The organism is Pseudoalteromonas rubra (assembly GCF_000238295.3).
In the GTDB taxonomy this organism is placed as follows: domain Bacteria; phylum Pseudomonadota; class Gammaproteobacteria; order Enterobacterales; family Alteromonadaceae; genus Pseudoalteromonas; species Pseudoalteromonas rubra.
Genome location: NZ_AHCD03000027.1, coordinates 1 through 57,671, shown reverse-complemented (window position 1 = coordinate 57,671; position 57,671 = coordinate 1). Strand labels below are relative to the sequence as shown.

At 50.7% G+C, this 57,671-nt stretch carries 48 protein-coding genes and 1 pseudogene (1 of these 49 running past the window's edge); 24 read left to right on the top strand and 25 right to left on the bottom strand.

The window, feature by feature from the left end; translation table 11 throughout:
- From PRUB_RS04720 to PRUB_RS04710, 3 genes are all read left to right on the top strand, one after another.
- Positions 1 to 17, top strand: the final stretch of a protein-coding gene (locus PRUB_RS04720; RefSeq protein WP_010383930.1) for a PAS domain-containing protein. Its footprint begins 2,665 nt before the window's first position; the window shows 17 of its 2,682 coding nt (coding positions 2,666–2,682); the start codon falls outside the window, past its left edge; its stop codon occupies positions 15 to 17.
- A gap of 511 nt (positions 18 to 528) precedes the next feature.
- Complete coding sequence (locus tag PRUB_RS04715) at positions 529 to 1,716, top strand: M23 family metallopeptidase (protein WP_010383929.1); 1,188 nt, start codon at positions 529 to 531, stop codon at positions 1,714 to 1,716.
- 264 nt (positions 1,717 to 1,980) lie between these two features.
- Positions 1,981 to 2,679 carry a helix-turn-helix transcriptional regulator gene (locus PRUB_RS04710; protein ID WP_010383928.1) on the top strand — a complete coding sequence of 233 codons (699 nt, stop codon included), beginning with the start codon at positions 1,981 to 1,983 and terminating at the stop codon, positions 2,677 to 2,679.
- On the opposite strand, the gene PRUB_RS04705 is transcribed toward PRUB_RS04710, so the two are convergent.
- From PRUB_RS04705 to PRUB_RS04690, 4 genes are read right to left on the bottom strand one after another with little or no spacing between them, the layout of a single operon-like run.
- A complete protein-coding gene (locus PRUB_RS04705) occupies positions 2,676 to 3,458 on the bottom strand; it encodes a CsgG/HfaB family protein (protein ID WP_010383927.1) in 783 nt (260 codons plus the stop codon). The two genes, PRUB_RS04710 and PRUB_RS04705, sit on opposite strands and share 4 nt — an antisense overlap.
- Positions 3,458 to 3,874 carry a curli assembly protein CsgF gene (locus PRUB_RS04700; RefSeq protein WP_010383926.1) on the bottom strand — a complete coding sequence of 139 codons (417 nt, stop codon included), beginning with the start codon at positions 3,872 to 3,874 and terminating at the stop codon, positions 3,458 to 3,460. The genes PRUB_RS04705 and PRUB_RS04700 overlap by 1 nt, the downstream gene beginning before the upstream one ends.
- 2 nt (positions 3,875 to 3,876) lie before the next feature.
- Positions 3,877 to 4,269: a CsgE family curli-type amyloid fiber assembly protein gene (locus PRUB_RS04695; protein ID WP_081694369.1), complete on the bottom strand. Its 393-nt coding sequence runs from the start codon at positions 4,267 to 4,269 to the stop codon at positions 3,877 to 3,879.
- A gap of 47 nt (positions 4,270 to 4,316) precedes the next feature.
- Positions 4,317 to 5,837, bottom strand: coding sequence for an autotransporter outer membrane beta-barrel domain-containing protein (locus tag PRUB_RS04690; RefSeq protein ID WP_010383923.1), 1,521 nt, complete (start codon positions 5,835 to 5,837; stop codon positions 4,317 to 4,319).
- A gap of 712 nt (positions 5,838 to 6,549) precedes the next feature.
- On the opposite strand from PRUB_RS04690, the gene PRUB_RS04685 reads away from it, so the two are divergent.
- Entirely contained in the window at positions 6,550 to 9,051 is a 2,502-nt protein-coding gene (locus tag PRUB_RS04685) for a S8 family serine peptidase (RefSeq protein WP_010383921.1), read from the top strand.
- 94 nt (positions 9,052 to 9,145) lie between these two features.
- Here the strand turns inward: PRUB_RS04685 and PRUB_RS04680 are convergent, their stop codons facing one another.
- The 5 genes from PRUB_RS04680 to PRUB_RS04660 all read right to left on the bottom strand — a co-directional run bounded on the left by PRUB_RS04680 (position 9,146) and on the right by PRUB_RS04660 (position 14,582).
- Entirely contained in the window at positions 9,146 to 9,439 is a 294-nt protein-coding gene (locus PRUB_RS04680; protein WP_010383920.1) for a hypothetical protein, read from the bottom strand.
- Between the two features lie 78 nt (positions 9,440 to 9,517).
- Positions 9,518 to 9,937, bottom strand: coding sequence for an SMU1112c/YaeR family gloxylase I-like metalloprotein (gene gloA2, locus PRUB_RS04675; protein ID WP_010383919.1), 420 nt, complete (start codon positions 9,935 to 9,937; stop codon positions 9,518 to 9,520).
- Between the two features lie 73 nt (positions 9,938 to 10,010).
- Positions 10,011 to 12,521: an ABC transporter permease gene (locus tag PRUB_RS04670; RefSeq protein WP_010383918.1), complete on the bottom strand. Its 2,511-nt coding sequence runs from the start codon at positions 12,519 to 12,521 to the stop codon at positions 10,011 to 10,013.
- A gap of 26 nt (positions 12,522 to 12,547) precedes the next feature.
- Positions 12,548 to 13,279: an ABC transporter ATP-binding protein gene (locus PRUB_RS04665; protein WP_010383917.1), complete on the bottom strand. Its 732-nt coding sequence runs from the start codon at positions 13,277 to 13,279 to the stop codon at positions 12,548 to 12,550.
- A gap of 25 nt (positions 13,280 to 13,304) precedes the next feature.
- Entirely contained in the window at positions 13,305 to 14,582 is a 1,278-nt protein-coding gene (locus PRUB_RS04660; RefSeq protein ID WP_010383916.1) for an HlyD family secretion protein, read from the bottom strand.
- A 176-nt stretch (positions 14,583 to 14,758) separates the two neighbouring features.
- Between PRUB_RS04660 and PRUB_RS04655 the strand changes: the two genes are divergently transcribed.
- The 9 genes from PRUB_RS04655 (at position 14,759) to PRUB_RS04615 (ending at position 24,500) form a co-directional block, all read left to right on the top strand.
- Entirely contained in the window at positions 14,759 to 15,448 is a 690-nt protein-coding gene (locus tag PRUB_RS04655; RefSeq protein ID WP_010383915.1) for a response regulator transcription factor, read from the top strand.
- Positions 15,449 to 15,458: 10 nt separating this feature from the next.
- Positions 15,459 to 17,306 carry a sensor histidine kinase gene (locus tag PRUB_RS04650; RefSeq protein ID WP_010383914.1) on the top strand — a complete coding sequence of 616 codons (1,848 nt, stop codon included), beginning with the start codon at positions 15,459 to 15,461 and terminating at the stop codon, positions 17,304 to 17,306.
- A 217-nt stretch (positions 17,307 to 17,523) separates the two neighbouring features.
- Positions 17,524 to 18,381, top strand: a complete 858-nt coding sequence (locus PRUB_RS04645) for a MipA/OmpV family protein (RefSeq protein ID WP_010383913.1) — start codon at positions 17,524 to 17,526, stop codon at positions 18,379 to 18,381.
- Between the two features lie 10 nt (positions 18,382 to 18,391).
- Positions 18,392 to 18,778: a DUF3019 domain-containing protein gene (locus PRUB_RS04640; protein ID WP_010383911.1), complete on the top strand. Its 387-nt coding sequence runs from the start codon at positions 18,392 to 18,394 to the stop codon at positions 18,776 to 18,778.
- Positions 18,778 to 19,497 carry a winged helix-turn-helix domain-containing protein gene (locus PRUB_RS04635; RefSeq protein WP_010383910.1) on the top strand — a complete coding sequence of 240 codons (720 nt, stop codon included), beginning with the start codon at positions 18,778 to 18,780 and terminating at the stop codon, positions 19,495 to 19,497. The genes PRUB_RS04640 and PRUB_RS04635 overlap by 1 nt, the downstream gene beginning before the upstream one ends.
- Entirely contained in the window at positions 19,497 to 20,765 is a 1,269-nt protein-coding gene (locus PRUB_RS04630; protein ID WP_010383909.1) for a sensor histidine kinase, read from the top strand. Before PRUB_RS04635 ends, PRUB_RS04630 begins: the two co-directional genes overlap by 1 nt.
- A 330-nt stretch (positions 20,766 to 21,095) precedes the next feature.
- The gene (locus PRUB_RS04625) at positions 21,096 to 21,548 is read left to right on the top strand and encodes a hypothetical protein (RefSeq protein ID WP_010383908.1); all 453 of its coding nucleotides are present in this window, start codon (positions 21,096 to 21,098) and stop codon (positions 21,546 to 21,548) included.
- A gap of 182 nt (positions 21,549 to 21,730) precedes the next feature.
- A complete protein-coding gene (locus PRUB_RS04620; protein WP_010383907.1) occupies positions 21,731 to 23,923 on the top strand; it encodes a TonB-dependent receptor in 2,193 nt (730 codons plus the stop codon).
- Positions 23,924 to 24,080: 157 nt separating this feature from the next.
- The gene (locus PRUB_RS04615) at positions 24,081 to 24,500 is read left to right on the top strand and encodes a hypothetical protein (protein WP_010383906.1); all 420 of its coding nucleotides are present in this window, start codon (positions 24,081 to 24,083) and stop codon (positions 24,498 to 24,500) included.
- Positions 24,501 to 24,752: 252 nt separating this feature from the next.
- Here the strand turns inward: PRUB_RS04615 and PRUB_RS04610 are convergent, their stop codons facing one another.
- Positions 24,753 to 26,084, bottom strand: coding sequence for a sensor histidine kinase (locus tag PRUB_RS04610; protein WP_010383905.1), 1,332 nt, complete (start codon positions 26,082 to 26,084; stop codon positions 24,753 to 24,755).
- 9 nt (positions 26,085 to 26,093) lie between these two features.
- Entirely contained in the window at positions 26,094 to 27,494 is a 1,401-nt protein-coding gene (locus PRUB_RS04605) for a sigma-54-dependent transcriptional regulator (protein ID WP_010383904.1), read from the bottom strand.
- Between the two features lie 233 nt (positions 27,495 to 27,727).
- Between PRUB_RS04605 and PRUB_RS04600 the strand changes: the two genes are divergently transcribed.
- The 3 genes from PRUB_RS04600 to PRUB_RS04590 are packed head-to-tail and all read left to right on the top strand — an operon-like array spanning position 27,728 to position 32,143.
- Complete coding sequence (locus PRUB_RS04600; RefSeq protein WP_010383903.1) at positions 27,728 to 28,975, top strand: efflux RND transporter periplasmic adaptor subunit; 1,248 nt, start codon at positions 27,728 to 27,730, stop codon at positions 28,973 to 28,975.
- Positions 28,976 to 29,008: 33 nt separating this feature from the next.
- On the top strand, positions 29,009 to 29,701 hold the full coding sequence (locus tag PRUB_RS04595) for an ABC transporter ATP-binding protein (RefSeq protein WP_010383901.1): 693 nt from the start codon (positions 29,009 to 29,011) through the stop codon (positions 29,699 to 29,701).
- A 30-nt stretch (positions 29,702 to 29,731) separates the two neighbouring features.
- A complete protein-coding gene (locus tag PRUB_RS04590) occupies positions 29,732 to 32,143 on the top strand; it encodes an ABC transporter permease (protein ID WP_010383900.1) in 2,412 nt (803 codons plus the stop codon).
- Between the two features lie 59 nt (positions 32,144 to 32,202).
- On the opposite strand, the gene PRUB_RS04585 is transcribed toward PRUB_RS04590, so the two are convergent.
- The gene (locus tag PRUB_RS04585) at positions 32,203 to 33,834 is read right to left on the bottom strand and encodes an MBL fold metallo-hydrolase (RefSeq protein ID WP_010383899.1); all 1,632 of its coding nucleotides are present in this window, start codon (positions 33,832 to 33,834) and stop codon (positions 32,203 to 32,205) included.
- A gap of 554 nt (positions 33,835 to 34,388) precedes the next feature.
- Here PRUB_RS04585 and PRUB_RS04580 point away from each other — a divergent pair.
- Positions 34,389 to 36,479 carry a winged helix-turn-helix domain-containing protein gene (locus PRUB_RS04580; RefSeq protein WP_010383898.1) on the top strand — a complete coding sequence of 697 codons (2,091 nt, stop codon included), beginning with the start codon at positions 34,389 to 34,391 and terminating at the stop codon, positions 36,477 to 36,479.
- A gap of 107 nt (positions 36,480 to 36,586) precedes the next feature.
- Here PRUB_RS04580 and PRUB_RS04575 read toward each other — a convergent pair whose 3' ends face one another.
- Positions 36,587 to 38,677: a TonB-dependent receptor plug domain-containing protein gene (locus PRUB_RS04575; protein ID WP_010383897.1), complete on the bottom strand. Its 2,091-nt coding sequence runs from the start codon at positions 38,675 to 38,677 to the stop codon at positions 36,587 to 36,589.
- Positions 38,678 to 38,753: 76 nt separating this feature from the next.
- On the opposite strand from PRUB_RS04575, the gene PRUB_RS04570 reads away from it, so the two are divergent.
- Positions 38,754 to 39,155: a MerR family transcriptional regulator gene (locus tag PRUB_RS04570; protein ID WP_010383896.1), complete on the top strand. Its 402-nt coding sequence runs from the start codon at positions 38,754 to 38,756 to the stop codon at positions 39,153 to 39,155.
- 53 nt (positions 39,156 to 39,208) lie between these two features.
- Positions 39,209 to 40,393 carry an alpha/beta hydrolase family protein gene (locus tag PRUB_RS04565; protein ID WP_010383895.1) on the top strand — a complete coding sequence of 395 codons (1,185 nt, stop codon included), beginning with the start codon at positions 39,209 to 39,211 and terminating at the stop codon, positions 40,391 to 40,393.
- 578 nt (positions 40,394 to 40,971) lie between these two features.
- Here PRUB_RS04565 and PRUB_RS04560 read toward each other — a convergent pair.
- Complete coding sequence (locus tag PRUB_RS04560; protein WP_010383893.1) at positions 40,972 to 41,940, bottom strand: WD40 repeat domain-containing protein; 969 nt, start codon at positions 41,938 to 41,940, stop codon at positions 40,972 to 40,974.
- Between the two features lie 192 nt (positions 41,941 to 42,132).
- Positions 42,133 to 43,320, bottom strand: a complete 1,188-nt coding sequence (locus PRUB_RS04555; protein WP_010383892.1) for a BaiN/RdsA family NAD(P)/FAD-dependent oxidoreductase — start codon at positions 43,318 to 43,320, stop codon at positions 42,133 to 42,135.
- Positions 43,321 to 43,692: 372 nt separating this feature from the next.
- On the opposite strand from PRUB_RS04555, the gene PRUB_RS04550 reads away from it, so the two are divergent.
- Positions 43,693 to 45,807 carry a S8 family peptidase gene (locus tag PRUB_RS04550; RefSeq protein WP_010383891.1) on the top strand — a complete coding sequence of 705 codons (2,115 nt, stop codon included), beginning with the start codon at positions 43,693 to 43,695 and terminating at the stop codon, positions 45,805 to 45,807.
- Between the two features lie 599 nt (positions 45,808 to 46,406).
- On the opposite strand, the gene rpoS is transcribed toward PRUB_RS04550, so the two are convergent.
- The 10 genes from rpoS to PRUB_RS04500 form a co-directional block, all read right to left on the bottom strand.
- Positions 46,407 to 47,390, bottom strand: a complete 984-nt coding sequence (rpoS, locus tag PRUB_RS04545) for an RNA polymerase sigma factor RpoS (protein ID WP_010383890.1) — start codon at positions 47,388 to 47,390, stop codon at positions 46,407 to 46,409.
- A 55-nt stretch (positions 47,391 to 47,445) separates the two neighbouring features.
- Positions 47,446 to 48,270 carry a peptidoglycan DD-metalloendopeptidase family protein gene (locus tag PRUB_RS04540; protein WP_010383889.1) on the bottom strand — a complete coding sequence of 275 codons (825 nt, stop codon included), beginning with the start codon at positions 48,268 to 48,270 and terminating at the stop codon, positions 47,446 to 47,448.
- An 80-nt stretch (positions 48,271 to 48,350) separates the two neighbouring features.
- A complete protein-coding gene (locus PRUB_RS04535) occupies positions 48,351 to 48,989 on the bottom strand; it encodes a protein-L-isoaspartate(D-aspartate) O-methyltransferase (protein ID WP_010383888.1) in 639 nt (212 codons plus the stop codon).
- Positions 48,990 to 48,994: 5 nt separating this feature from the next.
- Positions 48,995 to 49,744, bottom strand: a complete 750-nt coding sequence (gene surE / locus PRUB_RS04530; RefSeq protein WP_010383885.1) for a 5'/3'-nucleotidase SurE — start codon at positions 49,742 to 49,744, stop codon at positions 48,995 to 48,997.
- Entirely contained in the window at positions 49,725 to 50,789 is a 1,065-nt protein-coding gene (truD, locus tag PRUB_RS04525) for a tRNA pseudouridine(13) synthase TruD (RefSeq protein ID WP_010383883.1), read from the bottom strand. Before truD ends, surE begins: the two co-directional genes overlap by 20 nt.
- A 1-nt stretch (position 50,790) precedes the next feature.
- Positions 50,791 to 51,270 (bottom strand): 2-C-methyl-D-erythritol 2,4-cyclodiphosphate synthase, encoded by a 480-nt coding sequence (ispF, locus tag PRUB_RS04520; RefSeq protein ID WP_010383881.1) that lies wholly within the window; start codon positions 51,268 to 51,270, stop codon positions 50,791 to 50,793.
- Positions 51,267 to 51,968, bottom strand: coding sequence for a 2-C-methyl-D-erythritol 4-phosphate cytidylyltransferase (gene ispD, locus PRUB_RS04515; RefSeq protein WP_010383880.1), 702 nt, complete (start codon positions 51,966 to 51,968; stop codon positions 51,267 to 51,269). The genes ispF and ispD overlap by 4 nt, the downstream gene beginning before the upstream one ends.
- Positions 51,961 to 52,245: a cell division protein FtsB gene (gene ftsB / locus PRUB_RS04510; protein WP_010383879.1), complete on the bottom strand. Its 285-nt coding sequence runs from the start codon at positions 52,243 to 52,245 to the stop codon at positions 51,961 to 51,963. The genes ispD and ftsB overlap by 8 nt, the downstream gene beginning before the upstream one ends.
- Positions 52,246 to 52,298: 53 nt before the next feature.
- On the bottom strand, positions 52,299 to 52,946 hold the full coding sequence (locus tag PRUB_RS04505) for a hypothetical protein (RefSeq protein ID WP_010383878.1): 648 nt from the start codon (positions 52,944 to 52,946) through the stop codon (positions 52,299 to 52,301).
- 93 nt (positions 52,947 to 53,039) lie between these two features.
- Positions 53,040 to 53,522 carry a DUF2947 domain-containing protein gene (locus PRUB_RS04500; RefSeq protein WP_010383877.1) on the bottom strand — a complete coding sequence of 161 codons (483 nt, stop codon included), beginning with the start codon at positions 53,520 to 53,522 and terminating at the stop codon, positions 53,040 to 53,042.
- A 54-nt stretch (positions 53,523 to 53,576) separates the two neighbouring features.
- Between PRUB_RS04500 and PRUB_RS04495 the strand changes: the two genes are divergently transcribed.
- From PRUB_RS04495 to PRUB_RS04480, 4 genes and pseudogenes are all read left to right on the top strand, one after another.
- Positions 53,577 to 53,801: a DUF1653 domain-containing protein gene (locus PRUB_RS04495; protein WP_010383876.1), complete on the top strand. Its 225-nt coding sequence runs from the start codon at positions 53,577 to 53,579 to the stop codon at positions 53,799 to 53,801.
- Between the two features lie 75 nt (positions 53,802 to 53,876).
- A complete protein-coding gene (locus PRUB_RS04490) occupies positions 53,877 to 54,710 on the top strand; it encodes an AAA family ATPase (protein WP_010383875.1) in 834 nt (277 codons plus the stop codon).
- Between the two features lie 2 nt (positions 54,711 to 54,712).
- Positions 54,713 to 55,897, top strand: coding sequence for a vWA domain-containing protein (locus tag PRUB_RS04485; protein ID WP_010383874.1), 1,185 nt, complete (start codon positions 54,713 to 54,715; stop codon positions 55,895 to 55,897).
- 610 nt (positions 55,898 to 56,507) lie between these two features.
- A pseudogene (locus tag PRUB_RS04480) lies at positions 56,508 to 56,927 on the top strand (hypothetical protein); the annotation flags it as partial.
- Positions 56,928 to 57,671: the final 744 nt, after the last annotated feature.

Below are 57,671 nucleotides of genomic sequence, written 5' to 3'. Positions count from 1 at the left end.
TTAAACAGCCCGGGTAATCATGGCAATCGTTTAAGCAGCAAATGATCAAGGTGACATACCTTTCTATTGGCAGGCTCAGCTGCACTGCCGAATTGACCTTATGTCACCGTCTTAAACTGGGTGCAGAGTTTAACGCTCGCCGGCACGCGATTAATGCTCGAACTCTGACGCGCTCGCTGAGCTTACCTATTATTGATACCGACCCGAGGTAATAAAGCGGCCAAGCTATTGAATGGTGCATCAAGAAGCCTGATCAGGCCAGGGCTCAGTCCTTACTTTGTTGCTCGCTAAACGCTTGCCTTCCTCACTTCCCCCTGAGCACCTCCTTAAGGTATCAGGTTAAAACCGTGTTCTGTCATCACAGCAACAACGGTCCTAGTCAGTCAGCAGTTCAATCCCCCCAAATTAATGAAACAAATTTGTAAACAAAAAGAAACAAAAGCGAATTACAGAGCAAAAGCTCAAATTGTACATTTATTAAACAAGAGGATATACCTGACTATGCACTCACCTTAATGAGGATACAACATGAAAACACTACAATACGCTTTACTGGCAGCCGGACTGGCCCATTTATCCGCGCATGCGCAAGGTCAGCACCACGATCAAACAGCCTTTCAGATCAACGGAGATACGCTGACAAAACATGCGCTCACTCCCCTGCTCAACATAGACACGCAGCAATTCCTGTTCAGTAATACACTCCAGCAAACAGACTGGGAAAGCACGCTGGCAACCCTTGCGCCCCATTTACAGAACCAGCTGGAAACTCTGTTACACTGGGCCGGTCACGCCAGCATCAACCCCAAGTTATTGCTCGCAATGATGGAACAACACAGTCAGCTGCTCTCCGCACCGACACCAGCAGCATTTGAAAGGCCGTTCGGTCTGTTGGTGGCACCATCCGGATTTTCAGCACAACTGGAAGCACTGACCCATGGACTGTCACAGCACTTTTATGCGTATGAACAATGGCAAAGTCAACAACGCAATCAGGTGCAGCATACAGTATCTGACCATCTCCACAATCAGGCGCTCACTGTCACGCCAGCGACCTTTGCACTAAGCGCTGTACTGGATGATGCTAAAGCCTTTGCTCAGGTGGCCGGGCAGTATCAATCCTACTTTGGCGACGCGTTACTCAACCCCGCTGCACGCTCAGCAACGCCGGATGTTGAGTCCATAGCCATCAATAATAGTTTTTATCTTAATTTCCCCTGGCCATCAGGCTATGCCTGGTACAGTGGTGGTGCTCATTCCAATACCGGTTCGGGCTATCCCTACTCCTCGCTGGATTTCAACAATAACTCTGGTGGCTGGGGGTCCAATACCCCCTGGGTTCAGGCGGCGCATGGTGGCACCGTGACACGTTATTCACGCTGTAACATCCGTATTACGCACCCCAGTGGCTATGCGACTCAGTATTACCACATGGATGCACTTCAATATCAAACTGGTGACGTGATTGATGCCGGTGCCTGGCTCGGTCGATATGCCAATGACTACAACACAGCGCTGTGTCAGGGCGGTCAGTCAAGCGGACCTCACTTGCACTTCTCCCTGCTGTATAATGGTCGCTTTGTTTCTTTACATAACGCCTATATCAGTGGTTACCGGGTCGATGTCGGCAACTACAATTACGACGACAATTGCAACCGTTTTTACTTTGAGCGCAATGGCTACCGTACCTGTGCCTGGCGTGCACTCTACCGATAACTCTCCGCGTCTCGAAAGGTGGTCAGAAGAAACGTCTGATCACCTGTGTATCATGCCACCCCAACCATATGAATCATCAATATTCCTCTCTTTAGGGGCAGAAAAGCGTCGCTCATATCCTGGCTACTTTGTCTGTGACAAAATGGAATGTTCCAATACGACATACAGATCCGGTCAGTTCCAAAAATTGAAAATAAGTACTAAACATCTTGTAAAAAATATGTATATTTAGGTTAACGGAACAACAAAAGGACAGTCGAGATAATGATGTATTCAGACAATCAAACGCGTGGTGCTCTGTTCGTCCTGACAGACCAAAAGACCAACACGCTGAGTCAGGATTTCCTCATGTTTGTCAAAATGCTTGAGGCTTGCGGTAACAATATCAAGGTCGATACCCGCCTGCCAATCACTGAGCACAGAGCGCACTACCAGCTGTTTCTGGTCGATGTCAGCCACCGCGAGTGTCGCGATTTACTCAGCGCGCAGCTCAGAGCGTTAGCACAACATCACAGCGTCTTACTATTTAATGCCTGCCCGGATACCCTGAACGAGCAAACCGCATTGCTTGCCAATGTCAAAGGTGTGCTCTATCAGGGCGCTTCGCCGGAAAGTCAATTCAAAGGCATTCAGCGTGTACTGGGCGGCGAATTATGGTTTGGCAGAGGCGCTATTTCACTAGCGTTCAGCGCCCTGATGCAGCGCCTGCCACAGGCGCTGCCAGCACTGTCAGACGAACAAAGAGACATTACGCTGGCCTCACTCACTAAACGCGAAAAGTCGGTGATCCGACTGCTCGCTGATGGGGCCAAAAACGACGATATTGCTGATTCTCTGAATATCAGTAGTCATACCGTCAAAACCCATATTTACAGCGCGTTTAAAAAGACCAACTCGCGCAATCGGATTGAGCTGGCCAACTGGGCACAGCAGCACATCCCCTTCGGTGGACTGGCCAATTAACCCGCCTGCTGCTCAGGTTTAGCAGCCCACACACCTTTTTCGAGGCCCTGATGCACTAACAACGTCAGGGCTTTTTCAATCGCCTGAGTCACACAAATATGCATGGGCTCATTTTCACTGTATCCGGCTTCCGCTTCGGCCAGGCGTTTATAGCTGACGTAACGAAAGAATCCTGCACGCATTTCCTTTGACAGCACTTTTTTGCTGGTCGCAACCGACAGCAAAACCTGGCCCGTACGGACATCCACCGCGCGCAGGTAAATACTAATGGTATCTTCGCGATATAGCTCAGATGCGCCAATCCCAAAGTACTCCATCCCCATGCCGCCGGTTTTGATATTGGCATCATAACTGATGATGCCGCCCTCAAAGATCAGCTTGGCATGCGTCAATGGTGGCAGGCTGTTTGCGTTTTCCTGGTCCTGCATTGCCGCCCGGGTGATCTTGCGCTCGGTCAGCAGGTTTTGCAGCCCTTCACGTTCAATGGGAATAAACCAGTCCGTTTCATGCAGCGCCTGCATCAGAATTGAGTTAGCCCCCTGCGTCACTGCCGTCGAAAATGAGCTGACGTTTTCCTGGGGTTTATATTGTCCGGTCTGGTCTCGAAATGAATACACAGAAACCGGGATTGGTCCACGTGGCGTAGGCAATGCTTTTAATTCGCTGAAGACTTCAGTGGCAGCCAGTGGCTGTGCCTTCGCCATAGGTGGTGGCAGCACAGGGATACTGCTACAGGCACTCAGCAATAACATAAAACAGGTAATACTCAGGTACTTCATTAACCAAACCTCGGCACTTCCAATGTTGTAATATCACCCGTCAGCGTGTTGGTGATCTGCACCGTGATGGAATCCGGTGTACTGGTGATCACCTGAATTTCGTAATCCCCACTCATAAACGTCGAGTCTTTATCAAAAATGCTGTCTTCGACTTCATCACCAAACGCCGTGGACGTAATTTCCCTGACCATGCGATTCAGGTAAGTCCGCTCCAGCGACTCCTGGAATCGGTCGCCATAAGATTTTTCAATCACTGGCGCACGATGTTTATTTTGAGCCTGTGCCTTGTTTAATAACATGTTGGCATTGAGAGGGTTGCCGCCGAATGACGGATTAATGGGCTTATAAACCAATTCAGTCGCATGCAGCGACAAACTGCATAGTGCCCCCAAGCAACCTAGTATTGTTGTTTTCATTGTTACCACCCGCTTGTTGCTAAATCTGGAGAGTGTTGCTGATGCTGTGCGCTGGCCATGGCATCCATAATGGCAAATAACGCCGTCTCGACGCGCTCTTTTAACGGTCCACCGCGACGTCCCATGGCAGTGGCATAAACCAGCTGGTTGTTCATAAATACCTGTAACCGCGTACCCGCGCGCGGCAACACGGTTTCTTTAATGGTGATATTCACACCTGCGGTGCCCGGTACATCGCGCCACAACTGCGAAAAATCAAAATAAAACTGATAGCCAAAGCGGCTGATACTCTGGTCAATAACCAGTCCTCCCAGCTCAACTTCCTCATCGGCGCCCTGACTGTGTGGTATCACGCTCAAAAGCAAAATACCGAGAATAAATAGCGTATACTTCATAACAACAACGTTGGCCACAAAACCACTCGGTTTTGTGGCCACATAGCTTACTGCTGCGTCACAGTGGCAACGTTATAGTCACCGACCTGGGTAATATTCACAGTCTGGCCATTGCCACTCACCCCACCTTCAACCAGGTTGCCAAAGCCGTCCTGATTAATCTGGATGTTGTTGTCGCTGCCATTAACCACAAACGCACCTGAACCAACACCGGCAACAAAGTTCGCGCCACCAGTTTGTTCAATGGCGATGTCATTGCCACTGCCTTCAAGCATCAAATCGATGGCGTTCAGTTCACCGCTTTGTACCAAATCAAGCTGATTCAGCCCACTTTCCGCCACAGAAGCAAGTGTCACTGACACACCGTTACTGTCGCCGGTTTGCGCAACATTCAGCATGTTGTTGTTACTGCTCAGTGCGTTGTCCGGATACGATGACTGCAACACAACTTCGTTGTTATCACCATTTTGGATCACGCCGACTTCACTGCCATTGCTGTTGAATTTCGCAATGTGCAGCTCATTATTGTCACCCAGCTGCAAAGTGCTGTACTCATTGTCATCACCCACGGCGCCAAGGTAAGCCTGGTTGTCGTTACCACGCTGCTGTGCATCGAAGTCATTGTCATTGCCCACTACGTCGAACGTAGTCTGGTTGTTGTCTCCCAGCTGTGCCACAGTGACATAGTTGCTGTCACCGCTGAACAGGGTAGAAGTCATGCGGTTGTCATTACCTTCCTGCTCCAGGTCAACCCGGTTGCTTTCACCCTGGAGTTCAGCCATGTCAACCCGGTTACCATTGCCTGCGCTTTGCTCAACCTGTAACTCATTGTCGTTGCCCGTCAGCACATCAATAGTGAATTTGTTGTAATTGCCTTCCTGAGAGAGCGTCAGATCATTGTCGTTGCCCTGTAAAATAGTCAGATTCAGCTCGTTGTATACCCCATCTTGATCGACTTCAATGCTGTTCTGATCGCCCTGTACACGGTCAATGTTCACTTCACCCCAGGAGCCCAACTGGGTAGCAACAACCTGGTTATTGTTACCTTGCATGTCAGTGTTGTAGAACCAGTGGCCACCACTGCTTTGCTCAACATGAATGTGGTTGCCATCACCATTAATGGTGTTCGTCACTTCATTGTCGATACCCAGATAAGCAACACCACGCTGGGTGATGTTTAAGCTATTGTCATTACCATTGAGATCTGTCAGTGTGCCGTTACCCTCGCCATCCTGACTGTGTTCCTGGGTATTGCCATCGCCTACGACCGTTGCTTTGGTCAAGTTGCCAGTGCCTGCCTGTGCAACTGTGGTGATATTACTATCTCCAGCAATCGACAAGTCACTCACATTGGACTCGCCCTGTTGTGAACTGGTTAGCACATTTCCCGCGCCATTGTTTGATTGCTGGGTTACCGTCAGCGTATTGCCCGTGCTGTCAATTTGCATCAGCTGCGCCAACTCAGACGTTGAAGCGGCTTTCGCTTCTGCGTCAGCTGCCTGTGCCACGCTGACACCAGATAAAGCCAGTGCAATTGCACAGCAGGTCAGTGATTTTGAAAATTTCACCTGGTTCTCCTTAGAGTTATTAATCGTTTTCGCAATGATTTCCTTCAACTCGCACTGCGTGATTGTCTTTATATATTTGCGTATCGCCTTAATGGAGGTTGCCAACTCCTGACCTATACGCCAACGCAGTACTGTGTTTCAACCGGGTTATCTTTCGCTCCCCTTGTTATAACCAAAGCCCAGCGGGCTGCTGTCATCAAGCAGGGTCGCGCTCATACTCGCTTAGCCATCAAAGCCTGAGTCCGCTGCCCAGCTTTAAGCTGCGCAGTGTTTGCACGTTGTTTTTTCGGACTCGTGTAGTCACTCTAGAGCGTCGCATTGGACAGGGAAATGAGAAATAATTTTGAATCTTCTAACTTGATTAAATTCATACAGTTAAAGCTAGAGTTAGTGATTTACCGATATTAATACCAGGTATTCTCACAAAATAGTATGAGTTACAAAGTCGTTAACAAAAAGCTAAAAACCAACAAAAAAGTATGATTAAGATTGAGTATAAACTACCCCAACTACAAAAAAGTCGGATTTTAACAACCTAAACTCATTTTAAAATTGCATCCCTAATTCAGGCTGTTTTAGCGTGACCTGAGTTGCCAAACCGAGTTATCAACCGCCAGCCCGAGGGCCGGGCGGATCACACATCATGCCACTTAGTCGAGCACACACCATGGCCTCATGGTCAATAACTCAACTTAACTATCTAGGACAAATGATGAAATTAAAACTTTCTGCCTTAACATTGGCATTACTGCCAGTTTTCAGTGGCGCAGCACAAGCTGCAGTACAAATCACAGCGACAGAAAAAACCAATGACAACAGCGTGATGGTAGTCTTCAAACAAGATGCGTCCAGCGCACTGAGAGCACAAGCCCGTAACTTGGTAAAAGCCCGCATCTCGGACAACAACGCCGATGAAATCGATGATCGTTACAAGCACGTACTGGCGGGCCGCCTGGCGAACTTCAAACTGGATGGGATCAGTAGCAAAGAAGCCATTGCTAAGCTGGCGAAGCACCCGGCTGTAGAATACGTTGAGCCTGATTATCAGGTTAAAGCGCTGGGTATTCCGGATGATGCACGCTTTGACGAGCTTTGGGGCCTGCACAACACAGGTCAAACTGGCGGCGTTGAAGATGCCGACATCGATGCCCCTGAAGCCTGGGATATCAGTATTGGTTCACGTGACGTGATCGTTGGGGTTATCGACACTGGGGTTGACTATACGCACCCGGATCTGGCGGCCAACATGTGGCAAAACCCAGGTGAAATCCCTGGAGACGGCATTGATAACGACAACAATGGCTACATTGATGACATTTATGGTGTCAACGCCATCACAGGTTCTGGCGACCCTATGGATGATCAGGGCCATGGTACACACGTATCAGGCACCATAGGCGCAACGGGTAACGATGCCACTGGCGTCGTCGGCGTAAACCAGGAAGTCTCAATCGTCGGCTGTAAGTTCCTCAACTCTTCAGGCAGTGGGTCAACCTCAGATGCCATCGAATGTATCGATTACATGGTATCGCTGAAGCAAGCGGGTCACAACGTCCGCGTACTGAACAACAGCTGGGGTGGCGGTGGTTTCAGCCAGACACTGGCCGATGCCATTACCGCCAGTGAGAACGCAGATATCCTGTTTGTCGCCGCAGCCGGTAACGGCGCTGTTGATAACGACAGCAACCCACATTACCCGTCAAGCTATGAGCATGACAGCGTTTTCTCAATTGCTTCAACCACAGACAACGACACTATGTCTTCGTTCTCACAGTGGGGCCTGGCTTCTGTAGACATGGGTGCACCAGGTAGCGCCATTCTGTCGACTGTACCAGGCGGCGGTTACAGCAGCTTCTCTGGCACCTCAATGGCGACACCTCATGTTGCTGGTGTTGCGGCATTGGTACTGTCTATTGACCCGACGCTGGACGCAATTTCTCTGAAAAACCTGCTAATGCAAAGCGGTGACGCGAATGCTGCACTGGATGGCAAAACGGTGGCTGGTACGCGTCTGAACGCACACCAGGCACTGATCGATGCGGATCCGGCACCGGGCTTCAGAATGGGTGTCACGCCAGGTGGCCAGGAGATCACCGCAGGTGAAACTGCCAGCTATGAATTCAGCTTCACCTCCGTAGCCGACTGGCAGGGCGACATTGCGCTGACGCTGGACAGCCCGCTACCTGGTGCCGTGTTATCACAAAGCACCGTCACTCCGGGTAACACAGTGACACTGACAGTACCTACCACTGCAGATACTCAATGGGGCAACTACAGCTTCACCGTTAACGCTACCTCTGGCGATTTGGCAGACAGCAAGTCCGTTAACCTGTCTGTGTTGCCGCAAGGTCTGAGCGACTTCAGCTATGACAATACAACCGCAGTTGATATTCCTGACAACGACGCCACAGGCATCAGTTCAGTCATTACGGTTGCTGACGACATCACCATTTTCGACAGCAATACCCTGGTGGATATCACTCACACTTACATTGGCGATCTGCTGGTGACCCTGACTTCTCCGGCGGGTACTTCAGTGACATTACACAACCGTGCCGGTGGTAGCGCTGATAACCTGGTTGAGACCTTTAATTCAGCTGCTTTCAACGGTGAAGCTGCACGCGGTGACTGGACATTGAATGTATCGGATAACGCTGGTGTGGATACCGGTACACTGAACAGTTGGACGCTGACATTGACCGGTCTGGGTGAAGTGTCTGCGCAACCGCCTGTGGCAGGTTTCAGCTTTGAGAAAAATGGCCTGAGCGTCGCCTTTACTGACAGCAGTACCGATGCCAACAATGACATCGTCAGCTGGCAGTGGGACTTCGGTGATGGCAACAGCAGCGCAGATGCAAACCCAACTCATATCTACACAGCATCCGGCACTTACTCTGCGACCCTTACCGTCACTGACAGTGAAGGCAACAGCAACAGCACCACGCAGGAAGTCACCGTCAGCTCTGATGATATTGCGCTGGAAGTCGTGCGTACTAATAAGTCTCGCCTGGGCTTCTATCGGGTATCTCTATCCTGGTCTGGCAGCAGCGCTGAGCAGGTAGACGTTTACCGCGATGGTACACTACTACGTACAGTCAATAACTCAGGTCAGTTCCGTGATTTCGGTCGTGACCCAGCGGTCAGTGGCTTCACTTACAAGATCTGTCAGTCAAGTGACATCTGCTCAAACGAAGTGAGTGTGCGTTTCGAGTAATCTGGTTCGAGTAACTTCATCCCAGTAATCTGGTTTGATTAATCAAATCCAGATTTAGTAACGACAAAGGCCGCATTTAAATGCGGCCTTTTTATTACCGTGACTGTCGGCAAGTTTGTTTGATAATGTCAGTTTGTCTGGCAATCTCTCGGTCATTTTTTTCGCCTTTGGCCACAGCCAGGTCGACCTTAGCGTTATTACACTTATCTCTGAGTTCTTTGTCCATCAGATAATCCTGATCCCGCTGTGCCTGAGCCAGCCCTTCAGCCCCATTGTATTCCTGTCGCTCCTCGGGCGCTTTGTCTTGCTCATAAGGCGCAGGCTGGGATACCTCGCAAGCTGCCAATGTGACTAAACATAACCCAATGAATAAACTTTGCATTTTCATATTATTACTTCCTGATATGACAAGACCCAGATGGCATCACATAGCCCAATAAAAGGAACAAATCAAAACAACGACACATCATTCAAGAACATCTGCGGTTTCCGACACCTCATACAGCTCTAATGGTAGCCCGTCCGGGTCTGCAAAAAAACAAAAGCGTTTTTGGGTATAGGGATCAAGGCGAATGGCTTCACAGCTCACGCCTTGAGCTATGAGGGCATGACGCGCCGCTTCTATGTGAGTAACGGACAAAGCAAGATGACGCAGCCCCTGCGCTTCTGGATAACTCGGCCGTGCTGGTGCCGAGGCAAAGTGAAACAACTCTATCTGAGTGCCATCAGGCAGTGATAGATCCAGCTTATAGCTCTCACGCCCGGGTTGGTAGTTCTCAGCAATGACGCGACACCCTATCACATCCGTATAAAATGCTTTTGATACGGCATAATCTGAACAAATAATCGCGACATGGTGAACACGCTGAATGTAGTTGGCAAGCATAGGTTTTTATTGCGGAAAAAGTAAAACCGTACTGTGCCGTATTCAGTCTGACATGTCCACCTGTCGCGATTCCCTAACTCTGTCTGAGTGCCTCTGCCGGTGGCACCTGAAGCTGCCGGGAAACCGGCAGCAAGGTTGCCAGCAGCACCAACATCACAATAAACGCAGGTATCCCGAGCAGCGCCCAGACATAACTGTTCGGGTCGATGTTCATGGCCCCGGCGAGCTGTGCGCTTAGCCACAACGCCGCTCCGATCCCCAATGTTAATCCCACTGCCAGCTGCCACAGTGCCTGCCTGACAAATAAAAGCACCACTTGTCCGTCCGGTACGCCGAGCGCACGGCGCGTGGCAATCTCCTGACTGCGCAGTGCAATACTATTGGCTGCCATCGCATAAATGCCGCTGGCCGCTAAAAACAATGCCACCAGCCCGCCAACGAAAAATATCTGATTGAGTGAGGCCATCAGCAACAGTGGCTGTTTGATAAGGCTCTGGTAGCTCTGAATGTCGTGTACCGTAGCATCGGCATCCAGATCAACAATGGCCTGACGCAGTGCGGCAATGGCCTGTGATTGCTCACCACGGTAGTGCATCACCAGGTTCATTCGCCAGGGCCTTAAATCCATCAGCCCATAGCCGGTATGGCGGGCACTGGTTGCATCCGTTGTCGGACCGTGAACACTGTCAGACACCACTCCCACAATAGTGCGCCATTCGGTATGCCAGCCTTCACCATTGAGTGTTCGCACGCGCTGACCCAGTGCATTCCCCTCAGGAAACAACTCGCGTGCCATGGCAGCGTTAATGATCACCACAGAGCCCTGTTCACGCAGCTCGCGGCTATCTACAGCCAGGTCGCTCAGATTAAAATCTCGACCTTCAAGCAACTGCATACCCACGGTACGCCAGGCATCCCGGCTGACCAACTCAAAATTCCACATCGGGTTGTCACTGAACACCGCTTCCGCTCGTCCCTGAATTTCAAAGTGAGAGGTCCCGCCTCCGGTGCCCGGCAGACTGCTAAAATACGCAACACTGTTGATCTGAGGAAGCTGCTCTAGCTTTGCTTTGAGTCCATAGTAAAAATCATTGCGCTTTTTTCTTGCCTCAGGTGCACCACCATTCCAGCGATAGCTGCCCCAGGCCAGACGTACCGATGCCGTTAAGCGATGTTCAGTTTGTACACCATAATCGGCCTGCTGCGCCGCCAAACTGCTACCCAATAACATCGCCGCAATGGCCAACACCACACAAGATAAAGCAATCTCAGCAACAACCAGCGCCTGATTGACTCGTCCGGCTCGTTTGCTCACTGCACCACGCGTACCATCACGCAAAATGCCATTAATATCCCCCTGCAAAGCGCGCCATGCCGGGATCAACCCGGTGATCACTATCATCATCACCACCGCGAGTATCAGCATCCACACCCCGTCGGATGAGATACTGAGGGTCCACCAGAAAGGCCGTGCGCCACTCATTGCAAATATCTCATCAAAGGCCAGATTGGTCAGGGCAATCCCCCAGTGCGCCAGCACCAATGCCAGTAAACCACCCAGGCAGCAGATCAGAGTGCTCTCCCACAGCATCTGTAACACCAGGCGATGTTGTGGTACGCCCAGTGCAACCCGAATTGCCACATCCCGGATCTGTTCATTGACCCGGGCCAGCAGTAGGTTGCCCACATTGATACAGGTCAGCAGTAGAATCAGCAGCACGACCAGGATCATCGCCACTAAAATCGCGTAATGTTGATACAACACATCGACGCTGAGTTTGAACGGGATCGCCTGGAGATATCCCCCAGCCACATCCGCACGCCAGGCAAACTCCTGTGGTAACGCTTGAAGTTGACGCTGTAACAGTGTGGCCAGTTCGTGCTGGAACTGCGTCAAAGTCACATCGGGCTTCAGCCGGGCAACCGCCTGCAAAGCGCCCCGGTTTGATGGGTTAGCTGGCTCAAGGCGAGTTTGCGTCATGATTTGCCACACCTGTGCCCGAGCTGGAAAAGCAAACCCGGGTGGCATCACACCGATTACCTGTTTGGGGATCGCTTCCACCTGGATCATCCGGCCTATGATAGTTTCATCACCGTCAAACACCCGCTGCCAGATATCATGACTCAACACCACCACAGATTGCGCACCATCTTGCTGATCTGACGGACTAAAGCTACGACCGAGCAGAGGCTGCACGCCAGCGACTTCAAACAGATCCCATTGCGCATAAGTAAGGTGTACTTTATGGGAGATGGCTTCGTTGCCCTGCCTGCCCACAGTGCGCACAGCCGACTCATACAGACTCATATTCTGTAACAACATGCTGTCGGCCTGGACTTGGTTGAGATGATAGGGATCAACCCGCTGACGTGCCCCATGGGCGGCTTTAAATTCACCAGCAATCGCAACCAGGGGCGTATCCTGGCCTAGCGTCAGTGGCTTAAAGACCAGCTGCTGCATCAGAGTAAAGGTATATAAAGTCAGGGCCAGGCCCACGGTCACAATCGCGGTGGTGGTCAGGGTAAATAACGGCTTTTTCAGCAGCAGCCGGGCTGCATAGCGAATATCTATCCAGGCAGACATAAGGCATTCCTCTCAACAGGCGCAATTCAAACCGCAATGGCAGTGCGCGCTTTGGCCGGGCTATCAGACACGATGACGCCATCCTTCATTTCAATGACTCGCCCGGTACGCAACGCCGAAGACATATCATGCGTCACCATACAAATGGTTGCGCCATTGTGATTAAGCGTGTCGAGCAGCGTCATCACTATTCGGGCATTGTTAGAGTCCAAGTTACCTGTGGGTTCATCGGCCAGAATAATGGCTGGTTGGCCGGCAATAGCACGGGCAATGGCAACACGCTGCTGTTGTCCCCCGGACAGCTGAGCAGGATAATGGCTGGCTCTATGACTCATTTCGACCTGTTCCAGCGCCGCCGCGACCCGTTCATGCTGCTCCGCGCGACTGAGATCTGCACGATAACTAAGCGGCAGGGCGACATTGTCAGCCACATTCAGCTCACTGATTAAATTGAACGCCTGAAAAATAAAGCCGATTTCCTTATTGCGGATCCGGGCACGCTCATGTTTATCGATCTGGGCGGTATTGTGTCCGGCCAGCCAGTATGTGCCATTGCTCGGTGTATCCAACAAGCCCAGCTGGGCCAGTAAGGTCGATTTACCACACCCAGACGGACCGGTAATGGCCAGGTATTCGCCTTTTGAAATGGTGAGATTGATGTTGTTCAGTGCCCAGGTTTCGACATCATCACTGACAAATACCTTATTTAACTGACTCAGCTCTACCAGGCGGTCGCTGCTGTGTTGTTGATGTGACATAGTGTGTGCTCCGTTAAAAATGTGACTACTGCAAGGAAGAAAATGATTGCTTGAAACGTACTTCGGCGTGCTGCCAGTGTGAGGTATCAGAAAGGATCACCCGCTCGCCCTCAGCGGCGCCATGCTCAATCTCAATGTACTGACTGGACATGTGGCCAAATGTCAGCGGTCGGCGAAGAGCCTGTTCTCCGGAGTTCGCCAATAAGTAAAGGCTGGCCTGACTAAAGCCACTGGCCATAACCGGCCGCTTCACAAACAGGGTGTCCTCAATCGTGGCGATTTCGATCACCCCGTCGACACTCAGCGCCGGGCGTACCTCTTTCGGCAGCTTCCCGTTAAGCGACACCTCCACCAACACCGCACTGTCGCTGACCACAGGATCAATACGCTGCACTGTGCCTGTGATCTGACTGGCACGGGTATCCAGAGTCACCGCCTGGCCGAGCTGAACGTCTTTGATCTGGCTTTCAGGAATCCGCAACTCGGCAAAGAACTGATCATTTCTGGCCAGCATCGCCAGATTACTGCCCGCCCCGATCTGCTGTCCCGGCTCCAGCGGCATGGCCTGCACTATGCTGTCCATGGTCGCAACCACAGTCAGGCCATTGACCTGCTGCTCAATCCGCGCGACCCGTTTACGCAGGCTGTTGAGCCGCGCGTCACCGGCACGCAGTTGTGCTGCCAGATTTTCACGTCGCTTTTGCAGCCTTTGCTGTTCCAGCGCAAAACGCTGGCGGTACTGAGCGACATTAATCTTGACCTCTTCAAAATCAATCTTAGAGACCGCAACTATCCCCTGCGCCAGCAGCTTTTCTTGTGCTGCCAGGGTCAGCTGAGCGCGCTCCAGACTAAGTTTTTCGTCTACAACGGCAATTTCCTGGTCCAGTAAAGTCGACTCCAGCGCAACCTGCTCGGCATGAATTTGTGCTTCTAATGCCTGTAGCTCCCAGCGTGCCTGTGCCAGCGCCTCTTCCAGCTCCGGGTTACTCAGTTGCAGTAACACGTCGCCCTGTTTTACCTCAGCGCCGGCTTTTTTAAACACTTGCTCGACTCGTCCGTCGACCGGCGTCGTGATCCAACGGATCTGCGCCGGCACCAACACGCCACTGCCACGCACCGTTACTTTTAGCTCACCCCGACGCACCGTATCGATCAACAAGGGGGCTTTATCTACCAGATTGGACGCGCTAGTATGGTGGTTAAAAAACAGGGTCAGACTGCTCACGACAATCAATCCCATCACGCTCATAACTTTGGCTTTGCGACTTAACAGGGGGCTTTTATTGGTTCTCACTATGTCCATGATGCTTTCTCCAATGGGGCTATGAGTTCCACTTTAGAGTGCGGGAGAGGGTTCAAACAGGCTGACTATGTAAAAGAAAACAGCGCAGGTTTTACAAAAGTTTACGTGCACTTTCGCGGCGAGCCAGCTAGCTTTACGCTAAACTGGCCAGCGCAAAACAGGGAAATAAGAACAACATGAAACCTACCCTACTGATCGTAGAAGATGAGCCGGCCATCTTACGTGGTCTGACCGACCTATTTGTTTTTCATGGCTATGAAGTCGACAGTGAAATGGACGGGGCGCAAGGCCTTAAACGTGCCCAACAGGGCGATTACGCCTGTATTTTATTAGATGTCATGCTGCCATCGATGAACGGCTTTGCGGTCTGTGAAGCACTCAGACAAATCGCACCGACTCAGCCAATCATGATGCTCACCGCCAAAAGCACCGAGCAGGACATAATCAATGGCCTGAGCCTGGGTGCCGATGATTATGTCGCCAAACCCTTTTCAACCTCGGAACTGGTATTGCGCGTCAACGCGCTGGTACGTCGCTCGGGCTGGCACCAGCATGACGAAGAGCTGGTTTTGAGCAAAGACGTCTGTATCAATCCACAAACACTGACCGGCACATCGTACCAACAGAGCGTTAAATACACGCGCCGTGAGGTCAGCTTGTTGAGTTACCTGCTGCGTCAGAATAAGCCCGTCAGCCGTGACGAGTTATTACACCAGGTTTGGGGCTACAAAATAGTGGGAGACATAGATACGCGTACCGTGGATATTCACATCGCCAAACTGCGAAAAAAAATAGAGCAGGACCCGAAATCGCCGCGTCACCTGGTCACCCATCGCGGTGAAGGTTATCAACTCTACACCCAGTAACGGCATCACCATGTGGTTTAAAAACAAACACCTTATGACCTATGCACAACGCAAGCAGCAGCTGCGTTTGCAGGCCTGTGCCTTCTTATTGTGCTTGCTCATTCCGCTTAGTATCTTGCTCTACTTTGGCCTTGCACAACTTAAACAAAACCAGCTGAGCGAGTATCAGGAGCAGGCCCGTAGCCTGATAACACAAATTGATCGCCAGATGTTTAAACGCCGCCTGCTGTCCAGTTCACTGCCTGTCGAGGCATTTGATTATTATCAGCCAGTCTACAACCCACTCACTGAAGAAACCCTGCAGATCCCTTCTGTCTTGTCACATCTGGATCCGGCCAGACCAACGGCCACCCGGCCGATCCTGGGACTGGTCGGTTATTTTCAATTTGATGCGCAAGGCCGGTTCAACAGTCCTATCTGGCCGGAGCCGCTGTCTGCCGAAGACCTCACGAGACCCACATCAGAACATCAGCAAAGCTCTGTCGAGCTGCAACAACGCTACGACCGGGCGAAATTCATTTACCAGACGCTGGCCAAATCCAATGCGCTCCAAACTAAGCTGGCGACGGGGCTGAGCAAGGAAAATGGCTTGTATCAAATCTGGTTTGATGTGCCCGGCTACTTTATCTTCTATCGACTACCTAAAGTCGTTACGGAGCGCAAGTTACAAGGTTATCTGGTCAGGCGTGATCCCTATTTACTCAGTCTTGTTGGCGAATACCTGAGCCAAAGTCAGTTTGATACCCCGGTTTTACTCACGCTGGATGCGGATAGGTCAAACAGCTCCAACAAATTGTATAACGCTATGACTGCACAGCCAGAGCAACTGTATTTCTTACTGCCTCATGCCCAGCCAAATGTACGCAGGCTATCAGAGGCCGACATTCCCGCAGAGCTGCGAGCACAGCCCTTGTATAGCAGTGCCCTGCGCTGGCCGTTTAACAATTACACACTGCACTTTACCACCCATACCTTGCCCATGAGCCCGACGCTGTTTTACAGCGCGCTGTTTGCTCTGTTGCTGGTCCTCACGATTTTGGGTGCCTGTTACGGGTTTTACCGGCTGAGTGTCAAGCAGCTTGCGCTGGCAGAGCAAAGAATGAACTTTGTGTCTTCGGTCAGCCATGAGCTCAAAACACCACTTACCGCTATCCGCATGTATGCCGAAATGCTGCGTGCTGGTACTGTGGTTTCCACAGAAGCACAGCAGGATTATTATGGCTTTATCCACAGTGAAAGCGAGCGCCTGAGTCGCCTGATAGACAATATCCTGTTGCTGACCCGGCTGAACCAAGAAGATCACACAGGCTTGCCTCAGGTTAAACCAGACTATGCTCCGGTGGCCATGCTGGCCGATATCATTCGCTCCAAGACCTCGACCCTCCTGGAAAAACAGGACTTCCGTCTGAATATGGTGGTTGAAGCGCCGCTATCAGAGGAAGTTGACGTTTTAGTAGATCAGGATGCCTTTGCCCAGGTGGTGATAAACATTGTTGAAAACACCGTCAAGTTTTTTAGTGCCGAGGGCATTCGTGATCCCGCGCGCAGACAACTCGATATTACCTTTCGACGTGCTACACAAGGAGACGACAAACTGATCCTGGAGCTCCGTGATTACGGCCCGGGCGTGTCGCAACAGCAATGCGATAAGCTGTTTGAGCTGTTTTATCGCGGTGGGAATGAGCTAACCCGCACAACCCAGGGAACGGGGATCGGTCTGGCCCTGGTCGCTCAGTTGGTCAAAGCACAACAAGGCCAGATAACAGCCCACCAGATGACACCGGGGCTCGCGCTAAGATTGACCTTACATACCAGACATACTGGCAATGAGATGCCCGAGTCGAAGGTCCTGGCATAGCTTTTCTCGGGCGGTTACGCAGCCCGGCTGAAGACCTTAAGTATGCCCACTATGTGTGCTCTCATCCAGAATCATGATTTGGAGGGGTGGACGTGTGTCCCTAAATTCTATATAACCTGCGCTACACTTTGATACATTTTGGTGGTGACTGTTACGGCTTTGCCCTCCGTCACTCGTTAAGCTGTTGGTATCAAATGTGACCACAGGAATAATAACAATGAACAAGGTAATGATACGCCCCCTGGTAAGTTGCCTGCTTCTTGTCGGGATGAACAGTCAGGCGCTACTGGCAGCTGAATCTGCACAGGAGCAAACTCAAGACAGTAAAGGCTTTGTTGCGCTTGGTGTTGGCGCTTTTACCGGGCAGGGCCCATTTGGCGATGCCAGTGCGGGCCTGGGATATTTTGTGAATGGCGCCTATGAGTGGGATAACGGGCTGTTTGTAGAAGTCCCTGGCGGCCCCAATAATATTCTCGGCAACACCAGCGTAGGCTACAACTTATATCGTAATGCACAGTGGGATATAGATTTTCTGGCCTCATCCGCACGATCCGATGCCGATACCAAGTACATTCAACAAGATGGCTCCGAGCTGCGTTTTACAAAAAACCAGACCAACTATCTGGGTGTTCGCTTTCGTGGGATCTGGTCAGGATTACGGTTTCAGTTAATTGCCGCCCCAGAGTTGAATGACGACCGGGGTGCTTATGTGAGTACTCAGATAAGTAAACACTGGACGGCAAAAAACTGGCACCTGTTCAGTGCTTATCGGGTGAACTATCTGCCAGGTGATATGCTGAACTATTATTATGGCGTCAACAACACAGAGAATAACAATAATAACCGGATCGAAGGGTTGCCTGAGTACATAGCCAGTAGCGGCTTATCCCACAGCCTGCACCTTGGGGCCACCTACCCACTCACCGAAAACTGGCTGTTTGATGCCTCTTTACGTTATTACCACACTCCCAGTGCCATTGCCGACAGCCCCATCATACAGAGCAATCTCGAACGCGGTGACAATCGCAGCCGCAATGCGCTGGGATTGGGTCTGTCTGTCAGCTATGTGTTTTAAGGGGCCGAGAATGCGTAAACTTATCTCCACCTTAGCCCTTACTGTCATAACACTTGTCCACAACCCGGCTGTTGCCAACGCGCCCGTGACCCTGACACTGAGTCCACAACAATGTGTCGCATTGCACCAGGGGGAGTACTGTCACAACGAGCTGACCATTCACTGGCAAGCGAGCTCACCGGGCGACTACTGTCTGACACATGCTAACCGTGAACAGCCACTAAAATGTTGGCAAACCGCTGCGAAGGGCAAACTGACAATGGACCTTAAATTCAATCAAAATGTACTTTTTTTCCTGCAAGATAGGCAGCAAAAAACACTGGCCAGTGCCCAATTCACCTATGCCTGGGTCTATAACAAAAGTAAAAACACACGCGTAAGATGGCGAATGTTCTGATGACGACAACACCAAACACACACCTGTTACTGATTGAAGATGATCATGAACTGGCACACTGGATCTGTGACTACCTGGCGGAAAAATCCTTTACCGTCAGCCTGTGCCATCGTGGCGATGAGGCTCCGCAGCAGATCCTGAGCCTGAACCCGGATCTGGTGATCCTCGATGGCATGCTGCCCGGCCTGGATGGGCTGGATGTCTGTAAACAAGTCAGGCCCCAATATTGCGGACCTATCCTGATGCTGACCGCACGGGATGAAGATATGGACGAAGTACTGGGACTGGAAATGGGCGCCGATGACTACCTCACCAAACCGGTGCGAGCACGGGTACTCCTCGCCCGGATCCGTGCGTTACTGCGCCGCCATAGCCCAATCCATGTTGAACCGGATCCCCCTGGCAATACAGAGCGTATCGAGATACAAGGCCTGTTAGTGGACAAAAGCGCCCGTACCGTGACCTTGCAGGGCCAGGCCATTGACGTGTCGTCCAAGGAGTTTGATTTACTCTGGCTGCTGGCAAAATCAGCTGGCGAGCTGGTTACCCGAGATTTTCTTACCCAGTCTTTACGTGGCTTTGAATACGATGGATTTGATCGCTCCATCGATCTGCGCATCTCACGGTTGCGCAAAAAACTCGGTGACAATCCGGTTGCACCCTTTCGCATCAAAACGGTCTGGGGACAGGGCTATCAGTTGGTTCGGGAAGCCTGGTGATGCGTCATTTTGCCCTTTCACTCCTGCTGGCCGTCGTGGTTATTTCCATCGCCACCAGCTGGCTGTTTGACCATCTCTATCAGACGTTCACACCGACTCAGCAGCAACACACGCCTCAGACGCAACTGGCGCAGCTGGCCCGGGACATACATGCGTTGGTTGCTGCCACAGATTCACCCCATGCCTTGCTGTCAAACTGGCCTGCTCGGTCGCTCCTGCAACCTCAAATTGTCCCGGCATCAGCGTTCCCGCTTCCGGCTGCGCTGCAAACCAAATTACAAGCCAATGAACAAATCCAGCTGGAAACCGATCAACAAAGACTGTTTCTGCAACGTCTGCCAAACTCGACAGACTTGTTGATCATCCGCAGCGATCAAGTCACGTCGCGCAGTGATCTGGCCTGGTGGCTGACAGGGCTGTTTTACACCGCGATGATGATGCTGATCCTGATCTGGCTACTGCCCTTTTTACTGCGGCTGCTCAAACTGCGTCGGGCGGCCCAGCGTTTTGGTGCCGGCGACCTGTCGCAGCGCTTGCAGGTTGGATCTGTGATGTATTTGCGCGAGCTGGAACGGGACTTTAACCACATGGCTGAGCGCATTGAATACCTGGTACAAGACGTCAAACTACTCAGTGGGGCCATGTCACATGAGCTGCGTACGCCGCTGGCGCGGATCCGCCTCGGTATGGATACCCTGGAAGAAACCACGAACCCCGATAAACGACGTCACTATGAAGCCAAGATCAACCGCGATCTGGATACCATGTCCGCGCTGATAGACCAGCTTTTAAGCTACGCAAGGATGGATCAAAGTATCGCAGAGCTACAGCGTCGTCCGCTGGATCTTTGCCTACTGGTCAGACAGGTATCAAGCACCTGGCACGACATGGATATCACGCTCAAGCTGGCTTTACCTGAACACGCCGTGCAGGTTATCGGAGATCCATTTTATCTAACCACCTTGTTGAGTAATCTGCTGGAAAACGCCAGCAAATACGGAAACGGCCAGATAGTGGTCACACTTAAGCACAGTCCAGGGTTCTGCACATTGGCAGTGCATGATGATGGCTCGGGCGTACCCAGTACACAGCAGGCACATATTTTTAAGCCCTTTGTCCGGGCGCATACAGACGACCCTGCGCGCCGTGGATTTGGCCTGGGCCTGGCACTCGCTCAGCGAATTACCGATTGGCATCAGGGCCAGCTTGGAGTCAGTGATTCAACACGCCTGAGCGGGGCCTGTTTTACTTTGCAGCTACCGGCATAACAGTCCGAGCGGCAACAGCCGCTCAGCAACGCTCACGAACCTATACTGAGCACAAAATTTAAGAAAGCTTAACCCAGACACGTCGGCCAAAAACACAAAAAAACACATTGCAATACACTTTATTAACTTAATTTTGATACACTTCTCAAGTGAAATTAGTCGCGTGTTTGGACGCCAGATGCGGTCCAAAAGGCCCACAACAAAAACAGGCGTTACCATGAAGAGTGCACTTTTACAGTACAAACTCCCACATGGCTCAACCACTAAACTGAACACGGGAAAGCCAGTATTTATAATCCGTCTTCTCCACGTACTAAGGATAACGTTAAAATGAAAAGTGCATTCCATTTAGCACTGGGACTAGTCGCTGTGAGCTTTGTCAACACCGCACAGGCCAGGCTCAGCGCAGGTGCCGGATACCCTTATGGTGGCTTGATGGGCGTTCAGTATACCAATGCTGTCAATGACGACCATCTCCTGTCAATTTCAGCGGGCTTAATTGGCGCAGCCATCAGCTATGAGTACATCCTGGACAAGGATAATAAACATACGCTAGGCGTCATCGCCGGCAGTGAGGCCTTAACAAGTGAAAAAGGGTTTGCCGCACTGAATTACCATTACTATTCGCAAGGCGCGCTTCAGGAGGGCTGGACATTTGGGGCCAGCGTCGGAGTTCGTCGCACCGATGAAAGAGAATACCGTACGGACATACTCGATATCTTTGGCACCGAAAAAGTACAATCCAAAGCATTAATTGGCCTTCACATAGGTTACCGCTTTTAATTTTTAGTGCCGCCAGCCCCTGTCCCGTCAGGGGCCGGTTTTATGCTAAAGCCCCTACTTAAAAGATACTCACCCCCTCCCCGGCTAAACGCAGAAGTTGCGCGCCATTTACACCGCCAATGCCACGGCCTTGATATCCTGAGCTACACTAAGTAAACACAAGTTTAATAATATGATTCTGAATGATAATACCCCATGCGCTGAAGACCTGTCGTGCGCTTTTGCTGTGCTGTCTCTGCCTGTTTGCCGCCAGCATACAGGCTGCTGAGGAAACCGATCTATTTGAAATGAGTCTGGATGAGCTACTCAAGGTTACCCTCAGTGGCTCGGCGGTGCGCGATTTGAACCTGGAAACCACGCCTGTCAGCGCCAATCCATTCAACCTGAGCGCACTGGCGCTGCCATTCAGTGTAGACGTGATCGAACGCAAAACCATGCGCGCACGCGGCCTGACCTCTGTCACCAGTGCGGTCGAGAACCTGGTAGGCGTAATATCGGGCGAGTCCCCTGCTGAGCCTTCCAGCTTCGCCATGCGGGGCTTTATTCGCGACTCCGTTTCTGTAGTACGCGATGGGATTAAACTGGGCCCGGCGTCCATGACAATGCGGCCACACAACACCTTTAACCTGCAACAAATAGAGGTCATCAAAGGACCTGCCGCGCTACAATTTGGCCAGGGCACCGCGTCAGGGGTGATCAATATGATCACCCGCAAACCTCAGCTTGATGCCCCAGTCAGTTGTGAAGCTTTTGTCTCTCAGTCTAAATTTGATACTCGAGAATGGGGCGTCGGCCTTCATCTACCAGTCTCCCCAAACAGTGCTGCCCGGCTGGATGTGAATAAAGCACAGTCAGACGGCTGGGTCGACAACACCCCGTCGCATTCCCTAAATGCAACGGCATCCATCCTGTGGCAGGCCAGCCCAACGCTGAGCTGGTTGCTGAGTTTTGATTACCTCGAAGACGATCTCCCTGCATACTGGGGCACACCGTTAGTTCCCGGGCATGCAGCGTCAGATCCTATTTCAGACATAGTAACAACCGCCAACGACCGGGTACTGGATAACCGGACCCGCTACCTTAACTATAATGTCGCAGATAGCCGCTCGGATTCAGAGCATCTATGGTCTCGCCTGCGCACAGACTGGCAGCCCAGTGAGACACTGTCACTGAGCAATACGCTGTTTCACTTTCAGGCCGATCGCGCCTGGCAAAATGCAGAAAGCTATGTCTTCAACCCGGCCACCGAATTAATTGACCGGGACCGTTTTTTCGTTTTTCACGACCATACCTTTTATGGCAATCAATTCGCAGGCGTATACCGCCACCAACTTGGTACTATGGCACATCAACTGGCCTTTGGCGCGGAACTCAAGATCACCGACTTTAGCCGCGAAAGAGGCTTTCCCAACGGAGACAGCGTGTCGTTACTCATGCCAATTGCCGGCCAGTTTGGCGCGTTAGACAAACACCTCAGCCCGACCGATATCCGTCAGTGGGGCCTGTACATAAACAACACCTTGTCTGTCACCGATCACTGGCGTCTGTTTGGCGGGCTGCGTCGCGATCACATCCGGCTGGTTCGGGACAACTACGATGTTTCAGGCAACTTTATTGCCGATGAGAGCTTTGAGCGTACCTTCACCCCGCTTGCCTATCAATTAGGCTCGACCTATCTATTTAGCGACACACTCAGTGTATATGCCCACTGGAGTACCGGGCATGACCCAGTGGGTTCTAATATTTACCTGGTTAATGCCAATGAAAATTTTGATTTCACAGACATTCGTCAGTACGAAGTCGGCATCAAAACCTTACTCAATACCTGGCAGAGTGAGCTCACCCTGGCCTGGTACGACATAACACGGCGCAATATTCTGCTGCTGACATCACATGAAACCGTCGGTAATTCAGGCACTCATGTTGCGCATGGATTCGAACTGGCGATCACCAGCCAGCCGACCGAGTATTTTCGCCTGGGTGGTAATGTTGCTTATACCGACGCCAGTTATGAGTCCTTTGTAGATCCAGACTTTGGAGTCAATGCCAGCGGCCATACCCCACCCAATGTGCCTGAGATTGTGGCCAATGCCTGGTTTAGCTGGGATCAAATTGGCGGTCTGCCGCTGGAAGTGGGCGCAGGTATACGCCATGTCAGTGATCGCTATGGCAACTTCCAGAATTCAGTCACCTTTACCCGCTATGAAACAGTGACCCTGTTTGCAGCCTACCAGTTTGAGCATGCGCGGCTAAATCTCAATGTGCGGAACCTGCTCAACGAAGCATATGCCCCCTGGGCAGATATTTTTTATCCGGCTCAGGCTGCCATTGCCGCGCCAAGAACCATTGAACTCAGCCTGCATATTAATTACTAAACCGCAACAACCGCCATTCTCTCTATCACCCACCCCGGTCGGGGAGGCGTCTGGGCTGCACGCCATTGCTATGATGACACTGTCGCTGCCGAGCTAAACCACAATAAAAATCGGCTTCGGATATTACCCGAATAGCAATAAGCATAAGGAAAACAACATGAAATCACTCAAAGCAATCAGCATTGTGCTCGCCAGTGTAATGGCTTATTCGGCCCCTGCCAGTGCCTACTGGACACAAGTTTTGATCTGCCCGAAACAAAAGGTGACGACCACTAAAATCGCGTATCACTGCACACACAGAGGAAAACTATTCAATGTAGACAACCCGTTAGATTATGTTGAAGTAAGTTACCAGGAAACCGTCAGTGATACGACCTGTCGACAGCAAAGGCCTATCAACCACCATTATGATAACGGCGCGGTCTACGCAGGCTACCTTTACCTCTCTAAAATTGTTGACCTCAGTTACTCTGAAGATATTTGGGTCGACGACCCGGCTAGCTGTTATCTCAAGGATGTCTGGGTCGATGACATGGACAAAGAGTGTATCCGCAATAACAATTGCCCGGGTGACTGATAATTGAAACGGTCAGCGTTTGCACGCATCGTCAAACGGCATAATCCTGCGACTTTCACCCTATACGCCTACTCAGGGTGTGAATACTTGGTCTGACTGAGTTCAGCCATAATGCTGCGACACGATGAATCACAAGGTACTTTGCCCGGCACGGTGTCTTATTGGCCCCCTGCGGTACCTGAGATTATGACCCCGACCATGGTTGCCTGCCATGGCCTTCAAGCTAAAGCCAGCTAGCCTGGCTTTTTTCCTTTAACCAAATACACAGCGAAAGCAGGCCCCCTGCGATTTTTGCAAATAGATCAGGTCGCCGCCATGACTGACCATGATCTGCCGCGACAGACTCAGGCCAATGCCCGATCCCTGCTGTTTAGTCGTGAAGAAAGGCACAAACATCATATCAACGACATGGGCTTCAACGCCCGGCCCGTTATCGCAGATCTCCACATACACCTGTTGTGCCTCATTTTGTGCCAACGTCAGCTGAATTACCGGGCTGTCGATTTGCTGAGTGCCGCTTTGCTGCACCTGTTCAATGGCCTGAACCGCATTGGTGAACAGGTTTATCAACACCTGTTCGATCTGTCCGGGATCCAACATCACCAGCAGCTTAGTTGACACGCTCAGCTCACACTGGATCCCTGCCGCACTGAGCTGGTTTTTGTGTAAGGCCACTAACCGCTCCAGCAAAGGCGCCAGGGAGGTGGGACTCAGGCTCGGACGCGGCAAACTACTGATCGCCCTGAAGCGAGTAATAAACGCTCCCAGATGCTCAGTGCGCGCAGCCAGTGTATTCAATGCCAGGATCAAATCGTCTTTATCGTCTTCATCATCAAAACACAGTGCATCGGGCAACAGCCCCCGACAAGACTGGGCGATCGAAGACAAAGGCGTGATGGAATTTGCCACTTCATGGGTTAACACTCGGGTCAGACGCTTATAGGCCTGTTGTTCTTTGCTGTTCAGGGCGGTATGAATAGAGGTCAGGGTAACCACCTTGCGGATCTGACCCTGAATTTGTGCAACGCTGATCTGTACCGACAAAGTATCCTGCTGCTCACCACGCTGCCAGGGCGCACTGGTTTTTAACTGCGTATCACAACTTTGAATTAACGCGCCAATATGCTCCAGTTCAGCCACGCTGCTGACCGATTTCCCCAGCAGGCGTGCCACCGCCGGGTTGGACTCTATCACTCTGCCCTCGCTGTCACACACCAGCACTGCCAGCTCAATGTGCAGCAACAAAGCCTGAAAAAACTGTGCCTGTTGCTCAGCTTTGAACCGCGCTGCCTGCAAAGTATGACGGATCTCATCATACTCCTGGTGCAGCGGATGACTGGGACTGAGTCGCAAAGAACTGTCGCCATTTACCAGCGCCCGGATCACCGCCGTGCTTTGTCTTTGCTGCCGGGCAAACAAGGTGAATATCGCACCACAGCATACGACGATAAGTAGCAACACGAGCAGCCAGGTGGCACTAAGCCCACTGTGCAGATACAGCCCGGTTGCAGCACTGACCAGTACACACAACAGGCCCAGCTGCAACCCCAGTAACCAGCGGGGGTGACGTTTCAGATAGGACATAGTTACTCCCTACAGCCCATATTTTTCCAGTCGCCGATACATGGCACCGCGCGTCAATCCCAGCGCTTTAGCTGCGTGGCTCACATTCCCCTGATAATGCTTAAGTGCGGCACGGATGGTTCGCTGTTCCAGCACTTCCAGATCGAATGTATCGTAACTCCCACTACTGCCTTGTGCTACCTCCAATGAGGTCGCTGTCACGCCAATTACAGACGTCACATCCAGTGTGTCGCCATCCGATAAAATCACGGCCCGCTCAATTGCATGAGCCAGCTCGCGAACGTTACCAGGCCAGCCATATCCGCACAGCGCGGCCATATCTTGCTCAGTGATCTGCAATGCGCGTTTGTACCTGTGTGCAAAGTGTGCCAGGTAATAATTCACCAGCAAAGGAATATCCTCGCTGCGCTCCCTCAGCGGAGGCAGGCGGATTTCGACCGTATTGATGCGGTATAACAGATCCTGCCTGAAGCGTCCTTCATTGACCGCCTGTTGCAGATTGTCGTTAGTCGCGCAGATCAGGCGGATATCCACATCAAGCGGTTTGGTGCCGCCCACTGGGGTGATGCACCGATTCTGTAGCGCCGCCAGCAAGGTGGCCTGATGGTTTAAAGGCAAATTCCCCAGCTCATCAAGGAACAACGACCCGCCACTGGCCAGCTCAAACCGGCCTATTTTATCGGCTTTGGCATCGGTAAAAGCGCCTTTTTTGTGGCCAAACAGTTCGCTTTCAAACAGCGCATCAGAAATGGCGCCCATATCCAGACTGATCATAGGTTGTGCAGCACGCAGACTGGCGCGGTGAATGGCGTGAGCGGCCAGCTCTTTGCCAGTGCCGCTTTCACCGGTGATCAAAATATTGGCATCAGACTGAGCCGCTTTGTCTATGGTCGCAAACACCTGTTGCATAGCCGCACTTTGGCCCAAAAAGTCAAAGGCCGGACCCGTTGATGACTCACTGAGCGCCTGATTCAGTCCTTGTGTCTGGCGGGTTAGCTTACCCAGCTGCTGCTTGTCTTTGGCGTGGGCAAACGCCGCTGCCACCGCCCCCAGCAACTGCTCGTTTTGCCAGGGCTTAGCAATAAAATCTGCCGCCCCGGCCTTAATGGCATCCACCGCCAGCTGAATGTCACCATAGGCCGTCATCAGCAAGACCACAATGCTGGGGTCCTGCGTAATGATTTTCTTCAGCCAGTAAAAGCCTTCCTGACCACTGATGGCATCACGATTAAAGTTCATATCCAACAGGATCACTTCAATGTTGTGGGCTTTAACCAGCTGTTCAATATCAAACGGATTGTCGGTGGTTTTGACCACCTGATAGTGTTGTTTGAGCAGTAGCCTCGCCGCGATCAGAATATCCGGGTTGTCGTCCACCACCAAAATGGCCCCGGGTTGTTTTGCACTCACGATCTGTCCCTAATTTATTGTTATTTACTTATTAGCTTAGCGTATTGCGCGAGGATGTGTCCATTTATGGGCAGTTGCGTGATGCCGAGTGTTCTATTAGCGGACACCTGCGCCAGATCAATAAGCCAAGTAAAATGATAATTCATTGTATTTATTATACTTTCAAGGTTGGCACGCGGTTTGATTACTTTAGTTCATACACCCGAACCGCATCAGATAGCAGGAGTTGCACTATGGATAAGAAGATAGAACGCTCAGGGCTTAACAAGCACCTTAAGACGGGCGTCGCGGTTAGCTTAATATTAGCAACCGCCCTTGCCTATGCCTTTACACAATCGAGCAGCACCGGACGCAGCCAAAATGTACCACTAAACAGCCTGACCATCAGTACCGTAACACAAGGCCAGTTTGTTGATGCCCTGAGTCTGCGTGGTCAGGTGGTGCCCAAAACCACCATTTACCTCGACACCGTCGCAGGCGGACGGGTTGAAGAGCGCCTGGTTGAACAAGGTGAGTATGTTGAACAAGGTCAGCCACTGGTGCGCCTGAGTAATACCAACCTGCAACTGGATGTGATGAGCCGTGAAGCGCAAGTCACCGAGCAGCTTAACTTCCTGCGTAACACCCAAATGAACATGGAAACCAGCCGCCTGAACCTGCGCCGCGATCTGCTGGAGATTGAACTGCAGATTAATCACCTGCAAAGGCGCTACACACAGTCGGCGCGACTGGCTAATAAAGGCATGCTGGCCCAGGACAAGCTGGATGAAATCAAAGATGATTTGGCCTACTACAAAGCACGTAAGGAACTGACTCTGGATCGCCAAAAACAGGAAAATACCATCCGTGAAGTCCAGGTTGCACAGCTCGAAGACAGTGCTGAGATGCTGCAAAAGAACCTGCAATTTGCCCGTCACAACCTCGAAAACCTGTTGATCAAAGCACCGGTGTCTGGCTATCTGAGCGAGCTGGACGTTGAAATTGGCGAATCCAAAGAGCGTGGCGCACGCCTGGGTCAGATAGACATACCGAATGAATACAAACTGACGGTCCGGCTAGATGAGTTTTATCTTAACCAGGTACACAGCGGCATGGCGGTACACGTCTCATTAGGCACCGAGCAAGTTAGCGCGCATGTCAGCAAAATCGACAGCCGAGTCACCAATGCGCAATTTCAGGTAGAAGTGGCGCTGCCTGCCGGGCTGGATGGCATAAAACGCGGTCAGAACCTGGATGTAGCTCTGATGCTGGGCGACAGCAAAAACAATGCCCTGCTGGTCAAACGCGGGGCGTTTTATACCAGCAGTGGAGGCAACTGGGTTTACGTGGTGACGGGCGATACCGCGATCCGCAAAAATATCGTGCTGGGCAAGAAAAACCGTGACTACTTTGAAGTATTAGACGGACTGGCACCAGGCGATCAGGTGATCACCTCCAGCTACAGCCACTTTGATAAAGCACAGACATTACAACTGAACTAAAACCAGAATAACAACAGCCTGAAGGAATTGAAGATGATTAAACTGACCAACCTAAGCCGGGTATTTCGTACCGAAGACGTAGAAACCATCGCGCTGAACGAGATTGACCTACAGGTTAATGAAGGCGAGTTTCTGGCCATTATGGGCCCCTCGGGCTGTGGTAAATCAACCCTGCTGTCTATATTAGGCATGCTTGACTCGCCCACCTCAGGTGCATTTGAATTCGCCGGGACCGACATCGCCGGATACAGCGAAAAACGCCTGGCTGAACTGCGTAAAGCGTCCATCGGCTTCGTCTTTCAGAGCTTTAACCTGATTGATGAACTGACCGTATTCGAAAACGTGGAGCTGCCTCTGCAATATCAGAACATCTCCAAAGCACAGCGCAAACAGCGGGTTGAAGCCATTTTAAAACGCGTGGCCATTGACCACCGCGCCGATCACCTGCCGCAGCAATTGTCAGGCGGTCAGCAACAACGGGTGGCCGTTGCCCGAGCGCTTGTGATCAACCCTAAGCTGATCCTGGCGGATGAGCCAACCGGTAACCTGGATTCCAGAAACGGCGAAGAAGTGATGGCCATGCTGCGCGAACTCAACCGCGAAGGCACCACAGTGATTGTGGTCACCCACTCGGAAAAAGAAGGGGCCTATGCCGATCGTTTAGTACGACTGCTCGACGGCCAGGTCATGCTGGACAAAGCCAACAGCGTTTCCCCTGCCGCTTAACACGCCGGAATTAAAAAGGACGTATCTGTTATGATTGTGAATTATTTTAAAACCACACTCAGGGCGATTAAAAAAGACCCCCGCCACTTTGCCCTTAATCTGGTCGGTTTTAGTATTGGTCTGGCGGCCGCCATTATGGTGGCGTTGTTTGCAGCCTATGAGCTGTCTTTTGACAAGCAACACCCCCATGCTGAGCGTGTTTACCGGGTGCATACCGATTACCGTGCCTGGGGTCTGCAACTGATCGCAGCCTCAGACTCGCAACAGGCCCTGAATATGCAAAACCATGCGCAGGTTGAAGACATCATGATGCTGGTGTCCACCGACAACCTGGCTTACTCAGCCGAGCCGATGGCCCTGGACGTCAGTGTGGCCGGCGAGCAGGTGCGCCTGAGCAAGGTCTATCTGGCCTCGGCCAATTTGCCGGAGTTTATCAATATGACGGTGCTGCATGGCGACCTGGACAGTGCCCTGAGCCGCCCGGGTTTGCTGGCCATCAGCCGGACACAAGCACTGCGTTTGTTTGGCAATGTGAATGCCGTAGGCAAAACCCTATCATATACCCAGGGTCAGTATGAAGTGGCCGCGGTATTTGACGACTTGCCTGACAACACCCATTTTGTATTCGAAACCTTAACTGCACTGCCCAAGGCCACCAAAATGCCCTTTATTGGTTATGTCTATATGCGCCTGGTTGAAGGCACAGATGCAGGGCTTATCGCCAAGCAGATGACAGAGGCCATGCGCGAGCAGTCGACCGGCCGCCGCAAGCTCAGAGCCATAGAATTAAGCCGCCTGTCAGAGTTGCACTTTCACAGCAGTGGCCCGTTTGAGATGAAACAAGGCGGCTCTCGTCTGGTCATGCAGGTCTGCATTGCATTAACCGTTTTGTTGCTGGTGATTGCCAGTGTGAACTTCATCAACCTGAACATTGCCGGCGCTGCAAAACGTGCCAAAGAAGTGGGTGTGCGCAAAGCACTGGGGGCCAGCAAGCCACAACTGTTCACCCAGTTTTTGACGGAATCTTTGTTTATTGTGATGGTGGCCGCGCTGGTCGCCCTGGCCCTAGTGGAAATGATGATCCCTTATGCCAATCAGCTGCTTGAACGCAGCCTGTCATTGAGCTTCTCGCCCTTATTTTTGGTCGCGGTGATGGGGATCGTGGTGCTGATTGGGGTGATCTCTGGCCTCTACCCGGCACTGTTTATCGCCTCATTCAGTGCCAAGCGGGTGCTCAGTGGCGACCTGCAACGTGGCAAAACGGCTATCTGGGTACGCAAGCTGACCCTGGGACTACAAGGGGCACTGTCGGTGGCACTGATTGTTGCCGCAGCCGTGGTCTACAAACAAATGGCGCTGATCAACGATCTGCCGGTTGGCTATGCAAAGCACGATCGTCTGATCATCAAAAACCTGCCCGCAGAAGCCTTGTATCAGGAAGCTGAACCTCGGGTGCTGAGAACCCTCAGGGCTCTGCAAGGCGTCGCCCAGGTCACTCAGTCAGATACCCTGCTGACCAACGATATGACCTCAGAACTGTTTTTGGTGTTTCCAAACGGTGAGCGCCTGGAAGGCACACAGCCGACCGTCGCCACCGGCTTCCACGCGGTTGAAACACTGGGCCTGGAGCTGATAGCAGGTCGGGATTTCTTGCCTCAGTTTGCCAGCGACTGGATCCAAACCAGCGATGACAACATCCGCTCGTTCTCTGTACTGCTCTCACAGAGTCTGGCAAAACAAGCCGGCTACGATGACCCCAGCGTGCTGCTGGGCCAGACCCTCAGCTCGCACACAGGCACAGCCCGTGCCACGGTGGTTGGCATTATCAAAGACATTAAAATTGGCTCAGCACGTCAGCAGCAACTCCCGGTCTTACTGACTGCGGGGGACATTAATGTCGCAATTGGTACTCTGGTGCTCAAGCTGCAACCAGGAGCAAACAAAGCGCTAGTGATGCGCCAGGCCGAGCAGCTCATTCGCGATGAGCTGGCGATACCTGAGGTCGAGATCAGCCTGATTGAAGACGACTATCAGCGTGCCCACATCAACGAGTTCAGAATGCAGCAACTGGTGCTGCTGTTCAGTACGCTGTCGATTGTGCTGACCTGTATGGGGATTTTGGGGCTGGCATCGTTTGCAACCATTCGCCGCCAAAAAGAAGTGGCTGTGCGCAAAGTGTTAGGGGCATCACGGCTCAGTATAGTGACCATTTTATCTAAGGAGTTCATCACCATAGTCGGCATAGGGGGGTTACTGGCCATACCGCTGAGCTACTGGTTGATGAGTACCTGGCTAAATAACTTTAATGAACGCATTGAGCAGGCAGCCTGGGTATATGCAGCCGCCACACTGGGTGTGCTGGTCATCACCTGGCTAACCGTTGCCTGTCTGGCCTTTAAAGCGGCTAGCACCCGTCCTTCGCTGATACTGCGTTATGAGTAACAGTCACAGTTAGCCACGACCAGGCGGCACACAGACCTACTGCTGTGTGCCGCTTTTTCTTATTTACCCCCAAATAAGCGCTGTAACAGCAACCCCCGCTCTGTGCGCGGTATCGCCATGGCCAGGTCGATATCAGCCTGAGTCAGCACCCTGCCATGATGCGAAGACACATATTGCGAAACGTCAATCCCCTGCTTGTTGAGCGTGTCCACCAGCGTATCCAATCTATGGTAAGTATCTAAACCTGGCCAGCGAGCAGGTGAGTGCAGCGCCTGTTCGAAACTGCTGCCAAACATGTCCTCTGTCAGTAAAACCTGTGAGTCAGGCAGGTAGACAATCAGGTTATGTGCCGCATGGCTGTTAGGCACATCCAACAGACGGATTTTACGACCAGCCAGCGTGTAGGAGGCAGGGATAGGTGCAATGTTGACACGTGGGCCCAACTCAGCCTCTACCGCCGCTTGGTCGGCCGGATGGACGAGCAAGGTGGTGTTCTCAGCCTGAGTATCCGCTAAGCCTCTCAGGTGATCGGTATGATGGTGTGTCACAATGTGATACTTCACAGGCTTATCAAGTGAGGTACTGTCTCTCAATTTGCTCAGTGCTTTCGCCCATGCGCCGGCCTGCTCGTTCATCTGCCAGGTACCTGCCGAGATCAGATAATCACCGGCATCAATAAATAAAGTATAACCCCAATCCTGACCAACAAAATACACGCCTGTCGCCAGCTCACGTATTGTCAGCCCGGCGACATCAAACGGCTTTACCTTTGGCGCGCGCTGATAAGCCGCAGGAATTTGAAACAGCGCCTCGTCGGGCTGCCCAACGTTAAGCGTACGCGCTCGGCTGTGATAAAGCGGACCCTCTGCGGTGCTAACCAGCACGTGAGACGCCCACAGAATACCCTGTGTTTTACGGTGTGCCATAAAGTCATAAAACCGCTTTTTACCTTGCTGCTCTGTCATCACCCGGCTCAGTGCCCCACTGTTCTGGTTCAGATAAAGTGTATGCGTGGTCTGCGGATCATCATCCAGTGGTGCAGTCATCACATCATGGGGGGTACCTGCGATATAAGCCTTATCCAACCACTGACTGGTTTGTTTAAGGTTTACCAGTTTACGCACGATCAGGGTATCCAGCATGGCTTCAAAGCCCAGCGTGGCATTTTCAAAGAAGATACGCTGGCTCGGCTGATACCGCTGCAAAGCATGATCAATGCTGGTGCCCTTACCTGCACTAAACAAGCGATGAGTCACTTCAGGCGTATCACTGCCATGACTGCCCACCCGGCGAGTGTTAGCCTGCTTAAACACCTTACGTTGCGTGGCAAAATCAATGTGATACTCGCTTTGCAACTCACTCATATAAGTCACCATCGGGCCCTGCAAGGCATGGCCGCTCAGCCACTGCGAATAATGGTAGAAGGATTCATCGACCGATAAGCCCGGCATAGTCAGTAAGCCTTCACCTCCGTAAGCCTCAACCGTGCGTTCAATGATCTGCGCCTCGCGCATTTGAGCATGGGAAAGCGGACAAACGCCCAGTGTGGCCAGCGCGCAACACAACACCAACATAGATGGGCACTTTAGTATCAGCAACATCCCGTGGATCAGAGCATTCAGCCACTGAGAGACGTGTTTAAAATCGTTTCCGAAAGAACAGATAAAGCGTTTTTTATTATCAAAATACATAGGATTAGCGCTCACTTATTATTTTCTGAACGCCATTGGATGCCATCACGCAGCGCAACACCACAAAGCCACCCTAATGAAAAGCTGATGAATTACTGAGGGACAAGAAATTACCGGGTTAACACGCAGAAAATAAGCCTAATATATTGAATATAATAGATAAATTTTAAAATACCCCAAACCGCTCCCCCATGCGCTATTCCGTGCTCTTTACTCTGCCAACATGCGCACCTGCTCCGTCATCCCGTGCTTGACACGGGATCTACTCATCGGCATCTCATAAGTTAGCGATGCAAAAACACATGACTTTCACATGACATACGCTGCACTTGTGTCGTATTTTAGATGCTTCCCGACTTGTAGGCCGAGGTGACAAGGTAGACTTGTCTGGCGCGACTCAGCAAAGTGATTTCACTTAGGCAACAAAACCGCATATCCCTGCCTGCAGCAAAACACTGTCACAAGTAACAGACCTTCATCCGCTGTTGCACACCTCGACAGACATCACATTGCACCGTACACTCAATGCCGGATTCAGGCAGTAGCGGATTACAATGGCACAGACAAGATTCTTTATTAACGCATATGAAATCGACCTCTCCCGCAGTGTCGTGATCCTCAATGATCAGCACACCCATGTAGAACCAAAGGTGTTACAAGTGCTGCTATTACTGGCACAGCGCCAGCGCGAACACGGCGATCAAGTTGTTACCCATCAGGAGATCATGACCCTCGTCTGGCAGGGCGTTGAAGTCGTGCCCAACGCCCTGCAACGCTGCATTGCCATTTTGCGTAAAGTACTGGGAGACGATGCCAAAAATCCCACCGTAATCGCCACCCACCCAAAGATAGGGTACCGCCTGCTGGTCCCGGTACGCTGGCCAGAAGCAGAGCCAAAAGCTGCAGAAACTGAAACCCAAAAACCTTACCTGAAGCCAGTTATAACATTAGTAAGCACACTCTTACTGAGCACCTTGGTATACCTCAACTGGCCCACCAAACCACAACCCGAATACACTCGCCTCACTCCGGTGACCCACACCGATGCTCATGAATCTCATGCGTTGTTCAGCCCGGATGGCCAGCATGTGATCTTTAACCGCTATGCGGGCAGCTGTAGCAGCCATTTGTGGGCAAGACACCTCGATAGTGGCAAAGAGTTTCAGCTCAGTAATACACCCGGCCAATTTGGCGCGCCCAGTTTCACCCCGGATGGCAGAGAGCTGGTGTTTGCAGCCAAAGCGGACTGTGATCAAAACATTGCCACCGACAAAACGCACACATGCTGGGCATTGGCCACGTTAGATTTCGCCCAGGTACTTGCTAAACCCCAAGCCATTGAGCCACGTTACCTGTGCAGCTCAGGCCAGCCCCACACACCTAAAGCGCTACCCAATCATGCTTATGCCTTCTTACAACACAGCCCTGACCAAACCCAACTGGTTCAATACAACGACTTAACTAAGACTGTCAGCCCCTTATATTCCGCCACAGATGACTACCTGTATCACTTTGACTATCACGCGCCCAGCCAGCGTTTTGCGTTGTTTAGCCGGGATAAGCAGCGCAGCCACAGATTGACGCTCCTGGATAAAAACACGCAAATACTTCACAACAGCCCGATAACCCTGCTTCCCAATATGGACCCCAATGCCCTGCTCGCCGGCCATTTTTCTGCCGATGGTCGTACCCTGTTGGTTGTCAATCAAGGTCAGTTATATAGCCTGGAACTGAACGGCGAATTGAGCCTGCTACCGACTCCGGCTACCAATCTGGTATCCGCAAATCGGCACCCGGACAATCGTACTTTGGTGGCGGTGACTGGCAGAAAAGACATTGATATCGTCAAGCTGGCGCTCAATCATGGTGATCTGGCTGTGACCACACAAGCCTACGATCTAAACATCCGCTCTCTGCCCTACCCGAGCTTGTCACGCACCCAGGCCCAGGAGCGGCGGCCCCTGTATTCACCCGACGGTCGGCATATTGCGTTCATATCCAATCGCAACGGAATGGATCAGCTCTGGGTTTGGCAGAATGACCAGGCCATTGCACTCAGCGATGCCAGCTTCCCCCACCCTGTCCACAGGTTTGTCTGGTCGCCCGATTCAACTCAGTTGCTCTGGGCGCAGGGCGGTAAACTGTACCGCTCAGGGTTGTCTGGCCAGCAACACAGCCTGAGCACAAGATTGCCCATTCATTCTGTACAAGCCTGGCATCAATCGGGGCAAGTTCTGGTGCTGATAAACGACCCCATGCCCGGTGGTTTATATCGTTATGACTTAACAAGTAACCGGCTGACTAAACTGGGGATTAACGGCGTACAACGCGCATGGCAGGTGGATGAGCAGGTGTACTACAGTGATGCTCAGGGCAAGGTAAAGCGCTTTATGCCGGGTGAAGATCCCGCCGACGCCATAACGCTCCCATCACTGAACGGGCGTGCTATGGTGATAAAAGGCGAGCATATCTACAGCGTCAACCAGACAAACCTGACGCTGAACCGGTACGACTTAGACGGAAACCTGCTCAATACGCTGCGCTCCCTGAAACCTACTGCCTGGAAGATCAGCGACGTGCACGGGGAGCGACTGCTGCTGGAGCAGTTTATCGGTATCGATCAGGAGCTGGTGTTGATTAACTAAACGCAACAGCTCCCTTCTGTGTCATTCCGTGCTTGACACGGGATCTACTAAAAAGCCCACTTAGTTTATCAGTGAGAGACACCGCCCCGAACAGCTGAACCTGAGGGTTACTGGCCAAACTTAATACGCACACCCGCATTCACAATAAAGCCATCATTGCGCGACCAGATATCCGTTGTCCACTGACCACTCACTGCCTGCTGTGGTAACAACAGCGGATGCTCATCGGTTTGCTTCACATCCAGCAGGTTCTCGAAGTTGATAAACCAACTGTAACGCCCGGTGGTGATCTCCCCCATCAGACCCAGATGCCAGTAAGGGTCGGACTCAGTGACATACGGATTGGCATTGAGGCGCTGCGGCCCGGTGTAATAGGCTTCGAACCCGGCGCGGAAGTTACCGTGCTGCTCCCACATGGCAACAAATCCGGCCGAATGTTTAGGCGTGAGCGCAATCTCTGTGCGCGTCTGACCATCAACGCTTTGGGTTGCATCCAGATATAAATAACTGGCAGTCAGTTTTACGTCGCGCCAGTAATAACGCAGCAGTACTTCTGAACCACGGATCTGACTTTCGCCCAGTGCATTGATCAGACGTATCTGATTGGGCTGAGTGCCATCTGTTGTCGGCACGACCTCAAGCTCAGTGACGTTATCCACGTTCGAGCCAAACAGGGTCAGACTGGTTTCAACCGAATCAAAGGTGTAGGTAAAGTCCAGCGAGGCCGTTTCGGCTTCCTCTGCCTGTAAATCACCTACCGGTGCTAAGCGCGATAAACCCGCGGCTTCGATGTCTTCCACAAACGGCGTTGGCGCAAAATAGCCCTGCGCATAGGAGCCGCGTACCGTCAGCTCACCCGGACGATACAACAAGGTGACCCGCGGGCTGAACTGAGTACCATATTCATTGTGGTCATCCACCCGCGCACTCACCGAGGCGGTCAGTGTATCGCTCAGCGTGTGATCCAGCTGCGCGAACAGGCCCGGCACCTCATAGCTATAATCAAAGGTTGGAAACGTCTCAGACTCAAACACATCCGACTGATAGGCCATGCCCAGTAGCCAGTCGGTGGTGTCGTTGTACCCACTGACACTGGTTTCAAACAAATAACTCTCGTGCTTGTCTTCTTCCAGTATCAGACCAAAGCCATGCTCATGGTTTTGCACCATGGCCGATGAGCGTGCATGCAGCGTGAGCGTGTCGGACATCGGCTGGCTATACACAAACCCACCGTCCAGACGTTCTGAATCCTGCGTTTGTACATACGGGTTGCCATCCGCCATGGTAAAGCCTGACTTGGTGCCCCCGTTGCGCTGTTCGGTCATGGCTCCGGCCGTAATATACAGAGATTCACCCTGCTCACCTTCCCAGAACAAACGCGGCCGAGCTGTGTAGCGCTCATACCCGGCCAAATCGAACCAGCCGTCGTTGTCTATGTCTTCGGATTTCTGGTGGTGTGCACCCAGCGTCAGCGAGCCTTTCAGGTCATCAGTCAGCGGGCTTTCGATGTAAGACGTCAAGTCCTGGCCATCACGAGTGGTCAGGTTCAGCAGCATCTCGCCCTTGAACTCGTCGCCTGGCTTGCGGGAAATAAGGTTGATCACCCCACCCAGCGCCGAGCCACCATATAAGGACGACGCCGAGCCTTTGATGATCTCAACCCGGCCTAAGTCCGTTGGTGGAATTTGTAACAGGCCAATCGACGCAGCCTGATTACCATACAGCGGCAGACCATCAGCCAGCAGCTGAGTGTAACGACCATACAAACCCTGCAATCGAATATTGGCACTGCCCAGCGCTGGCGAGGTGGTTTGCATGCGCACACCACCGGTTTCGGCGACCAGCATGGAGATGTTACCCGGACGCATCGCTGCCTTTTCTTCGATTTCTTCGCGGTTGATCAGCTCCACCCGCACCGGCTGCTCATCAGCAATCCGGCCAGAGCGCGTTGCCTGAATGACGATTTTTTCCATCTCATGACCGTGGCCGTGCTCATCATGGTGCTCACCTTCTGCGTGCGCATCATGGTCTCCGTCTTCATGCCCTTTTTCTTCAGCATGGGACTCATGTTCATGATGCTCAGGCCCTGGCGCAACCAGCGCAGCACTCACAGCAGTGGCCAGCGGACTCAGCGACATCCCCAGTGATAAACAACTTAATGACAAAACCAAACCGGCAGAACGAAACGTATCAGACATAACTATTTACTTGACCCTCAGGACAGGAATAAATGATACTGCGGATGCTAAAGGTTACAGCGACTGGAAGGTCAATATGAAAATCAGCGAACTTGCGACGAAATCCCAGATAAATGCGAAAACCATCCGCTATTATGAACAAGTTGGTTTAATCAGCGCACCACAACGCGCCAGCAACGGCTATCGCCACTACCAACCGGGCGATGTAGACACCCTGATCTTTATCCGCCGCTGCCGGGAGCTCAACATCCCGCTGGACGACATCAAACGCCTGGTCGAAGTACAGGCCGACCCCAACGCCTCCTGTGCCGTGGTCGATAAAATCATCGCCGAGCAACTCGCCCAGGTACAACGCGCCCAGCGCGAACTCGCGCTACTGGAGCAATCCCTGCAAACCCTCGCCTCATGCAGCGGTGAGCAGGTAGACCAGTGCACCATTTTGCATAAATTGAAGGCGCGGGAAGGAGCTGAAATATGACGAAAAGTGTTGTAACCTCATACAAGCCAAATAAAAATAACAAAGCGCCATAGATGCCACGACTATCGATTTACCTGCTTTTCAGTCTGTTTTGCCTGCTAAATACACAACCACTATTTGCACAGCTCAATATCAACCACACTTTAAATAGACTTATCCTGCCGTTAGAGCAATCGGTTGGCACGCATTACATGCATTTTAAGGACTTAAATCGTCCCGGCCACAGGACACAACCCGACACGCCCAGACAACTTGGTGTACGATTTTTTTACCCCACCAATCTAACCACAAGCAATCAGAGATTACCGCTGTTGAGTAATCAGTTTTCGCGCTCGCACAGGCTGATTTATGATACAGATGCAGATATAACACATATCGCTCCTCTGAGCGCAATGACATGGAACATTGCCGCAGAGAGTGAAATACATCTGTCACACGACGCTTTACCCCTGATCATTTTTTCCCACGGTTATTATCTAAATCCCGAGTTGTTTACCATCATGGCTGCACATATCGCCAGCCAGGGATACCTGGTCGCTTCCATCAATCACAGTTTTGGCTCGGATCATTATCAGCCGCCCAATTCAAAAGCGTTAAAAACGATAGAGCTGCCGTCAGATGATCTGGGCATTGATTTACCCATGTGGTCTGCCGATCAGCGTTTTGTCCTGGCAAAAATAAAGCAAATGGATCAAGACCCGCAGAGCCCCTTGTTCAATGCACTCAATGGTCAGGTAGGTATTCTGGGTCATTCTTACGGCGGTGCTGCGGCATTTTATACCGCTGCAAAAACACCCGAAGTAACCGCTATTGTAAATATGGATGGCACTGTATTTGGCTGGCAAGATATCACCGTAACACAACCTTTTATGTATGTGCAGGCAGACGAAGAATACTTCAGCGAAATCTTTATCAACGTACACAATACAGGCTATTTAGCGCTGTTTGAATCGCTCAATCACGTCAGTTTTTCTGACATTGTAGTCCTCAAAGACTGGCTGAAAAATGGCCTGAAAGAGACACCTCAATTTAACGCTATCATAGACGTAGCCAGGCTAAATGCCGCTTTTTTTGAGCACCACTTTAATCACACTGAAGAAACGTTTGTGCCAGCTCTCGAAAGCAAAACCCCATTTTCCTTCAAACTCTCTGACTGCAACCCCAAACATAACGACTCAGCGACACCATTGCGCTGCCTGATGCATCGAATTAAGCACTGGACACAACAGTTATTTTAGTCTGAAAGGGAAAACGAACAGGTGCATGTCTAGCGAATCGGGGGCGTTTTTTTAACCTTTTCACGTACCATAGCGTCAATCATACTGGCTATGGTGCCATCATTTACCATGCCAGCAAGCATACGTTCGATCTCCTCATGCCGTTCGAGCAGCTTGGACGCACGCGATACAGCCAGATAACCTTGTGTGCCTTTAAAGTAAAATGGTGCCTTCTGAATATCAGAATTCAGATTATGCGTTTTTAGAGCCTATCGCTCAAAGGCTTTGCGGGATAACCAAAATCAGCTTTTTGAAAAAGTTGTCAAAAATACGCGATTTGCCCTTCAAGAGAGTCGTTCAGTACACAAATTTGCATCAGCTTAAGGCGCGGGAAGAAACTCAAGCGAGGAAGCCCTCCAGCACCGAGACGGCGGCTTCCAATTTGAATTACAGTATAAAAGTACGACGTTTTGTGGCCACAAACACCTCTTTTCGAGTGGAAGTAATACCACCTAAACCAGTGTCCGGTTTTATTGAATTACAACAAAATCAGCCTTTTAAACAATTTAAAAGGCATACCGTTGTGCCCTCATGTGGGCTTAAAGCAGCGTTTTAACTGGCCACGTTTCCACAACCCCATCATTTGTTTTACTGATGACCACTTGCCTGGACTCATCCATCGCGATGCTTAATACTGATGCGCGATCTCGACCATCGACTTTATTCGCCATAAACTTAGCAATTAAATCTCCATCTGCAACACGCCAGATCTGCACTTTTTGATTTGGCGAGGCGGTGAGTAACCACTGATCATTGTTAATAAATGCCGACTGATTAAACTCTAAGAAGTTGCTATATGTAGACAAGGAGGAACTTAGTTCTTGTGATTTTAAATCAATAAATTGGCGAGCATTCACAGAGTCCAGTACGAACGCCATCGTCGCATCTGCGTTAAGAGAAACATGGTTGACTCTGGTTGAAAATTTATAAGACTGTAATTCTTTGCCTGTTTGTACATCCCACAACTTAACAAATTTATCGCTGGAACCTGTCATCGCCATTCGCCCGTCAGCAGACAGCGCCACGGTGTTTACATCTAAGTCGTGTAATTTGTTTTGTGCTCTATGATTGCTTTTGACATTTATCACTTCCGTTATGCCGCTTCTGTAACCTAACAGTAGCGTTTCACCATCGCGGGATATCGCTATATCTCTAATAATATTTTCACCGCTGGTCCACGCGCCTAACAGCTTGCCCGACTTCGCAGAAAACAGGCTAACAGACAGCCTGTTGGATATATAAAATACACTGGCGTTGTCAGCGATACCTGTCAGCTCAATATTTCCCTCCGCGATACAGGGGAATACTTTTTTATCTGAGATGTTACTCCACAGGCACACTTCATCTTGCCTTGCAATGACAGACAAAGCACCGTCATGAGATAAGTCCGACGATTGAACTAACCCTGAGCCATGTTGCTTTTGAGCACTTGCGGGTGATTCAAAATGAGAGTCAAACAAGCAGCCCGTCAACAGTAATGACAAAGCCGTAGCGGATATTTTTTTCATTTTTATAATCCTTTCAGTATTAGGCACTCAAGCTAATAATCTTTTTCCGTATAAACGTTCACTGCTAAAGTTTTTACCCTCAGCATACTCCAACAACTTAACTGATTGTAATGGCATAGTAAAATTGGTCACCTAATTAGAAGATTAGATGACCCGCCTGAGCAGTGTACAAACTTTATTATTACACCTAACCTAACACGCCTGTCCGCATGCCCAGCCGCAGCTCCAGGCGTACTGGAAGTTGTAGCCGCCGAGCCAGCCGGTGACGTCGGTGACTTCGCCAATAAAATACAGGCCCGGAGCTTTTTTAGCTTCGAAGGTTTTGGAGCTGAGCTCATCAGTGTCGACGCCGCCTAGGGTGACTTCCGCGGTGCGATAGCCTTCAGTGCCGTTGGGTTTGATGTGCCAGTGGTGCAGAGCATAGGCCAGCGTGTCAATTTCGCTGTGGCTGAGCTGGTTGGCATTTTTATCCGGTACGGTTTGATCGCTGATCAAGACCTCGACAAAGCGCTTAGGCAGTACAGTACTAAGTAAATTTTTCAGAGACTTACTGCCTTGCTCCTGACGCCAGTCGTGCAATTGTGCCTGCATATCCGTCTCTGGTAGCAGGTTCACAATCACGCCCTGCCCGGCACGCCAGAACGAGGAGATCTGTAAAATCGCCGGGCCCGACAGGCCTCGATGGGTAAACAGCAGGTTTTCTTTGAAGCTGGTGCCATCTTCACTTTGCGCAGTGCAAGGGAGGCTGACGCCTGCCAGCCCGTCAAAACGGGCTTTGTCGTGGTCATGCAAGGTAAACGGCACCAGAGCTGCCATGGTCGGCAGGACCTTAAGACCAAACTGCTCAGCAATTTTATAGCCGATGGGGGTAGCGCCCAGTTTGGGCATGGTCAGACCGCCAGCAGCGACCACCAGAGACTGACAGCTAAATACCTGCTCAGAGGTCGTTACAATATATCCACCCGTGTCAGTGCGTTCGACCTTAATCACCTCATTGCGCAGGAATACTTCAACTCCGGCCCAGTCGCACTCGGTTAACAAGATATCGACTATGTCCTGAGCACTGTTATCACAAAACAGCTGCCCCAGGGTTTTATGGTGGTAGGCCAGGCCGTGCCTATCCACCAGCTCGATGAAATCATGCTGGGTGTAGCGGCTCAGGCAGGATTTCACAAAATGCGGATTGGCGCATAAATAGTTCTGTGGTGTGGCACCCTCATTAGTAAAATTGCAACGACCACCGCCGCTAATGAGTATTTTTCGACCGGCTTTTTTGCCCATATCAACCACCGCCACACTGCGGCCCCGATACCCTGCTTGTGCCGCGCACATCAGGCCAGCCGCGCCCGCGCCGATGATCACCACATCAAAGTTCAACATTGTATATTGTGTCCTGAAAAAGTTATGCAGGTATTGTATCAACTTATACCCAAGAGGTGGAGTAATGCGGTTATTTAGCAAACAAAGGCACATAATTTTATCACAACTAGTAATAAAATATTAACCATTTACAATCATTTACAATACTAACTAAATCATACCTCATCCTGTAACAAAGAATAATTATGCAATAAAAACAACGAACTATTGCAATAAACGAACTATCTAGCCATCCACTTATAACAAAAACAATAGTGTAAATAACAAAACAGCACTTTAAATACTTTAACCACTTCTTTACCTTCGATAACCATCTGCTTGCACACGCAAACAGAACAACAACAACAAGTAAGAAACTAGGGAATTCTAAGAATGACAACACGTAACCTAAAAATCGGCGCAGTTGCGCTGGCAATGACTGGCATGTTTGCCGCGACTAATGCAATGGCAAACAACTTTGAAGCACTAAACAACAGCGTTAGCATGGCGCAGTTGAGCCAGAAGATGGAAAGCCAGAACACAGCCGGTACTCAGTTCATCATCAAATATAAAGATAACAGCAGCCAGCTTATGTCTGTTGCCGGTGCGGATATGTCACCAGCAATGATGAACTCGCGCGCTCAAAGTTTCGTGAAGAACTTCAAAAGTAAGAAAAAATCTTCACTACAAACCAAGTACGTTCGTAAAATGGCATTGAGCAACCACCACGTAATGCGTGTTGACAAGAAACTAAGCGCTGCTGAAGCACAAAGCCTGATGCAGGAATTGGCAGCAACTGGCAACATCGAATACATCGAAATCGACCAAATGCTACAGCCTTTCGCAACGCCTAACGATCCACGTTACTCTGATCAGTGGCACTACTTTGAAGCAAACGGTGGTATCAACGCACCAGCGGCGTGGGACAAAGCAACCGGTAGCGGCGTAGTTGTTGCTGTACTGGATACTGGTTACCGTCCGCACGCGGATCTGAGCGCTAACCTGCTACAAGGTTATGACATGATCTCAGATGTGTCTGTTGCTAACGATGGTGGCGGTCGTGATAGCGATGCACGTGACCCGGGTGATGCGGTTACACGTAACGAATGTGGTTATACGCACAGTGCACGTGATTCAAGCTGGCACGGGACACACGTAGCAGGTACTGTGGCTGCGGTATCTAACAATGGTGAAGGTATTGCCGGTGTGGCTTACGACGCGAAAGTCGTACCAGTTCGTGTACTTGGTAAATGTGGTGGTCTGACTTCAGATATCGCTGACGCTATCATCTGGGCATCAGGTGGTTCAGTATCAGGCGTGCCTGCAAACGCTAACCCAGCTGACGTTATTAACATGAGTTTAGGTGGCAGCGGTTCATGTAGCTCTACCACTCAAAATGCAATCAACACAGCACGTGCAAACGGCACCACAATTGTTATTGCAGCAGGTAACGACAACGACAACTCTGCAAACTACAACCCAGGTAACTGTTCTGGTGTTATCAATGTTGCGTCTGTAGGTCGTGACGGTGGTCGTGCTTACTACTCAAACTACGGTGCAAACATTGATGTTGCAGCACCAGGTGGCGCACAGAGCTTTGCTAATGATCCAGAAGGTGTTCTGTCTACTTACAACTCAGGCAGCAATACACCTTCAAGCGATAGCTATGCGTATTCTCAAGGTACGTCAATGGCGGCACCTCACGTAGCGGGTGTAGCAGCGCTTATCAAGCAAGCTAAACCATCTGCAACGCCGGATGAAGTAGAAAGCATCCTGAAAAGCACAACTCGCAGCTTCCCTGCAACCTGTACTAGCTGTGGTACTGGTATCATCGATGCGTCAGCAGCAGTAGATGCAGCACTTGGCAACGACAACGGTACTGGTGGCAACGAGCTGGAAGACGGCGTAGCGAAAACTGGCCTGTCTGGCGGCGCAAGCAGCGAAACATTCTACACTTTTGACGTCACCAGTGGTGTGAGCAAAGTTACCTTCACTATGAGTGGCGGTACCGGTGATGCTGACTTGTACGTACGTGCAAACGCTAAGCCGACTCAGACAACTTACGACTGTCGTCCATACGAAGGTGGTAACAACGAAGTATGTACAATTGATAACCCATCTACTGGTACTTACCACGTAATGATGCGCGGTTACTCTGCATACAGCGGTGTTAGCCTGAAAGCTGAAACAGCTGGTGGTTCTACTGGTCCGGTTTCTTTGACTGAGTCTAACCTGTCTGCAAGCACAGGTGGCTGGGTTCAGAAATCACTAGACGTCCCTGCAGGCATGAGCAGCCTGACTGTAACCATCTCTGGTGGTACAGGCGACGCTGACCTGTTCGTTAAGCAAGGTAGTGCACCGACCAGCTCTAGCTATGACTGCCGTCCTTATAAAGGTGGTAATGCAGAGACCTGTACTTTCACTAACCCACAAGCGGGTACCTGGTACTTCGGTCTTAACGCTTACAGAACTTTCTCTGGCGTTACATTGAACGCACAGGCTCAATAAGCAACATTCCCCAGGCTTTATAATGAGGGCTAAACCTTAGGGTTTAGCCCTTTTTTTATGCCTTGTGGTTGGGTGTTTGGAGTTGTTTGTTCTGGTATTGCCCTGCGAGTGACGGTGTGGCTTACTAGATTGATGTGCAAGATCAACAGCTGTGCTGCCTGTTGGTGGGTCCCGTATCAAGTACGGGATGACATTCGTATCGAGTGCAGGGTGACGTTCGTATCGAGTACCGTATGACAGCCCTATCCAGTAAGGGATGACAGTCCAGGTTATGAAGTCGGCGCTCAGACAAGCTTTCAGTGTTGCCGGTTCACAAACCCTGTAACGACTAGCTGGAAGGTGTATTCAGCGCGAATTGCGGAAGCCAGTTGAAACTTGTGAGTATCGTTTAGACATTTAGCCTACAGCTTACAGATACCAAAAATTATTAACACCAGGCTCTATTTAAGCATAATAATCATTGGGTTATTGAAATAAAAGTAGAAAAAAGCAAAGGAATTTGGAGATGCGTGAGTCATTCGAACAACGGAATGACTCTACGATGTGTGCTCAGCAGCGCCACAGGAATAAGGCAATAAAAAAATGCGCTGCGAGTGTGCTTACATTTGTTCAAACAAGCTGTCGGTGCTTAACCCCTCGTGTTGTAAAATGTCTTTTAAGCGACGCAGTGCTTCTACCTGAATTTGACGTACACGCTCACGTGTTAAACCAATCTCACGTCCTACATCTTCCAGTGTCGATGGCTCGTAACCCAGTAACCCAAAGCGACGGGCTAACACTTCTCTTTGTTTCGGGTTCAATTCACCTAACCAGTCGACAATATGGCGGTTGATGTCTTTGTTCTGCACTTCGCTTTCAGGCTCGTAACCACGCTCATCTGCAATAATGTCCAGCAATGCCTTGTCATTATCACCACCAATGGGTGTATCCACAGAAGTGATTTTCTCGTTCAAGCGTAACATCTTACTGACATCTTCAACCGGTCTGTCGAGTGACTCTGCAATTTCCTCAGCGGTCGGCTCATGGTCCAGCTTTTGCGTCAGCTCACGTGCTGTACGAAGATACACATTAAGCTCTTTGACTACGTGGATAGGTAAACGTATGGTACGGGTCTGGTTCATAATGGCCCGTTCAATGGTCTGACGGATCCACCAGGTCGCGTAGGTAGAAAAGCGGAAACCACGCTCCGGATCGAACTTCTCAACAGCCCGGATAAGGCCTAAGTTTCCTTCTTCAATCAGGTCAAGCAGTGCCAGACCCCGATTGTTGTAACGGCGCGCAATTTTAACCACCAGACGCAGGTTACTTTCGATCATGCGTTTGCGCGACGCCTCGCAGCCTCTCAAGGCCTTACGTGCGAAGTAAACTTCTTCTTCTGCACTAAGCAGTGGCGAAAAGCCAATCTCTCCCAGATACAACTGAGTTGCATCTAAATTCTTAACGCTGTCGTCCTTGGCGAAAAGGTCTTCATCATTCTCAATATCTTCCAGCAGCTCCGATTTGGGCTCCTCTACTGAGACATCTTCAAACTTCTCGTCCAACTCTGGATTTACTTTACTATTCAATTTTGCTGTTTGAGCCATAAGCATCCCCCCAAGCGAATAAGTGACAGTCTTCCATCATTACGTCGATAGGCTATTATTTAGGCAAATACCTGCTAGGATTTACGGCTTGTCCCCGGTAACGGATCTCAAACCGCAACGCAACAGATGATGCGTCTGTATCTCCCATTTCGGCAATTTTTTGCCCGGCTTTAACTTGCTGCTGCTCTCTTACTAGCAATTTGGAATTGTGGGCGTACGCGCTAAGGTAATCATCTGTGTGTTTCAGAATGATCAGATTGCCGTATCCCCGTAATGCACTCCCTGCGTATACAACAACGCCATTTGCCGCAGCCTTAACAGATGTTCCCTTTTTATTTGTAATCTGAATTCCCTTATAGCCGTTTTCTTTGACAGAAAAACGTCGGGTCACCTTACCAACTGCGGGCCAGCGCCATCGTACCTTATTATTTGACAACTGCTTGGTATGACTGGATTTTTCGCTGGCTTGCTTTTGAACATACTCTCGTTGCTTAGGTCGATCAAGCTCTTTTTTCGGTGAAATGTTATTTTTTTGTTTTTTATCGGTTAATTTTACGGTTTTTACTGGCTGCTTTTTAGGCGCTTTATACTTCTTTTTCGGATATTCTAATAAGATGAGTTGACCGGGGAAAATGGTGTAGGGAGGCTTAATTTTATTAATTTTGGCAACAGTTCTAACATCCTTATTTGCACTAAAAGCAATAGCAAATAAGGTATCACCTTTTTTAACCTTATATTGATTATTTTTTATTTGAATTTTTTGTTTATAACTGGTCTTACCTTTGGAGAGATTCACAACCGGAGCGGGGGAATGTGGCGTCGTACATGCGGCCAGAAAATAGCACAATAGCAATAAAATATTGATGCGCGCCCGATTCATGCCTTGATTACTTTCCGCTTGTTAATTCGACCATCCACTTTAGCATACTCGTATGGATTTTCTCGCCTTTTTTGTGACTTCTAGCTCAGCGCACCTGGGATCAGTGGCACAAAACGCACCTCGGCCAGTTTGTTTTCGATAAACTGCTGGCCTTTTCTTTGGTATACAGTGAGCACCTGGTATTGCTCACCCACGGGAATAACCATCACGCCACCTTCCGACAGCTGTTCTAACAACGCCTGCGGAACTTGGGCTGCCGCTGCAGTAACAATGATACCATCATAGGGGCCTTTCGACGCCCAGCCCTGCCAGCCATCCCCATGCTTCATGGCAACATTGTATAAATCCAGCATATGCAAGCGACGTTTTGCCTGCCATTGCAGTGCCTTGATCCGCTCTATGCTGTACACCTCATCGAACAGCTGGGCCAGCACCGCAGTTTGATAGCCGGACCCAGTACCAACCTCCAATACTTTTTTGCGTACCCCGGCCTGGCGCAGCAGCTCCGTCATTCTGGCAACCACTAGCGGCTGAGAAATAGTCTGGCCCTGACCGATGGGCAATGCCGTATTTTCATAGGATTTATGTTGCAATACGGCGTCGACAAACAAGTGGCGAGGCGTGATCTCCAGACAGTTCAAGACCTCTGGGTCACTGATCCCATTACGACTCAGGGTAGTAACCAGCGCCTCAGCGCTGCGTTTGTAGTTCTTGAGCAATGTGCTTACTCCTGCTCAGCGATCCAGCTTGATAATGGATCCAGACTCTCATGCGCTGTCATATCTACTTTCAGAGGAGTAATGGCGGCATACCCCTGCTTAATCGCATAAAAATCGGTGCCTTCGCCCGCATCCAGTTCCTGGCCCAGGGAGCCATACCAGTACACGTCACGGTTCCAGGGATCCAACTGTCGAGTCATGGTTTCAGCTTTGTGTCGTGCGCCCAGGCGAGTCACTTGCATGCCTTTGAGCTCAGACAGGGGAATATCTGGCACATTGATATTGATGATCTGATCTTTCGGCAGCGGATGACTTTTCAGCGCCTTAATGAGTTTCACCGTGACAGCCGCAGCGGTTTCATAATGTGCTTCACGCTTCGAACACAAAGACACAGCAATGGCAGGTAACCCCAGATGGCGACCTTCTGTCGCGGCAGCAACCGTTCCTGAGTAAAGCGTATCGTCGCCCAAATTCGCCCCATTGTTGATGCCGGCCACCACCAGATCGGGGGCTTCGTCAAGCAACTGGTTAACCCCAAGGTGAACACAGTCTGTGGGTGTCCCATTGACACTCACAAAGCCATTGTCAAGCGTGGTTGCCCGCAGTGGATTAATCAGTGTTAACGAGTTACTTGCACCGCTGCAATTGCGATCTGGCGCAATGACCACCACCTCGGCAATTTCGCATAGCGCTTTGTACAGTACTTCTATTCCCTTAGCATGTACTCCATCATCATTACTGAGCAGGATCTTCATCTTGGTTGCTTCCTTTTTTATCATAATTGCGATGGCTGACATCCTCATGATGCACCAGCTCTCGCAGTATTGCGGTGGCATAACACCCTTTCGGTAAATCAAAACTAAGCTGAATGGTCGTCGCGTCGAGTGTTTTCACCACGAGATTTTCGGGGATCACCCGTAGAGCGCGGCGCTCATTTTTAAGCCCCAAAGCGCCCAGCCCCTGCCACCAGTCGGAAAAGGGTTTAAGCCATTCTATTTCAAGTGCAGTCAGGCCTTTTTCGCCTTTACCCAGCAACGGCGCTGACAACACAATATCGGCTTCAAGTAGCCGGACAATCAGCGCATCACTGATGCCTTCTTCAAAAAACGCATTACTGCCACTGAGCATGAAAACTTCACGATGCCAGGTTTTTGCCAGGCCATGCTCAGCGACCCGTCTTGAAACCAGCTGATTAAAAATGTGTGAGCGTGCAGCAGAGATCACCAAGCCGCGTAATTTTTTATCACGGATCCGCTCTCCCTCAAACAGCCTTTGTGCCATTTCCAGGTTGTAACCATCATGGCCAAAACGCTGCTCACCAAAGTAGTTCGGTACCCCCTGGCGCACAGCATTGACCCGTGACAACAGATCCAACGGTTCACTGACATTACGTAATGTAATGGTAAAACGATTACCCTTGTGACACCCGGTGCGCAATTTTCGATTGTGGCGCACTTGTTTCACCACAAACAGGCTATCACTGTTCAGCTCACTGAAATCCAAAGATTGTTTGATTGGCACCGGGACACTGAACCACTGAGTACATACGCCGTGACGATCTTTGAGTCCGCCATAGCTAACATCTCTTGGCGCGACACCGGCAAATTCGGCCAGCTTACGGGCAATAAAGGCTGTGTTCTCCCCTTTTTTAACCACCTGAAGGCAAACATGCTCCCCTTCCCCGGTAAATTCGATATCGAGGATCTCATCCACCATAAAATCTTCAGGCTGAGACTTAAACTCAGCGCGCGCTAACGGCTCACCGTACAGGTAGTTAAGCGCAGATACACAGGTTTTCACGCTAAGCCACCTTAATCAGTAATACCACGGCATGGCTGGAGATCCCTTCTTTACGCCCTTCAAAGCCCAGTTTTTCCGTGGTGGTGGCTTTCACATTGATCTGGTCCATATCAGCGTGACAATCTGCCGCCAGGTTAGCGCGCATCGCATCAATGTGCGGACGCATTTTTGGTGCCTGTGCGACGATAGTGACATCCAGATTACCAAGCTGATAGCCCAGTTCGCTGACCTGTTCCATCACTCTGCGCAGCAAAATACGGCTGTCGATGTTTTCAAACTCAGCTGCCGTATCGGGAAAGTGTTTACCAATATCGCCCAGCGCCAGCGCGCCAAGCAAAGCATCACACACAGCATGAATGGCCACATCACCGTCGGAGTGTGCAATAAACCCTTGCGTGTAGGGGATCTTCTCACCACAAATGGTTAGCGGGCCTTCACCACCGAACTTATGAACATCAAACCCGTGACCTATGCGTATCATAATGACCTCGCTTTGCTTTGTTGTGACATCAGAAAACTGGCCAGTGCATAGTCTTCTGGTGTGGTAATTTTAATGTTGTCTGAGCGACCACTGACTAACCGAACAGGTTGCCCGGCCAGCTCAACGGCTGAGGCCTCATCGGTGATCTGTGCGTTATTTTGCTGTGCCTGTTGCAACGCATTGAGCAATTGATGATAAGGGAAAAACTGCGGTGTCAGCGCCTGCCATAATGTTGCTCGTGGCACAGTCTCTTCGCTGTGGCTGGTGCCACGTTTAATGGTGTCTTTGACCTTACTCGCCAAAATGCCACCTTCCTGATGCGTCAGGCACTGCTCAATCAAGTTGGTGATGTCGCTGACTTCCACCAGTGGTCGAGCAGCATCATGCACCAGCACCCAGTCTGGCGGCGTACTTTGCATCGCCAGCAAGGCATTGAGCACCGAATCGGATCGCTCCTGCCCCCCGGTTACCCGGCTGACTGCAAGGCCACTCAAGTCCAATTCATCAAAGTAGCCATCCGTTTCACTCACGGCCACATACAGTTTAGTCAGCTGTGGTACTTGAGCCAATTTACCAAGTGTGTGCTCAAGCACCGTTTTGTCGCCAATTTTCAGGTATTGCTTGGGGTGATTCAGTCCCATTCTGGCACCCACGCCAGCAGCAGGAACAACCGCTGCAATTGTAATTGGTTTATTCATCGTGCTTCTTTGACAGTACGCGGATAAAGGTTTCATTCGGTTTGATCATGCCCAGCTCATGGCGTGCCCGTTCTTCAACCCCTTCGAGTCCAAGCTTAAGATCTTCGATATCCGCTCTGAGTAATTTATTACGTTTGGCCAGATCGGCATTGGCAGCCTGATGTTTGTCTACCGCCGTTTTGATACGCCTAAAGTCTTCAAGACCATTGTGTCCAAACCACAAGTTATATTGGGTATAGGCACACAGGCATAGCAATGCAAGTTGGAAATATCGCATTCGGGCTACCTTAATTGCTTTACAGGATCATGCATTGCACCTGGCAATGTGCACTACTTGCGTTGTTGTTTTTTTCTCACGTTTGCCCAGTTTACACTGCTGGCCAGTAACATTTCGCGTAAGCCCAGCGTTCTGGGTGGCAGTATTTTATGATATTGCCAGCGGTGACCACAACAGGCGGCGGTCATTAACGCTTTATTGGGTTTGAGTAAATAACGGGTTGTTGGCAAATCGGCTTGCTCATTGTTGCTGAGTGCTTTGCCCGAACAGTCAAACCAACCAAACTGGTTACAATGCCATCGTCCGTCGCGCCTCTGATCCAGCGTATCTAAATACAAACAGCTTATGCCAAGGTCCACAACCAGCACCGGCACAACCAGCCCCACGGCAGCCTGCGCAGTGAAAAAAGCCGACGCTTCTTCTGCTTGCCACTCGGGACATTTGCGTTGTTTAGCCAACCAACAGCCATTGTGGCTATCAAGCTCCAGAGGCACCTCACCAAGCACAATGTGCGTCGCTGCGCGCTCTACGTAGTAAGGCAGGCTGTTTAAACGCCTTTGCAGCCGGTCAATGTCAGGCTCTGTCGACAAGCTGGGGATTTCACGCGCATAAAAGACGTTAGCCAGCTCAGCATACGCCAACCGGGTTGCCTCATCCTGCCATATCGTGCTTTGCTGCTTGGTGTGATCTTGACTGTTCAAAATGCCTCCTTTACACAGAGGTTATATCACGACCACACGGTTAAATATAGCGCACTCGCATGAAAGCAACCGACAACAGGCAACGAAGAACGATTAAGGGTTTTTAGGCCGCTTACCGAGCCTGGCTTCCCCTGATTCACTGAACATCACCGCGGTATCACGTTTTTTGCCTAGCAACAGGCTGCCATCGGCCAAAAACATAAAGTTCTGCCAGGTACGCTTAAACACATCAAACTGGGTTTCAATGATCAGTTCCCGTGACATACAAAAATACACTGTGGTGTTATCTTCCCAGTTGAGAAAATCACAAATGGTGTCGGGCAAAGTGGCTTCACCAGCTTCCCAGGGGCCTTCCCAGTCCAGGCTTTCGTGCCAGTTTTCTTCTTTGCCTGGCCAGTCATGAGGCGTAAAAAAGTCAGGGTGATCCTGCTCTCGACTCACCATAGTGGTCCACAACACCGCCGCGCGTTGCTCAGTCATCGGCTTGATCCGTGCCAGATCGGCCTCATCAATGGGCAAGTCCTGATGACGGAACACCCAGGCTTTCTTGAACGCATCGAGCGCAATATAATTCATGTCTGATACCTATTTATTAAAACCTAAGCATTATACCTAATTGGAGCTACAACCGTGAATAAAGAACTCAAACCCGGCATTTATCAACATTACAAAGGCCCAAAATATCAGGTGCTGTTCGTTGCCACCCATAGCGAAACTGAAGAGGCCATGGTGGTCTACCAGACACTGTACGGCAACTATGATCATTGGGTGCGCCCACTCAGTATGTTCTGTGAGACCGTCGAGATCGACGGTGAGCAAGTGCCACGATTTAATTACCTGGGACCGGCACAGTGAGGTGTATTTGCGCTGCCCATCTTCGCTGTGGCACACTGGGCTTCTATTACTCATCAGACCAGAGTTAACACGTTTATGTTTAAAGGTACCGAATCTTATATTGCCAGCCCGGCGCTGCAACAAGCGGTAAACGCTGCAGTGATCCTGGAAAAGCCACTGCTGATCAAAGGGGAGCCCGGCACAGGGAAAACCCTGCTGGCTGAAGAGCTGGCCAAAAGCCTGGATACTGAGCTCATTCAGTGGCACATCAAATCAACCACTAAGGCGCAGCAAGGCTTATATGAATACGATGCAGTATCGCGCCTGCGAGACAGTCAGCTGGGAGACGCACGCGTACATGATATTGGTAATTACATCATTCAGGGCAAGCTGTGGCAGGCCTTTACTCAGGCTAAACGCCCGGTGCTACTGATCGATGAAATTGATAAAGCAGACATTGAGTTCCCGAATGACCTGTTACTTGAGCTAGATCGCATGGAGTTTCATGTGTATGAAACCGGTGAGCAGATAAAAGCACAGGTTCGTCCTATTGTGATCATCACATCCAATAACGAAAAAGAACTGCCCGATGCATTTTTGCGCCGTTGTTTCTTCCACTATATTGATTTCCCAGATAAAGACGAAATGCAGGCAATCATTGATGTCCACTTCCCGGCGATTAAGCCGCGCTTAGTGAAACACGCGCTGGAAGTGTTTTTTGAACTACGCAGTGTCGCTGGATTAAAAAAGAAACCCAGTACCAGTGAACTGCTCGACTGGCTCAAGCTGCTATTGGCAGAAGACATAGATCCCCAGACACTTCAGGATCGTAGCCACAAAGGTGGATTGATGCCCATGTTTGGCGCACTACTGAAAAATGAGCAGGACGTCACTTTGCTTGAGAAGCTGGCTTTTTTAGGTAAGCGCTGATCATGTTGATCGACTTCTTATTCACGCTCAGGCGCTATGGCGTGAAAGCCAGCCTCCGTGAGCTACTGGACTGCATCAACGCATTGGATAAAGACGTGTGTTTCGCCGATATCGACGGTTTTTATCATCTCGCCAAAACCATATTTGTCAAAGATGAAACCCAGTTTGATAAATTTGACCGCGCCTTTGCCGATTATTTTGAGGGTGTCGAATCTCTGGATCTGTTCAGCCAGTTACAGCAAAACGCCCTGCCACAAGACTGGCTGCGCAAAGAGTTTGAAAAGCACCTGAGTGAAGAAGAAAAAGCCAAGCTTAAAGCGCTCGGTGGACTCGACAAGCTGCTGGATACCCTGAAGCAACGGCTCGCCGAGCAGCAAAAGCGTCATGCCGGTGGCAACAAATGGGTAGGAACTGGCGGTACTTCTCCTTTTGGGGCATATGGTTATAACCCAGAAGGTGTCCGAATTGGTCAGGATGGCAGCCGTCACCGCCGTGCCGTCAAGGTGTGGGATAAACGTCAGTATCGCAACCTGGATGCCGACAGCGACATCAGTAACCGCACTATCAAGCTGGCACTCAAACAATTGCGCAAATTTGCCCGCAGTGGCGCCAGCGATCAACTTGATCTGAATGAAACCATCCGCGCTACAGCTAAGCAAGGTGGTATGCTGGATGTGAAGATGGCACCTGAGCGACACAACGCCGTCAATGTCATCATGTTGTTCGATATCGGTGGTTCTATGGATGATCATATTCAGATCTGTGAGCAGCTGTTCAGCGCCGCGCACAGCGAGTTTAAACACCTTGAGTTTTTCTACTTCCATAACTGTGTATACGAACATGTCTGGCAGGACAATGACAGGCTGGATAATACCTTGCTCGATACCCATCAGCTGATCAATCGCTTTGGCCGGGATTATCGGCTGATCTTCGTCGGTGATGCCACTATGGGCCCCTATGAGATCACCTACCCCGGCGGCAGTGTCGAGCACTGGAATCAGGAAGCCGGTTCAGTGTGGCTGCAAAGGCTCACTCAGCATTTTGATAAAGTCGCCTGGCTTAACCCACAACCAAAGACTCATTGGCCTTACTACCATTCAATTGGCCTTATCGATGAACTGATGGCTGGCCGTATGTTTCCATTGACCTTAGATGGACTCAGTGAAGCAATTAAAGAGTTGAGCTAATGACAAAGTATAGCCGTGCTTTAGCGCGGCCTTACGCAAGATGAAACGCGCAGTTTTTTAGTGGATGCTGACCAATTCCCCATCCAACCCAGCTTCACGGGCGAATAGACAGGACAGCTCTTTACAGCTTTTTTAATTTACACATCGCAAAAAGCCCGCCTCTTTCGAGTTGGGCTTTTCTTGTTTGGAGTCTGATGATGCTTGTCAGGTCTCGGGGCAACTCATGCTTACGGTGCGGCCTGTCACCAGTTCCCGCATCAAGTGCGGGATGACGGGGATGTGGGTTATGCCGACGTGTCATTCATACTCTCCGCGTGGCCTGTTAGTAGTTCCCGCATCAAGTGCGGGATGACGGGGATGTAGGCAATATTGATGTGCCATTTATACTCGCCGTGTAGCCTGTCAGCAGTTCCCACATCAAGTGCGGGATGACGGTAGTGTGGGCTTTGGGATCGAAAAGTTATACAACTTTTTTAAATCGCACATAGCAAAAACCCGCTGCATTGCTGCAACGGGTTTGACGTACATGGAGGTACGAATGTCGATGAGATTCATGGATGAATTAAGTGCAAAGTACAAAGACAGCGAGCAACGCGAGTTCATTTACTTTGAGCTGTTCAGCGCCGCGCACAGCGAGTTTAAACACCTTGAGTTTTTCTACTTCCATAACTGTGTATACGAACATGTCTGGCAGGACAATGACAGGCTGGATAATACCTTGCTCGATACCCATCAGCTGATCAATCGCTTTGGCCGGGATTATCGGCTGATCTTCGTCGGTGATGCCACTATGGGCCCCTATGAGATCACCTACCCCGGCGGCAGTGTCGAGCACTGGAATCAGGAAGCCGGTTCAGTGTGGCTGCAAAGGCTCACTCAGCATTTTGATAAAGTCGCCTGGCTTAACCCACAACCAAAGACTCATTGGCCTTACTACCATTCAATTGGCCTTATCGATGAACTGATGGCTGGCCGTATGTTTCCATTGACCTTAGATGGACTCAGTGAAGCAATTAAAGAGTTGAGCTAATGACAAAGTATAGCCGTGCTTTAGCGCGGCCTTACGCAAGATGAAACGCGCAGTTTTTTAGTGGATGCTGACCAATTCCCCATCCAACCCAGCTTCACGGGCGAATAGACAGGACAGCTCTTTACAGCTTTTTTAATTTACACATCGCAAAAAGCCCGCCTCTTTCGAGTTGGGCTTTTCTTGTTTGGAGTCTGATGATGCTTGTCAGGTCTCGGGGCAACTCATGCTTACGGTGCGGCCTGTCACCAGTTCCCGCATCAAGTGCGGGATGACGGGGATGTAGGCAATATTGATGTGCCATTTATACTCGCCGTGTAGCCTGTCAGCAGTTCCCACATCAAGTGCGGGATGACGGTAGTGTGGGCTTTGGGATCGAAAAGTTATACAACTTTTTTAAATCGCACATAGCAAAAACCCGCTGCATTGCTGCAACGGGTTTGATGTACATGGAGGTACGAATGTCGATGAGATTCATGGATGAATTAAGTGCAAAGTACAAAGACAGCGAGCAACGCGAGTTCATTTACTTTGCGCAAGGTGAAACGAGCCTTTTTAGAGAACGTAGGCCTATTCCACCATCCAACCCAGCTTCATCGATGAATAGACAACACCGCTCTGTCTACAGCTTTTGAATCGCACATAGCAAAAAACCCGCTGCATTGCTGCAACGGGTTTCTCTAATTAGGAGCTTGGCAATGTCCTACTTTCACATGGGAAACCCCACACTATCATCGGCGCTATTTC

What these genes read in the sequence shown, in the direction of transcription:
- PRUB_RS04715 (WP_010383929.1), top strand. Translation starts at nt 529, where the DNA reads ATGAAAACACTACAATACGCTTTACTGGCAGCCGGACTGGCCCATTTA.
- PRUB_RS04710 (WP_010383928.1), top strand. Translation starts at nt 1,981, where the DNA reads ATGATGTATTCAGACAATCAAACGCGTGGTGCTCTGTTCGTCCTGACA.
- PRUB_RS04705 (WP_010383927.1), bottom strand. Translation starts at nt 3,458, where the DNA reads ATGAAGTACCTGAGTATTACCTGTTTTATGTTATTGCTGAGTGCCTGT.
- PRUB_RS04700 (WP_010383926.1), bottom strand. Translation starts at nt 3,874, where the DNA reads ATGAAAACAACAATACTAGGTTGCTTGGGGGCACTATGCAGTTTGTCG.
- PRUB_RS04695 (WP_081694369.1), bottom strand. Translation starts at nt 4,269, where the DNA reads ATGAAGTATACGCTATTTATTCTCGGTATTTTGCTTTTGAGCGTGATA.
- PRUB_RS04685 (WP_010383921.1), top strand. Translation starts at nt 6,550, where the DNA reads ATGAAATTAAAACTTTCTGCCTTAACATTGGCATTACTGCCAGTTTTC.
- PRUB_RS04680 (WP_010383920.1), bottom strand. Translation starts at nt 9,439, where the DNA reads ATGAAAATGCAAAGTTTATTCATTGGGTTATGTTTAGTCACATTGGCA.
- gloA2 (WP_010383919.1), bottom strand. Translation starts at nt 9,937, where the DNA reads ATGCTTGCCAACTACATTCAGCGTGTTCACCATGTCGCGATTATTTGT.
- PRUB_RS04670 (WP_010383918.1), bottom strand. Translation starts at nt 12,521, where the DNA reads ATGTCTGCCTGGATAGATATTCGCTATGCAGCCCGGCTGCTGCTGAAA.
- PRUB_RS04665 (WP_010383917.1), bottom strand. Translation starts at nt 13,279, where the DNA reads ATGTCACATCAACAACACAGCAGCGACCGCCTGGTAGAGCTGAGTCAG.
- PRUB_RS04660 (WP_010383916.1), bottom strand. Translation starts at nt 14,582, where the DNA reads ATGGACATAGTGAGAACCAATAAAAGCCCCCTGTTAAGTCGCAAAGCC.
- PRUB_RS04655 (WP_010383915.1), top strand. Translation starts at nt 14,759, where the DNA reads ATGAAACCTACCCTACTGATCGTAGAAGATGAGCCGGCCATCTTACGT.
- PRUB_RS04650 (WP_010383914.1), top strand. Translation starts at nt 15,459, where the DNA reads ATGTGGTTTAAAAACAAACACCTTATGACCTATGCACAACGCAAGCAG.
- PRUB_RS04645 (WP_010383913.1), top strand. Translation starts at nt 17,524, where the DNA reads ATGAACAAGGTAATGATACGCCCCCTGGTAAGTTGCCTGCTTCTTGTC.
- PRUB_RS04640 (WP_010383911.1), top strand. Translation starts at nt 18,392, where the DNA reads ATGCGTAAACTTATCTCCACCTTAGCCCTTACTGTCATAACACTTGTC.
- PRUB_RS04635 (WP_010383910.1), top strand. Translation starts at nt 18,778, where the DNA reads ATGACGACAACACCAAACACACACCTGTTACTGATTGAAGATGATCAT.
- PRUB_RS04630 (WP_010383909.1), top strand. Translation starts at nt 19,497, where the DNA reads ATGCGTCATTTTGCCCTTTCACTCCTGCTGGCCGTCGTGGTTATTTCC.
- PRUB_RS04625 (WP_010383908.1), top strand. Translation starts at nt 21,096, where the DNA reads ATGAAAAGTGCATTCCATTTAGCACTGGGACTAGTCGCTGTGAGCTTT.
- PRUB_RS04620 (WP_010383907.1), top strand. Translation starts at nt 21,731, where the DNA reads ATGATAATACCCCATGCGCTGAAGACCTGTCGTGCGCTTTTGCTGTGC.
- PRUB_RS04615 (WP_010383906.1), top strand. Translation starts at nt 24,081, where the DNA reads ATGAAATCACTCAAAGCAATCAGCATTGTGCTCGCCAGTGTAATGGCT.
- PRUB_RS04610 (WP_010383905.1), bottom strand. Translation starts at nt 26,084, where the DNA reads ATGTCCTATCTGAAACGTCACCCCCGCTGGTTACTGGGGTTGCAGCTG.
- PRUB_RS04600 (WP_010383903.1), top strand. Translation starts at nt 27,728, where the DNA reads ATGGATAAGAAGATAGAACGCTCAGGGCTTAACAAGCACCTTAAGACG.
- PRUB_RS04595 (WP_010383901.1), top strand. Translation starts at nt 29,009, where the DNA reads ATGATTAAACTGACCAACCTAAGCCGGGTATTTCGTACCGAAGACGTA.
- PRUB_RS04590 (WP_010383900.1), top strand. Translation starts at nt 29,732, where the DNA reads ATGATTGTGAATTATTTTAAAACCACACTCAGGGCGATTAAAAAAGAC.
- PRUB_RS04585 (WP_010383899.1), bottom strand. Translation starts at nt 33,834, where the DNA reads ATGTATTTTGATAATAAAAAACGCTTTATCTGTTCTTTCGGAAACGAT.
- PRUB_RS04580 (WP_010383898.1), top strand. Translation starts at nt 34,389, where the DNA reads ATGGCACAGACAAGATTCTTTATTAACGCATATGAAATCGACCTCTCC.
- PRUB_RS04575 (WP_010383897.1), bottom strand. Translation starts at nt 38,677, where the DNA reads ATGTCTGATACGTTTCGTTCTGCCGGTTTGGTTTTGTCATTAAGTTGT.
- PRUB_RS04570 (WP_010383896.1), top strand. Translation starts at nt 38,754, where the DNA reads ATGAAAATCAGCGAACTTGCGACGAAATCCCAGATAAATGCGAAAACC.
- PRUB_RS04565 (WP_010383895.1), top strand. Translation starts at nt 39,209, where the DNA reads ATGCCACGACTATCGATTTACCTGCTTTTCAGTCTGTTTTGCCTGCTA.
- PRUB_RS04560 (WP_010383893.1), bottom strand. Translation starts at nt 41,940, where the DNA reads ATGAAAAAAATATCCGCTACGGCTTTGTCATTACTGTTGACGGGCTGC.
- PRUB_RS04555 (WP_010383892.1), bottom strand. Translation starts at nt 43,320, where the DNA reads ATGTTGAACTTTGATGTGGTGATCATCGGCGCGGGCGCGGCTGGCCTG.
- PRUB_RS04550 (WP_010383891.1), top strand. Translation starts at nt 43,693, where the DNA reads ATGACAACACGTAACCTAAAAATCGGCGCAGTTGCGCTGGCAATGACT.
- rpoS (WP_010383890.1), bottom strand. Translation starts at nt 47,390, where the DNA reads ATGGCTCAAACAGCAAAATTGAATAGTAAAGTAAATCCAGAGTTGGAC.
- PRUB_RS04540 (WP_010383889.1), bottom strand. Translation starts at nt 48,270, where the DNA reads ATGAATCGGGCGCGCATCAATATTTTATTGCTATTGTGCTATTTTCTG.
- surE (WP_010383885.1), bottom strand. Translation starts at nt 49,744, where the DNA reads ATGAAGATCCTGCTCAGTAATGATGATGGAGTACATGCTAAGGGAATA.
- ispF (WP_010383881.1), bottom strand. Translation starts at nt 51,270, where the DNA reads ATGATACGCATAGGTCACGGGTTTGATGTTCATAAGTTCGGTGGTGAA.
- ispD (WP_010383880.1), bottom strand. Translation starts at nt 51,968, where the DNA reads ATGAATAAACCAATTACAATTGCAGCGGTTGTTCCTGCTGCTGGCGTG.
- ftsB (WP_010383879.1), bottom strand. Translation starts at nt 52,245, where the DNA reads ATGCGATATTTCCAACTTGCATTGCTATGCCTGTGTGCCTATACCCAA.
- PRUB_RS04500 (WP_010383877.1), bottom strand. Translation starts at nt 53,522, where the DNA reads ATGAATTATATTGCGCTCGATGCGTTCAAGAAAGCCTGGGTGTTCCGT.
- PRUB_RS04490 (WP_010383875.1), top strand. Translation starts at nt 53,877, where the DNA reads ATGTTTAAAGGTACCGAATCTTATATTGCCAGCCCGGCGCTGCAACAA.
- PRUB_RS04485 (WP_010383874.1), top strand. Translation starts at nt 54,713, where the DNA reads ATGTTGATCGACTTCTTATTCACGCTCAGGCGCTATGGCGTGAAAGCC.